This is a genomic window from Methylobacter luteus IMV-B-3098 (assembly GCF_000427625.1).
GTDB classification, from domain to species: Bacteria; Pseudomonadota; Gammaproteobacteria; order Methylococcales; family Methylomonadaceae; genus Methylobacter; species Methylobacter luteus.
This window is the reverse complement of sequence record NZ_KE386569.1, coordinates 4,047,312-4,104,982: the sequence shown is the minus strand read 5'-3', so window position 1 is coordinate 4,104,982 and position 57,671 is coordinate 4,047,312. Positions and strand designations below refer to the sequence as shown.

Below are 57,671 nucleotides of genomic sequence, written 5' to 3'. Positions count from 1 at the left end.
CAGTTCGAACACTCCGATGCGATCATCGATAACCAGTTTGTCGGCCTGGTGCTGGATCAGCGCACGCAGCCGTACTTGACCGAGGAGCGGGTCAAGGCCTGGCTGGCGCAAATCACCCCGCAGTTGCTGCCAGCTTTGACGGAGTCGGCCTAACGATGCGGCAAGCCGGGCTCGAAGATGATTTAACCCCGCTGGCCGACTGCAGCCAATGCCACTACCGCGACACGCTACTGGCGGCCGGCGGTTGCAAACCCGGTGATTGCTGTGTGGTGGCGGAAAGCGGCCGGCAAATCGACCGGTTTTTCCGCGCCCATCCGGAATACGCCGCCGATTACACGCAGGACAGTTTTTGGGAACGGCGCGCTATCGCCGCCCGTTATTTACCGGCCCATCATTTACGGCCTTTGCTGACCGATCCTGACGAAGCAGTGCGGCGCGTATTGGCTTACCGGGTGCCGCAAGAGTGGTTGCTGGAGTTGCGCAACGACACGGACAGGGAGGTCAGAATAACCGTGACTGACCGGTTGCCGGAGCACCAAGTGGAACTGATGGCCGGGGATCCGGATTATCTGGTACGCGTCTATGTCGCCAGGCGCCTGCCGGAAGGTCGGTTATTCCGCCTGGCGGCCGACCCTGATAATGAGGTGCGGCGTACGGTGGCAGGGCGTATCCCTTGTGTCAGCCTGGGGTTGATGGCCTATGACGCAGAAGCCGGCATCCGCCGCATCGTCGCCCAACGCATGGATGTTGACGATTTGGGGATGATGAGCAAAGACAATGACTGGATGGTGCGATACGATGTGGCGCTACGGGCAAAACCGGATTTGCTGCAACAAATGCTGGACGATAGCGAAGAAGAAGTCCGCCTCGCCGCCCGGCAGCGCTGGAGAACATTAAATCTGGCGAGAGACAGGTAGCCTGATCTCCAGATGCTCGATCACTTTTTTCAGGACATCTTCGGCCGTCAGATCGTTGAGGCTGATGGTCTGATCATCGGCGCGGGTTTCAATAAGATAGGGGAATTCCAGGTCAAGGCCGTAACGCGCTTCGCGTTGGGCGTAGCTGTAGACGTACGCGGATAGTTTCCGCTGCGTGGGCGGATATATGATGCGTACCGCCTTTATATTCAGGAGGCTTTCATCCAGCAACATAAATCCGTTCGGGCCGACTTCATGCTGCAGCATGATGAGGAGGGTTTTGATGGAGGGGTCCTTATCCAGACTCCAGATATTTTTTATCGTTTGTTTCATGATTCATTCCAATAGTCGAGTTGAAAGCAAACCCGGGATTTTCTCACGGCGGTCGGCCGGAAACCGTTACGAGCAACAAGTTGAACTATTGAGCCGCCTGGGCGCTATTGATACAAGGATGAATAACCTTCCTCCATTAATACCTGTCTGACCGCCGGCCGTTTCAGCATGCGCCGATAATGAGCCAGGCAGTGCTCCGGCAGAGTGATGCCGATGCGCGCCGCCCAGAATTCGCAATAAAAGAGTGCCGTGTCGGCAATGGAAAATTCGCCGGCTATGTAGGTTTGGCCGGCCAACTGTTTATTGATGACGGCAAAACCCTTTTTGACGATGGTTTCACCCTGCGCCTTGACCCGTTCCCTGTCGCTTTCGTTAAAGGCGTAGTGGTCGGTGGTGAAAATGCGGGTAAAGCCCTGCATGTGAAGGGTGCTGACGACGTAACTCATGGTTTCGAGCACCCCTGTATCGCCGTCCACATCGCCAGGCATGAGTCTGGCCCTGGGATAACTGCGCGCCAGCCAGTAGGCGATGGCGCAGAATTCGGTGATGGCTGTGCCGTCGGGTTTGATCAGAGTCGGAATGGTGGATTTGGGATTGATGGCCACGTAGTCCGGTTTGAATTGATCACCGGCCGGCAGGTTGACGATATAAGCCTCGAAGATGAGTTCCAGTTCTTCCAGCAGAATGTGTATGCCTGTGGAACAGGAACCGGGCGTCATATAGAATTTCATGTTCGGCATGTCACCTAGCCCATCAATTTTGCTTTATTGGCATCCATGAATTCGACGGTGACCTTGTTTTCACCGGCTGCTTTCGCGGCCTGCTCGATTTTGTTCTTGGCCATGGCGCGAACGAAGGCAGGAATTTTTTCCAGGCGCTTGAGCGCCTCTTCATCCCAGGACAGCGATTCGTTGTTCATGTGATTCTCCTTGGTAGATGTATCAATAGGGTCATGCGACGCCGGGTGGTCAGGTAAAAAGCGCGCTTGTATTTTTTAGGGTGATCCCCTCTATATTTTTCCATCCTCGATCAGCCCCCGTTGCCGGATCATCGCTTTGAAACCCTTCATGACAGGACGGGAAATCATGGTCTCCGCCAGCACGCGTTTTTCGTAGATAACGTTTTTGATTTCATCATCGAGATGATCGCGGGCGTTGGCGATCAACTGATGCATCTCATCCCCCAGCTGTTCGCCGCGACGGGTTTTCACCTGGTCATAGAGCAGCGTCATGATGACCTTTTCCTCTGCCTTCATCTTGCATTTGCCATCGAGGATTTTGAGCATTACCGTGGTGGCGCAATCGACATGACTGGCCGACAGCGGGTTGTCCTGCAGCCAGCGGGCGACGTGATCTGTCGTCATGGCGACACCTTCGCCTTTTTATCGGATGGCCGGTCGAGCCAGGTTTTCATAGTACGGTTTTCATTCATGGTAATCAGTGCAAAGCAAACAGAATGCCAGTCGTTGCAGCGGCCGATGCGCCTGTGGGAAATGAATCAAAAAACCCGTTAAGCCCCGGCTTGGCGGAAACTTTGCCCGAATAACCGCTAAATCAGGCCGGGTGATTCGGCAGGCCAATTTGTTGTGTTTCATGCATCCCATGGTCAACGCGGCTGTTAATTGTCGCAAATGCTACCAACGGCAACGGATGCAAAATATTCTATGAGTTTGCCGGTGAAATAACTTTACGGAAGGTCAGGTTGATCCGCCCCCGGGTTACGCCATTCTCAATGGGCACACTGTGCAGCCAATGATGCTGGAAATCAGGCTGCATGACCAGTAATGTGCCGCTGCGCAGTAACAGCTGGCCCTGTTCGGAGGACTGTTTACGCCGGAAAGCGAATTGCCGTTCCGCGCCGAAGGTCAATGAGGCGATAAAGGGGGAATTGCCCAGTTCCGGCTCATCATCCGCATGCCAGCCGACATAATCCTCGCCATTTCGGTACAGATTAACCAAAACCGAATTGAAGCGGTAATTCAACAAAGCCTCGACTTTTGCCTTGAGCTCGGATAACAAAGGCGTCCATGGCCGGGTCTGTAGCAGGTTGTTGCTGTAGCTGTAGAAAATGCCCGGATCGGCATGCCAGGTCTGTAGTCTGGGCAGGATAAACTGCCGTCCGGCGACCGTATAGCGATTATCCGGCCAATTTTGTTCTTGCAGCAGGCGTTGATAGAGTCGTTCGCTCTCGGCGGCATCGTAAAAGCCTTCAACAACCTCAAGTTCGGTGCAGGAAAAAAGGCTCACCCGTTCATATCCTTGATCACGCTTGAGGCTATAGTTTAATGTGCGCGGCAAGCGCGCTGTCCATGGTCGTGACATGCAGTTCGAACCATTGCGGCAGGCGCTCCCTGACAAACGAGCGTCCGAAGGCGATCATGCCTTTATCGACCCGCTTTTTGAATTGCTTGAATTCGCCCAGCACACGCTGGTGCTCCCCTTTGTGCTCGGTCTCCGCCGGAAAAGCCCATTGTTCCATGAGCTGATTCTCCCGATCAAAATGCTGCTCAGTATGTTCGAACAATTGCTGAAACAAGGCCGGGAAATCGCTATGGTCGGCGGCATCCAGCCGATTGAGCAGGATGAAGAATTCATCATGATCATGATCAATCGGATCATGGCCAACCCGGATAGAACCGTCTTTTTTGATCAATGCCATACTACACTTACCTTCGCTTTCCAAAATTCAAGGGATTGTTCCTGTTTCAGGAAAGCAGGGTTTATGCCAACTTTAGAGCTGCGGGCATCGTTTATGGCAGGTACCGGTGCAAACAGCGAAAAAAGGCAACTGAAGCATAATACTTTATGCTTCAGCCATGAAAATTTTCGCTGTTGCCAGGGGTAAATTTTTGGATGGTGATTGACGTTTGCTGCGGACGCTGAAAAGTGGTCAGTCCTTCCTCAGCTGATCCCGGATGGGCAGCTGGCGGATGCGCTGGCCGGTCGCGGCAAAAATCGCGTTGCACAATGCCGGCGCAATGGGCGGCACGCCCGGCTCGCCCACTCCGCCGAGCGGCGTATCGAAGTCGGCAGCCGGCAGCAGGTGGACCCGAATTTCACGAGGCGCATCATCCATCCGGGTGAGCTGGTAAGTATCAAAGTTATCCTGCATCACCGCACCATCCTTGAAGCTGATTTCTCCCAGCGTGGCCAGGCTGACGCCCATGATGCAGGCGCCCTCGATCTGTGAGCGGATCCGCTCCGGATTGACCTGGGGACCGCAATCCACGGCCACGTCGATCCGGGGTATGCTCAGTCCGCCGTCCTCGCCGACAGCGACTTCCACCACGGCCGCGACATAAGTGACGAAGCTGTAATGGGCGGCGATGCCCAGTCCCCTGCCCTTGGGCAGTGTGCGTCCCCAGCCGGCCTCGCGCGCGGCGGTTTCGGTCACGCGGCGCAGTCGTCCAGTGTCCACCGGATACAATTGGGGGGATTCGCCCTGATTCCAGGTATCCTCAAGGATACGCGGATCGATGCGGCGCGGCGGGCCTATCAAGTCCAGCAGAAAATCCTTGGGATCGCGCCCCGCCGTCGCAGCCAGTTCAGCAACGAAGGATTGGACGGCAAAGGCATGCGGAATATTGGACACCGAACGAAACCAGCCGATGCGCGTATGCGCCTCGGCCTCCGGATTTTCGATCCGCAGATTCGGTATCGCGAAAGGGACATTGATGACGCCCATGCCGAGTTCGGCCGTCATCTGGTGCTTGCTGCCGTCGGCAAAAATAGAGGAAATGGTGGGGGCGACCGTTCTGTGCAGCCAGGCCACGGGCTTGTCCTGAGCATCCAGCCCCGCCTCCAGCCGCTCGACTGAAACGGTATGAAAATAAGCATGATGCAGGTCGTCCTCACGGGTCCAGGTCACCTTGACAGGCTGGCCGTTCATGGCTTTCGACAACAGCGCCGCCTCAATAACGTAGTCGGGTTTGGATTTGCGCCCGAAACCGCCGCCCAGCAGGGTGACGTGTACCGTGACCTTGTCCTCCGGCAGTTTGAGCCATTTGGCCACACGGTCACGGGCTACCTGAGGGGCCTGCGTGCAGGCCCAGATTTCACACTGCCCGTCCACGATACGCGCCGTCGCCGCCGGCGGTTCCATCGGCGCCTGGGCAAGATGCGGAAGGTAATATTCGGCTTCCACCCGTTTGGCCGCGCCTTTCAACCCGGCCTCAATATCGCCGTCATTGCGCATCACTTTGCCCGGTTTGCGCGCGGCGGCCTCGAGCTCGGTTTTGTAAGCTTCAGAATCATAGCCGCCATGAGGTCCTTTGTCCCATTCGATCTTGAGCGCCTTGCGCCCCTGAATCGCGGCCCAGGTATTGCGGGCAATCACGGCGATACCGCCGAGCGGGTTATACTCGGCAGGCGGCGGACTGCCTTTGAGCTCGACTATACGTACCACGCCCGGCACCTTGAGGGCATCGCCGGCATCGTAACTCAAGGCCTTGCCGCCGAACACGGGAGGACGCGCCATCACGGCATACAGCATGCCCTCGAGGCGGATATCAATGCCGTACTGCCCCCGGCCGCTGACCATATCCTGTCCGTCATAGAGTCCGACCTGGCCCTTGCCGATGTAGCGGAACTCCGCCGGTTGCTTCAGGCGCAGGGTTTCACGTTCAGGCACCGGCAGTTCTGCCGCGGCCTTGGCCAATTGACCGTAGCCGAGTGTTCTGCCGGAGGCGGAATGGCGGACCTGATGCTGCTCGGCGCGGACTTCCTTGATCGGCACCTGCCATTGGGCGGCCGCCGCCGCTTCCAGCATGGCACGGGCCGCCGCGCCGACTCGGCGCATGGGCAGGAAGAAATGGCGCATGCTGCGGGAGCCGTCGGTATCCTGATTGCCGTAGCGTTTTTCGTCGCCGAGCGCCTGCTCGACGCGCACCCGCCGCCAGTCGGCTTCGAGTTCGTCGGCCACGACCATGGGCAGGCTGGTGCGTATGCCCTGCCCCATTTCCGAACGGTGGCAAACGATGGTGACTGCGCCATCGTCCGCTATCGCGACGAACACCAGCGGGTTGTCCACCCAGCCGTGCGGCATGGCGTCGGCGCCATACTTCGCCTCGTCTGTATGCGGAGCGGTTTCCTCCGCCCGGATCAGCGAGGGAAATCCGGCCGCCAGCACGAATCCGGTCAGCGCCATATCCTTGAGAAAGGCGCGCCGGCTGATGTTGGCGATGTGCAGGCCGTCGTCGGGGCTATCACGCAGGCCGATATTTAATTCGGGACGATCCGGTGATTTTTTCATGGCTTGACCTCCGTTATTCCGGCAGCCTGTTTGATGGCGGCGCGTATGCGGGGATAGGTGCCGCACCGGCAGATATTGCCGCTCATGGCCGCATCGATATCGGCATCGGTGGGTTTGGGTTTTTGCTTGAGCAGCGCCGTGGCGGCCATTACCTGGCCGGACTGGCAATAGCCGCATTGCGGCACGCCCATCGCCAGCCAGGCTTGCTGGACTTTCTTCCCCGTCGGATCCTGGTCGATGGCTTCGATCGTGACAATTTTCTTGCCTGTGGCGGCCGAGACGGGCGTTATGCAGGCACGTACCGGTTCCCCGTCGAGGTGCACCGTGCAGGCGCCGCACAAAGCCATGCCGCAGCCGAATTTGGTTCCGGTCAGGCCCAGATTGTCGCGCAAGGCCCAAAGCAAGGGGGTATCCGCCGGCAGGTCGATCTGATGAGGCTTGCCGTTGATGTTGAGCGTGGTCATAGGGTAGTTCTCCCTCGAGTCGTTAGGAATACAAGGCGCCCGCGTAGCATCGGCGGCGTATTGGCCGGAATTCTACACAGGCTTCATCGGTCGGTAAAGGCGCTAAACCGGCGTTTCGCGACGGGGTCGAGCCCGCTTCTAGTCCGCCGCCGGTAATGTTTTACTCAATGATTCGCCGCGGCCTCCCCGTCTCACCAGTACCATTTCGCTGACGATCGACAAGGCGATCTCTTCCGGCAGTTTCGCGCCCAGGTCCAGGCCGGCGGGCGCCCGTACCCTGGTGAGGCGGGTCTCGGGCACACTCTCCTGACGCAATCGCTCCAGTACCAATTTCGCCCGTTTGCGGCTGGAAACCAGCGCGATATACAAGGCTTCGGATTGCAGCGCGCGCGTGAGGGAGTCGTAGTCGCCCTTGTGATGCGTGGCGATGACCACGAAATCGCCCGCCTGCGGCTGCAATTGTTGATAGCGGCTGTCGTCGCTGACCACGCGGAGGGCGGCGGGAAAGCGTTCCGCCGCGGCCTGCGGATCGTTGACGACCACTTCGAAGCCTAACCGGTGGGCGAATTCGCAAAGGCTTTCAACGATGCGCCCGTGGCCCATCAGCCAGAGCAGCGGTTTAGGCAGGATCGGTTCGACGTACACCCGCATGCTGCCGCCGCACGGCATGCCCGCGCCGAAAATTTCGTCATTCAGGTCAATTTCGATCACGCGGGGTTCTCCTGTATCAAGGCACTCAAGCGCCGTCCGGGACACCATGGACTGCGCACAACCGCCGCCGACCCAACCGGCAATCACCTTGCCCGATGGGTCGATCAGCGCCTTGGCCGATGGCTTGGCCGAGGATGAGCCCAGTATTTCAATCACGGTAGCCAGCACATAGGGGCGACGCGCTTCGTGCAGTTCCAGCTGGAGGTTGAGAATGTTCCGAATCACGAGGGTTTTCTAATTTTTGCCAGGATGTCCAAATCTTGCTGCGTGTCAATGTCCCGAAGCACGCCCGGATCATCGCAGTCAACAAGACGGAGCTGTTCAATATGGGCCTGAATCACCGCTTTCGCGCCGGCATCGCCGTTCAGCGCGGTCAGGTTCGGGCCCAAAACGTATGAAAAGCCTACCGGATGCCCGCGTTGGCCTTGCCAGCATGGCGCGGCAATGAGTGAGCCCGAGCGCAGCGCATCGGCCACCTGGCGGATGGTCGCGGGCGCTATCCACGGCATGTCCGCCAGCGCGACCAGCCAGCCAGCGGCTTCGGGACACGCGCGAACGCCGAAGGCAAGGCTCGTGCCCATGCCTTGCTCGGCATCGGCGCAGATCCGGACTTCCGCACCTTCGGCCTGCAACTGGGCAGCCAGCTCCCCGCTGCCGGGACGTACAACCGCCAGCACCGCATCGGTGCCGGCTAACAAGGCGCGGCAGGCACGCACCGCCACCAGGTCGCCATCAGGCAAAATATGGGAAAGTTTGTCGGCGCCGAAGCGCCGGCTGGCTCCAGCGGCCAGCAGTATGCCGACAATCGGGTTCATTAACTTAAATGCAACTCTGGATGAGGGGGCGCAGGCCCCATGTAGGGATATTCATCGTTTTGGCGGTTCAGGTAAATTGGGTCCGGCAAGCCTAACATTACCCTCGCCTGATTAGCAACCTATGAACTCGGGCAGCGTCCCGTCAGGGCTGACCCGCCTGTAGTGAGTGCTCATATTTACCCGGCAAGTATCGATAGTGTCCAGTCACCGGATAGGCAAACAAAACGTCCTCTAACCGAGGCCCCTGCCCGATATTGTGTACGACAAGATGGCGCTTTGTGGCCGGGGCGATTTCATCAGTAACGATCCCTATATGTGGCAAATTGCCCGGAAGCATCCAGGTAACGACATCCCCTGGCTTATAAGCCTCCGCCCGGTCAGATACAGCCAATGTTTGTCCATGGCGCTTGAAAAATACCTGCAGATTCGGAACCCGGCGGTGATCAATGTTGGGGTCTGGCCGAGTTAAACCCCATATTCTTTTTGAAGGGTAGGCGCTGAAATTCGCGGCCATGTCTTGATGCACGAGAACCTGCAGATCAATCCCCAGCGCGCGATAGCTCCGGATTACTACATCGGTGCAAACGCCAGTCCCCTCGGGAACATCGCCGCCGGGATACGGGATTCGATAGTACCTGCCGTCATAAATTACTTTGTGCGCGGTTCTCTCGATTGCAGCGGCCACAAGCCGGCCCGGCGCAACGTCAGCAAAGACGCTGGCCGGCCCGCACAACGCTATAAGAACAAATTTCGCAATACGTTTCATAGTTAACATAACAGTAATTAAATGGACCGGTGCGTCCGTATAAATGATTAATAATCGCCAATATAATGCGCTGCATATTTCATACTCAACTGGCCGCCGATTCTGACAGGATTAACGGAATGCATCGCGTGGCGTCTCTGTATCTCTCTTTCTCGCCATAACGAGCGCCGGTTGGAACCGTCGAACTGACGCTGCGGAATGCTGACCATGTGCAGATGCTGGATGAGCCGGACCGATTCGGTTACGGCATATGCCGTAGCGGCACGGCGGATTCACGGCAAGTGCATATTACCGGAAGGCGCGCGACTGTCGGTTTTTTTCTCCCGCATCTCCAGGGCGGCGTGTGATACGGGGCCGCCGTACTGCCGGACCAGGTCCACGGCGCTTGAAAGCGGCTTATTGCTCCGGCCCCTTAAAGTTTGAATATTTTCTCTGCAGTCTTGGCCGAAGCCCAATAAATACGCCAACAATGGCATTAGCAGCCTGAAAAAAATTAAAACTTCATATTGCCGGATCTTTAGTCATAGCCCGTAGGCTGGGTTGATAAACCCAGCATTTCAAAGCCACCAAAGCTGGGTTTCCGCAAAGCTCCAACCCAGCCTACGAACTCACATCCAGACTCACTGGCTAATGCACCTGCAGTACCAATAGACTCCCCAGCATCATGACAAGGCTCGCCGTCAGCCTGCGAGCCAAATCCGGTTCATTGAAAATCCGATAACCGAGGAATACCTGTACCAGCATGCCAAGCTGAAACAATGCCAGCGTGTAGGCAATCAACATTTGCGATAACAGCACCAGCGTCAGGTATTGCATGACGAATACCGTCAAACCCACTGCCGTAATCGACAGGACATGCGCTTGCGAGTTTCTGATATTGTCCACCAAACGTTCCGTTGTCAGGAGCGTATTTGCCAGCAGTATCAGAGGCAATCCAAACAATGACCAGAAGATCAGCGTCTCCAGCGGGCCCGAATGTTCGAGCGAGCCTTTCAGGAAAACCGTGCCGATGGAAAATAACAAAATGGAGAGGAATCTTGCCTGCACGCCGCGATCAAGCCATAGCTGGGTGAACCTGTTTTGCGCCGTGCCGTTTGATGGCGGCAGCAATAGGAAACTGCCGGCGACGATAATCATAACCCCGGCAAATCCTTGCGGTGTAGGCACCTCGCCCAGAAAAATGAGCGCCAGCAGCATGGAAATGATGACCTTGTAGGCATTGAGCGGCCCGAATACCGATAAATCGGTTCTGGACAGGGACATCACCAGAAACATCCAGCCGCCGACATCGAACAGGGACGCCAGCAGCACATTAATCCAGAATGACGGGCTCAGATGCGAAAACGCAGCGTTGAAAGAGAACAGTAAGGAGAGAATGGCCAGCACGACATACGTTGTTGCGACGATGTAAAAGGGATGCAAGCCGTGATGCGACAGTTGTTTCTGAAATACGTTGGACACCGATGACAATAACAACCGACCAAAAATGAAAACAATTTCCAAAAGCGATTTTCCTTTGCACTAATCTTGAATGACACGAGGGGCGAGAATTCTAATGGGTATTATTTCGAAATGAAAGCGTTATAGCTAAGGAGCGCCAAACCGGAACCAATATGTATCGCGGATTTTTATGTGGATGGGATCAGGCAGATTCCGACCTGGCCATATAAATACGCAAAAAACAAAAAGCCAGGTATCAATTGTAAAACTGTGAACTTGATCTGACAGTTTCAAACATTCGATTGGATTGAACCTGACACTGACGGTCTCAGTTTGTGCCAAAAAGAGTCAGTCACCAGTTTCCGGAGAATAACTGGGCAACTTTGAAAGCGTTCATTCAGCGACTGTACTTGGTTTGCAGCCACGTCAGGGGTTACGCATTAAAACTGTTTTCTGCTGACACTGGCTTTTTTGCGCATCCGAATAGTAGATGAGCCATATAGTCATCGTTCCAACCTGCGTTTTGGCGCCGTCCACGCAGACTGAATTTGTTGCTCTTATCTTTCCTGACTATATTGAACGCCATCTTGGATTAGCGGGAGCATTTGCGCTAAAACATATGGTTTGCGTAAATTAAGATAAGGTAATTTAATAAAAACAATAGGTTATTACGCCAATAGACAGTAATAATTGGCTGAATAATACGCAAGTAATGAATATGTATGTTATTGATAATGCAGGTAATTAAATTATAACCGTAATTTTCTGTGCAAATGCTCCCGCTAGTCTATCTTGAAAAAAACCGCCCTTACCTGACTTGGCATATCAATCGTTTTGGCCGATATGAGTTGGATATGGAAAAACACTCGCCAGAATTGCTTTACGAGCTGTGGACTGAAAGCTAAAACGCCTTATGGCCCAAAAATGAAGGAATCGTTGTCGTACCCCTAGCTGACTGTATTTCTTAGTCATGCTGTTGTTCCCCATGTAAATTTTCAGTACATGGGGATGTTTATCCAACAAAACAAGGGACTGAGTACTAGGAGACAGGCGGTTTCTCAGTAGCAAGAACTCTGAATGTTCCGTCCGGATTGGCCTTCAATTTAACATTTATAAACTCAACTATACCGTTAACCAGTACCTCTTGAATAGTTACCGCACTGGTAGCGGAATCATAGGCAGCGCTAGCCGCAACGGGAGCCTTAGGCGCTTCAGAAGAAAGAACACTAAGCGTTCCTCCTGGATTAAATTCCAATTTGACATTGAAAAACTCAACCTTATCATTAACCTGCACCGCCGGAATAGTTACTGTGCCCGTAGCAGGATCATAAATAGTGAAAGTTTTGGCGACAGAAGGTTTCTCAGTAGAAAGAACACTGAATGTTCCGTCCGGATTGGCCTTCAATTTAACATTTATAAACTCAACTATACCGTTAACCAGTACCTCTGAAATAGTTGCCGTGCCGGTAGCGGAATCATAGGTAGCACTAGCCGCAACGGGAGCCTTAGGCGCTTCAGAAGAAAGAACACTAAGCGTTCCTCCGGGATTAAATTCCAATTTGACATTGGCGTACTCAACCTTACCGCCAACCTGCACCGCCGGAATAATTACTGTGCCCGTAGCAGGATCATAAGTAGCGAAAGTCTTGGAAACAGAAGGTGCTTCTGTTCCTTTGGGATTTACATTCTCCTGCTTCGCATTTACGCTGTCATCTTTAGGAGATGCTGCGCCAGGAGACGTTGAGCCGGAAGATATCGGTTTCGCCGGTGTATTTCCGCCCGAGGATACCGGTTCCGTCGGTGTATTTCCACCTGAGGATACCGGTTCCGTCGGTGAATTTCCGCCCGAGGATACCGGTTCCGTCGGTGTATTTCCACCTGAGGATACCGGTTCCGTCGATGTATTTCCGCCCGGGGATACCGGTTCCGTCGGTGAATTTCCGCCCGAGGATACCGGTTCCGTCGGTGTATTTCCACCGAAGGATAGCAGTTCAGACAACGTATTTGGGTCGAGGGATATCAGGTCCGCCGGTATATTTGCACCGGAGGATAGCAGTTCCGACAATGTATTTGGGTCGAGGGATATCAGGTCCGTCGATGTATCAGTGAAAGGTACTTTATCTTGCTGACAGCTAGCTTCAGGGCTGGAAACTCTGGAAGTGAGTAGATAGCTAGACACAGCCTGGTCCACACAGGTCGAGAGAAGCAGTGACGTATGTCCCCAACCTTCGAGAGTCAGAAGGGCTGAATTGGGCAGGAGGCTGTGTGTTTGCAGGGCTCCTTCATACGGCGTTATGGGGTCGAAACGGTTTCCAACAATGAGTATCGGTTCTGTGGTCGTTTGAGTAAACGGGCCGAGATAGCGATCTGGATCGTTACCCTGCCAAACTGCACAAGGGCTGGATTGCCAAGTCGTGAGGCGCCCAAATACCCCAACATTTGCATCGGCTGCTTCTCCCGCTAAGGACCAAGCCTCGTGATTATCAGGATTAATCGAATCAGTACACATGACCGCGTATTGTTGTGCAGCGTGTGTCAGATCATCGGGACTAGGTGCCTCACCCGCGGCAACAGTTAAAACAGCAAATGCTATTCCTGCCCTAATAGCCGCGCCTTCCGAATTGTCACTGATAGTGTCGTGAATTTTACTCAAGACGTTAGCAAGCAATGGCCATTCCGATGAATCCGCCAGCGTGCTGAAAACCGTTGCAATGAACCGATCATAGGTAAGGTCAAAGGGGCCGTTGAGCGGATCGACCATATGGACAGGAGTCGCTCGCAGGTGATCGACCAAGACATCAAACTTGCTGGCTGCAGCATTGGCGAAGGCACACTGCTCTGCACCCGCTTGGTCGCAAAGTCGGAAAAATTCATTCAGCGTTGCCTGCGCCCCTTCATTTATGCGAAGTCTCGTGGTAACTGGTAGCGTAGATCCCTCATCGCCATAGCCGGTAGTGTAGGCTATGGGATCAACAACGCCATCCAGAACCATGGCCCGGATCTTGTCAGGGAATAGGTTCGCATAAGTGACGCCGAGAAAGCTCCCATGGCTGTAGCCCACATAATTTAGTTTGCTATCGCCAACTGCCTGGCGGAGGAAATCGAGATCTCGCGCAACATTAGCGGTTGACATATGATCAAGCACACTGCCTCCGTTAGATTTGCATGCCATGGCCAGATTCCCATCGAATTGTGCCTTCAAGGCTTCTTCGTCAGGATTACGGGGGAAAAAGAACGGCGGCACGGCAATTGGACTGTCAAAGCACACGAGAGGACTGCTGCGGGCTATCCCTCTGGGATCGAAGCCGATCACGTCAAAGTGTTCGCGGATTTCTGACGGAAGCACAGGGCCAATGCCGAGCAGGAAGTCGACTCCCGAATTACCAGGCCCTCCAGGGTTGAAGAAAAGCGATCCAATCTTTCCTGTGCTCGTGGTTGCAGACAATTTAATCAAGGCCAGAGTGAGTTTTTCCCCTTCAGGCGCATTATAGTCGAGAGGTACCTCGGCAGACCCACAAAAAAATGGGAGGCCGGATTCTGGATGACACGCTTGCCAGTCAATAATTGGCTCGCTTTGGTTTGCCATAACCATTCCTGGAACAAATAACAAGACACTAGACCACTGATGAAAATATTTAAGAAACATTATCACACCCCTTTTTATTAAGGTTTTAATAGTTCTGTTGCGTTAATTTTTGATGGGCACAGATAGACTATCGGCTGGCGGAATTAAACCGGATACCGCGTCGGTGAAATCATCAGCTCAATCTCGACTGTAGTCTCAATCAAGCTGACCTTAAATTTCCATATAACCAACCTGAAAAAACACTTAAATCTGAAAAACTAATCAAGAAATAATCAAAAAATAATCAGGAACTAATATAAGCCCCTTGTTATTTCTGATACTTAAATTGAGATTGCGCAAGCTCAGGCTGTTTTATAAAAAACAGTCTGAACCCGAAGTTTTACAGCGCTCTTCAGTGAATAATGGGGAAATACTGATGAATCGACTGAAACCTTACCAAGGGAGAGCATGCAAAACCGGGGGAGGCAGTCAGAGCGGATGTGATTATCGACTTTTGAGGTGACGGAAAACAGGACAGGGGTTACGCATTAAAACTGTTTTCTGCTGACATTGGCTTTTTTGCGCATTCGAATAGTAGATGAGCCATATAGTCATTGTTCCACCCTGCGTTTTGGCGCCGTCCACGCAGGCTGAATTGGTTGCTCTTATCTTTCCTGACAATATTGAGCGCCATCTTGCGCAGCAGCGCAAAGGATCGTGTTGCCACTTTATCGCGACTACGCGCATCGTCTTCCCGGAAAGTGACATCCAACACCCCATGCAGGCTATTTTCAATCGCCCAGTGGCGGTGCACGGCTTGAATCAAAACCTCTGGCGCATCATCGCAACTGGTCAGGTAATAGCGGATGTCGGCCTGGGCTTCATAGCTATGCGCGACACTGCGGATAGTTTCTATCGTCAAGACATGCGAAGAGCCAATCCTTTTTCATGACGCCATAATTGGCAATATCTGTCCAGGTTTCTGCACCCGCAATGACGGCGCTGACCGTAATGACCAGGATATCAAGTAGTTTATGCTGGACACGCCTTGGGCGGCATGGATCTGATAACACCGAAAAAAGATTCCGCAATCCCATCCACCATGACTGTCCTCTACTGTTTTAAAGAGTGGAAGATTATCGCTTATAGTGGAGATGATTTTAATGCGTAACCCCTGGCAGCCACGTACCCTTAGCAAATGCTAAGCTGGAAAAATAGTTCTTTGGATAATAACGTGCTGGATAACCAGCTACCCGCGGAGCGCAACGTAATTGACATTCCGAGCTGATGTGGTTGTTAGGCAGCGCCCCAACCGCTGACTCAAGCATCTGGCTCCCACAGTCGCTTGCGAAAATACTCTCGCCAGCCTTTGGGAAGCGCGGGCAGTTCGCTGGCGCGGCGTAGAAGATCTTGATTCGCTGCGTCTGCCGCGTACAAGCTGACGACCTCCGCTACTGTGACAGCCAGCTCACTCTGACCGATCAACTCAAAAGACTCGCCAGCTGCGACTTCACCCCCCAGAAGCACTGCTAGGTAGAAGCCTGTACGCCCACTACGCAGGAAGTGTTTGACCATGTCTGCACGGCCAAAGCGGATGCCGAGTTTGAAGCAAGGCATGCGCGGTTGTGTAACGACAAATTCGGCAGAACCCACACGAAAACGATCTCCAATACAAACGGTGCTTTCAAGCAGACCTTCGGTCGTAAAATTCTCCCCGAATGCTCCCCAGGAAAGCTTCATTCCGGGGAGTTCCTCGCGCCAGAACGCATAGTGCTCACTTGGGTAAACGTAGACAGCCTTCTCAGGACCGCCGTGCACAGACAGGTCTGATTGTCGGTCGCCCTCCAGGTTAAGCTTAGTCACTCGGACACGGCCTGGCACTGGCGTCTTAAAAATTGACGTGTAGACGGCTTTCCCACGCCACTCGACTTCGCGCGGAAGTCCCACATTGATTGACAACAGGTTCATGGAAGAGTCCCAGTTGCCCGAGCAGGCGGGTGCGATGAACAGCGCTTCGATCTTGTCCACCGCACACTGTCTACTAGAGCTCGGAGGCGGCTTTCGTACGGATCTGCGGCCAATTCTCTTCCGCTTTCTGAATATAGCCGTGCGCGTCTGTAGACCATTTCTCAAGGATCGTCGGGTTTAGGTTCAAATAAAGCTTCTTGTCCACAATGCGCTAAGAAGCTGGATCGACATCGAACTTCTTTGCCATGGAGACACCGAATGCACAATAACCACCGTATTGAGGCACGTAGGCCTCGGGATTTGCTTTGAACGCATCTCGCGGTTTTCAGGAGTAGAAAAGAGGTATTTTCCACCGCCGTATTCGATATAAAGATCGGAGCGACCGGGTACTGGGCGCCCTTCCGTGAAATACGCCACTGGGTCATAACCACGAATCACAAGGCCCGTCGCGTCAGTGTTGACTTCTGTTGCCAGTGCCATAACGATTCCTCCGTAGTAGTAAATGGGTTAATGCTTAGTGCGACGTAACTGGCTGCCGACGAAGCGCAGTGTAGTTGGCAATCCGAGTTGAGGAGGTGGTTGGTTATTGATGTTGAGCCAAGTCAAATCAAATTCTCAATGCCTTAACGGCTATTGTTCCTATTTGGGGTTGGATTACTATTCGTGCCATTACTGTCTAACTTAGCAAATACTGGGCACGCTAGACTATCCCGACTTGAAAGCGGCTTTTGTTATCTGCAAATAACGATAGGTTGCGCAGGGCAACCCCAACGATTCTTATCAGGTGTTCAAGCGCCTGGATGGATGCGGAGATGAAAGGGCGGGAGATTAACGATGAATCTATCGCCAGAAGTCTATCAATAAATTCATGCCCATCAACGTCCAGCGTTTTCCAGGTTGAAGTGTAAGGTTAGTGTGTTTCAGCCGCCTTTCTCGCTGTTTGCACAGGTACGCGCCGTGACCGGTTTCGAGGCTGTCGCCATGACGGGTCATGCGCTCCGCCTAGTGCCACCCAGGGTAATTCGGGCAAAAATACTGTATGATTGAGTCCCGCCGGGAGAATCAACACTTTCAATGCTGATTCCCCGGTTTTCTATAAGTTTTGCATGGCGATTGACAAGGTAAGGCAACTGCCGCGATATCAGCAGGTTTCGATACGAAAAAATGAGGAAATCTAAGAAAAATATCAATCAAACCGATTTATTCGAGTTGGTAACGCATCTTGAACAGCTGGAGCAAATAAGCTCGGAACTCAAGATGGTTGAATCGCTGGGTCAGTTGGAGTTAAGCACGATCGTTGAAAAACAAATTGATTGGGTGGAACTGGATGAAAATTGACATAAAAGCAGGGATTGAGCTGCCCAATGTGTAATTTTTAAGGCTACGCTTATCACGGTGCGGCTGTAACAGTTTCGCCACCAGGCCGGTCCAGCCGGTCTGGTGGGATGCGCCCAGGCATGAACTGGCGGGTTGACATCACCGAAAACCTGATCTGAAAAACTTGCCACAAGTGGCAGATGATGTTTCTCCGCTGCCCGTAGCGGCACGATCAGCGCAACCCCAACGCGCGCGCAATGCCGGTATGCTCAGGTTTCTCCAGCTCACGCTGCAGCGAACTGGAAGGTACGGGCACCGATACGGCTTCAAGCCTTCCGGACGAACGCTGACGCTGAAAGGCCAGCCAGATCAACTCGAGGCCATGGCGCTGCAGCATCGATTCATCGGCAACGGCCTCCGCGCCACCGGCGAGTTCGCGCAGAATATCCCGCGCCGCGTCGGCCTGGTCCGCGGACAGCGGCGTCCCCCTTGGCGACAGGGGTGAAACAGTGGCTCTGGCCTCCAGGCCGGCAGGCATTTCCCTTGGCGCCGGGCTTCCCATGCCGGCCCTAAGGAGCGCAACGGCGTCCACGATACCGGCTCCAAACGCGCCCGCATCCCAATTGGACGGAACCCGGGCAGTCTGCCTGAGCATCCGGACAAACCGATCCTGCAACTTTTCACCCGGCGCCAGGCTGTTGATCAGATTCTGCCGGCCATGGTGGGCAAGCCACAAAGCAGCGACGCCGGCGATAAGCGCGACGGCGAAGGAAGTGCCTTCGCCCGGTCCGTACGCAGCCGAATCAGGATCGTTGAGCTTTCGGCTGGCGCGGTAAACGTGCTGCGCCGGGGCCGATATGTCGACCGCTTCGCCACGGCACGAGCCCTTCCAAGTACCGTAGTCGACGTTGCTTCCGCCTACCGCGATACACCGGTCGAAACGTGCCGGCCACACCACGAGTTTCACGCAGTTTCCCGCAGCGGCGAGAACGATGACGTTATTTTCGATGGCCCGTTCCACGGCGACCGCCAGCGAATGGCTCCACAGTCCGCCCAGGCTCATGGTAATGACATGACAGCCCTGATCGGTGGCATACTCGATGGCCCGGGCGACACGGGACTGCGTAATCCTCACCACGCTTTCGATACAGCGGATCGGTACGAGATGCGCCCCGGGCGCCGCTCCCGTAATCACCAGCGATTCCCGGCTGACGACGACGCTGCCCGTTCCGGTTCCGTGCCCCGGATTATCCAGCGGGCTGTCGGACTCCAGAGGATCAATGGGCGATCCCCCATCCAGAAGATCAAACCAACGCTGCTTATCGACGGCATCCCCCAGTTCGGGGTGGTCGGTAACTCCGGTATCGGGCTGAGCGATAACAATCCCCAGGCCCTTGGCCGGACGCCCTTGAGCGCTAGAATAGGCCCAGGCTTCGGGGATTCCAATGTTGCCTAGCGCCCAACGGGGATCGGCCGGGGGCGCGATGCTGTTGCCGACCCTGCACCCTAACAGATCCGTTGATTCACGGGCCGGACCTTCCGGTTCGGGCGGCACGGGGAAAAAATCAGTCGCCAGATCCGGCTCCACGCTCAGCGCCCCCAGCGCAACACGCAGCGGTTCGACCAGCTCGAAGGGATTGCTCTTCAGCCTGAGCGGATCGAAGCCGGGAAACCGGATCCGCACGAAACGGGGATCGCTGGCGAAAACGGGCTCGATGCCCACCACGGCAGGCAGAACCGTCGCGATCCGGCCAGGCAAATCGGCCGGCGGAGCTTCCGCGAACTCGGCGATGTAATCCAGCGAGTTCCTCCGCTGCTCCGCCCGCACCAGCCGGCGCAATTGATCGACGGGGCTGCGTTCGGGGCCAGCCGATGCCTCTTCGGTTTCCTGGCGCCCCAGTATGATATCGCGCCATCCGCTGATGGGCTGCGGCCTGGGTGCCGGACCTTCCCGTGTTCCGGCATCAAGAGGATCGTAGGGACGCAGCGCGGCAAAATCAAGCCGCGTGCGTTGCTCGATCAGCGCAATCGGCACCTGCCAGGTCCGATAGGCCCCAAAGGCGAATTCGATATTGCCGAGAAGATCGGCCTGCGATAACAGATAGGCGGTCGCATGGGGAACAAGACGGCCATCCGCCGCCTGCCGCGCCATGACCACGATTTTCCAGAACTCCTCGGGCAGCTCGATGTCGCGATATGGCCGATCTCCCGGACGGAATACCGGGCCCGTAATGACGCTGATCTTCAGATCGTGGGCATCGGCATTGTCGAGGATGTAATCCTCGAGTTCGTTCCAGGTGACCTGATTCAAGCCCTCGTGTTGGGGGGCGGCGTTCGTGTAGTGGAAAGTGTCTTCCATGGCTTGCCGCGCGATGCTTTCCTCGCCCCAGACGGGATCGAGGCGGCGAACGAGATGACCGCGATCGAGCCGGTTGCGCTTGTACAGTTCGTTGCCGACCTGCGCATCCGTGTCGATACGCGGGTCCAGGTACCAGCGGTCCGCATTACGCGCATACCGGCGCAATAAGTTGCCGTCGATATTCACCGCGGTGCACAGAGCGAGACGACGACTGCGGCTCATCCAGACCGAGAAATGCGTATACTTGAGTTCGTTGCCTGTCCCCTGGGGCAACAAGGCGGCAAGGTCATCTTCAAGGTTTGCCAGACCCGGCTCGACGACGGCCTCGCCCGGCACGAAGTCACGCACAAAACCTGTGCGGTCGGCGTAACTTTCCGGATCGCGCGGCGCTTCGAGCTCAACGGCGCCGGGCTGATCGCCAAGGCGCCGATAAGTGGCGGGCACCGCAACCTGAATGTGAAATTCGGCCAGACGTGCCGCAATCTTTTCGGCACGCACGGCAAGATTGCGCACCCCGAACTCGCCCGCGAAATGCAGGCCAATCGCTTTGCCTGTACCGACATCGAGCACAACCGAACCGGAGTTGCCGCCCAAGGTCGTGCAGTCGTGCTCAAAGATAAAATCCTGTCCCGCATTGCTTACGAGACCGGGTGCGAGGCGCTTGACGCCATAAATGTCGCCGAACAGCCTTTGCATCGTTGCCAGGTCATTGCGGTAATCCCAAGCCGGATAACCAACGACTGCGATCGCGGCCTCACCTGCTTTCGGCAGGCTGGTCAAAAATTCGACCGGCGCCGGCAGATCGCCGTTGCGCCGGAGCTTCAACAGCGCCATGTCCGGAAAACGCGCGTCGAACTCTTCGATCCACAGGATCTCCGCAATGGTATGCTCCGCGACATCCTTGCGCGCATGTTCTTCCCGGAAGTCAATTTGCACAGGCACCGGCTGGCCGAAAGGGTCTTTCGAAAGAACCGCCGTGCGGCCGGACCCGCGGGAGAAGAATTCGGCGACATGGCGATTGGTCACCACGATGTCTTCGGCCACCAGCCAGCCTGTCCCAACATGCACATCTTCCGGTAGCCGCTTGAGTTCTATGCGGCCAATCGAGGGTAAAATTTTTTGAAGCGTGGTACGGAACGGTTCCAGCCTGAGCCGCCATTCCTCCAGTTCCGGCGTCGCGAAGACATTATCCTGGACCAACAGTGTGGGACGGCCGAAGGCGAGAACGATGGCCTCGAGACCTGCCCCGCCCCGTGCAGTTTCTAACCCGCCGGCTGATTCCACCCCGCCCGGCCGGACCAGACGCCGCGCGGTTTCACGAAGACTTTCGGCCGATGGCATGACGCGTAAACGCAAAGTCGTGGGCGGTACGGCATCAAGGGATTCGAGCTCGGCCATCACAGCCCTGTCCGCTAGTAACGATTCAAGTGGCGTTCTTCCCATATTTCACTCCTTAGCAAGTAAGTCAGTTTGAATATCAATTCGTTTTTAAATCGAATTCTGCCGCCCTCTTTCATGCTTGTTGACGTCCGGACAGCACCACGTCAGGTGGCCCGCGCTGCGAGGCGGGAAGCCGAGTAGTCTCCGCGTTTACCGGACATCAGGTTTTATCTGATGTCTGTTTGATAAGGGGGCTTGCCGCAAATATGCAAAAAGCGTAAAGCCGTCCTGACCAGCGGATAAAATTATCCGGCTAAAGCCATAAACTGCGGATAGGCCGGTATCTGTTCATCGGACGTTGACCCTATCAAATCCTATGAGGGGCTTCGATGCCATCAAGTGCGGCCTTTGCCGAGTGAAAGGCTTCAAAGCCCATCATCGGATGGCTCGCTTGATGGAGCGGTGATCCTGTCCAATCAGGTTATTTAAGGTATTTAACCTGGAGTATTTCAAGACTGATCAAACCGCCAGGCATCAGCAAGCAATTAATGCTTCAGCCCGACATGGCTGGCGTTACGTTTGTCCATGACGACTTTCCCTGGAATTCCGTTCGCGTCGATGGCCTGTTTGAAAAATGGGGTAACCACCGTTTCATCTCGAAATTTTGAAAGTATAACTGATGTTACGCAGACAATTGGCCCCTACGTCAAATGGCGCCTGTAGGGTCGAATTAATTCGACCCGAGACGCCCGCCCAAGCTTTCCAGCAATCGGTATGGCTCTTGTTGAGTGCGAATTAATTCGCACCTACAAGCGCATGGGGTCGCTTTCGGTAAAGGAGACTCAAGAGCTGTAGTGCTCGGGAGCAGCAAACGGCATAAAAAAGCTGCCCGTGCGTAACATCAGAGTATAAAGCCAACGGTATCGCGAATTGATCAACGGCGCGATAAATAGTCCCATTCATCTTCGACCTTGATATAGAGGTTTGGTTGCGTTAGCGGAGGGTACATCGATTTCAGTAAGCTGTGCGCTCAACCGACACTGCGGATCAAGGGGGACAGATGACGGCAGTCGGGAGCACATGCTCCCGGCCGCTAAACGGTTCTATGCCTTGGCAGCCTGAGTCCGTCCGCGTTTATCGAAAATTAACGCAACAGAACCGACTGGAGGACAATGACTTGCTGGCGTTTGCCAGGTGATGATCACTGGATTATCCACAAAAGTTGTGAATAGACTTCATTAAAAATAAAAGAGCCACCCGGAGGTGGCTCTTTAGGATGTCATTATCAGACTGATTATACTGACAGTGCTTAGACAGACAGGTTGCGTTTTAATTTATTACGACGGGATACGCCACCCAGGCCCATAAGTGCACTGCCGAACAACCAGACGGCGGCAGGGACCGGCACTTGACTAACTTGGCCGTTGGCCAGGAATGTCAGTTCATTCTGGAGTAAACGCTCTGCGTCCAGAAGTGGTGAATGGAAATTAGTAGTTGTTTGGCCACCGAACATGACTAATCCCTGGCCATAAAGCATGTAGCTCAATATTGAACCATTCTCGCCATCGATTAAAGATATTAATGAATCTCCGGTTACCGACGCGTGTGAGAACCAAGTCCCAGTGTATTGATCGGTTATGCCGCCTGCGAGTAAGCCAGCCGCGGCTCCGTCGGCGTTGACGGAGGCAGTCCCTGAATATGCGCTATAATTAAGGTTAGCGCCAAACAAGAGGGAGAAAGACGATCCCTGGTTAGGGGCTGAATTGATGAAAAGACGTCCGCCGTTTGTCACATAGTTTTCGAGTGAAGCTCTGTTCAATTGGAGGAAGCTGTTTAATTCGTTTGCGTTGGAATCGCTGCCATCAATGAAAGCAGCATCTGATGCCAAAATAGCATTCAAATCATAGGCATTACCTCTGCTCCATTGTCCGGCACCGAAAGCGCCATCCATCGCCGTATCGTTTGTGGTGTTGCCCCACGGGTTGTTGCTGCCTGACTGATACACATACCCCGCATGGGCCGTCATGGTTACTATGAATAATAGTAATGCGGATAAAACTCTGATCATTTCTTGTTCCTTGAATTAATTCACTAAAAAGTTTTCACAATACATCTTCTTCTTCCCTCTCATCATCACCCAAACGGGTGATAAACTGAAAAAACTGGACTTTTATACACATCTTAATAATCAGGGCTTACGCATTTTCCCTTCTTCTGCTAGAAGAAGGTTGGAATGAGGCCATTTTAAAAAACTGTTTTTGAAACTTGCAGGGGCGACTTCATCGCCCGTGCATGCTTGCGTAATTCCTACAGAATAGCGGTTTAAAGTCCAGCGGTACTTGATCAAATCAGTCAAAACCTTTTGGCGATACGTCCTGTGATGCGTTCAGCTCCGTCACGGAGCATCTCGCCTTGCAATATTCACGATGCCCTTGGTTCTTGCTTCGCCTGGCGGGGCAATTTTAAAATTGCCCCGTCTTCATTTTTTCACGCAACACGTCAAGGTATTCCGAGCCTACCGCCAATTCGCTGAGAGAATCCTTTAGCGCCACTTTATAAACCTCATTCTCACCGGCACGAGGTTTCAAGCTTCGGACCTGTTTCAAGTTAACGAGATGGCTTCTGTGAATTTGCAGGAATCCCAAGACCGTGTATTTGTGTTCCCATTCCTTGATGGTCCCGTTAACACCATCCAGGACCTTGTTATTCGACAAGTGGATTTTCAGGGTATTGGCGGCTTTATTTTTAGTGATAAAAACGATCTCTCCAGGATCGATAAATTCGGTGTGCCATTCATGCTCATCAAAATGGTTCGTAATGCGATGGCGCACTACGATACGTTTGGGCTGAATGACTTTCTCAGGAAGCGTAGCGGGTTGTTGTTTCCGTATCCAATCCAATGCTTCATCCACTTTGTCATCATCCAGTGGTTTAAGTAAATAATGAGCAGGATGTAAACGATGGGCTTCCACGGCGGTTTGCTGATAACCGGTGATGAATACTATCCATGGCGAACGGGCCATTCTGTTGATGGCATAGGCCAGATCCAAGCCGGCCCGTTCGTTTTCAGCTTGAATGTGAATATCCAGAAACACGCCGTCTATTTCGGGATATTCGTTAATTAATCGCCACGCGTCCTGCGAGTTGGCCGCTTCCGCGATAACTTCAAAATCCGGGTGCCGGCGCTTGAGTATGCTTTTCAGATCTTCGCGCGCCCAACACTCATCGTCCACGATAATCACGGAGCGTTTATCTACCATGGTATTGTTCTCTTGGGAATAGTCAAAATAACTTCAGTGCCAAGTCCTTCCCGACTTTTAATCGTCATGGTCGATTGCTGCGGGAAGGCCAGTTTGAGCGTTTGCCGCAAATGATAAAGTGCGCTGCCGTTACCGTCTGGCGAGTCCAGCGGACGTTTACCCAGTTCCGCCAGGCGCCGGGCTGGAATACCGATACCACTATCCCTGACGCGCACGGTGAATGTGTCGCCGTGATCCTCGCCGATGATATTAATTTTAAGAGCCCCCGTTTGACCTTTCATGCCGTGCAGCAGGGCATTTTCGGCAAGGGTTTGCAAACAACGCGGCGGCAATTGGCAATTGAGAAGTGGTGGTGAAATATTGCGCTGAATATGAAACGCATCCGGAAAGCGTAGCGTCTGAAAATCCAGATAGCGTTCCACCTGGGCTAATTCCTGTTGCAGCGAGATCGAATTAGCTCCGGCATCCCGACGCGTATCATCCATAAAACGCGCCAGTTTCACCACGTATTGCGAAGCGGCTTCCGGGTCCCGCCGGATCAACGCCTTGATGGCATTCAAGGTGTTATTCATGAAATGCGGCTCGATTTGCGCTGTTAATGCCCTTAATTCGGCCTGCTGGGCCTGAATTTTCAGCCTGTCCCTTTCCAAATCCTGCATCACGAACAGAAACAGCAGAACGCCCAGCGTATTGACGACAGCCACAGGCAGCGCGGTTTCTGAAGCCAGGATCAGCGCATCGGCTTGCGGCTCCACCCAAACCAGCAAGATCAATTTTTGCATGGCCGTGCCAATTAATGCGGTAATGCCCGCTCCGGTTATACTGGTTGCCCAATGCGGCCGATACTGGAAAACCAGTCCGGCCCATAGGCCCTGCATCACCGTTGCAAAGGCGCTGGCGTTCCCGGCCAGACCGCCCAGCAAATAGCGTTCAAAACCCGCGAGAAATCCCGCGCCTAACCCAACCCAGGGTCCGCCAGTCAAGCCGGCCGCCAACACCATCAGGTCGCGAAAACCGATCACGGCCTGGGAATGGTTCACGTCATCCGAAAGGGCCGCAGGCCAAGTGATGTGTTTATCGACATGATGCACATCCAATAAAAGTCCGCTGTGGGTTCCTATGATTGCGAATATCCCGAAAAACGTGGCGGAAACCAGACGGTTGCGCCACCGGCGGGAATCACCCCGCAAAGCCTGTCTAAGCCAGTCCATGCGAATGGATACGTAGGCCGCCATCAGTACTACGCAGACACGCTGCGACAACTGCGCGGTATTGTCCAGCCAATCCAGCATCATGTTTGTAGGATAGTGCATGTTGAACTCTCGATATTCAAGGAAGTTGCATCAATTGTTTTCTCCGCGAGAACAAGAATCAGCTTGATTTTAAAGCTGACTTTAGTTTAGCCAAAATTGTATTCCGCAGTCCCGCTTTTCATCCGGAAATCCCTGTCATTCATCAGCCAATACCCTTGTTTGGCGATACCCGTATGGCAGTGCTGTTTTGTTTTAGCAATACTCAGCCCAACCATCGGGAACGCGAAGTGACAAATTGCAGCCTCGCTGGTCTGGGGATTCTTAATCAGGCCGGTGACCATGCATAAAAATAAACACTTGCGGCGAAGATTCAACTCCTCAGACTTTCCAAAGGCGATTTTATGAACGAGTTAGAACAGGCACTGTATGAGCGCATCATGCGCTTCTCATTCGATACCGGCAACGAACCATTGACATTCGAAAAAAGATTGCGCTTTGAAAACGATTGGTCGTCTGATTACTGCGCGCGCGTCATCGAGGAATATAAACGCTTCGTTTTCCTGGCGATTGTCGCGGGCCACCCCGTAACCCCGTCGGACCAGGTCGATCAGGCATGGCATCTGCACCTGACTTACACAAAGCCCTACTGGGATGATTTTTGCCCCCAGGTGCTGGGAAAACCGCTGCATCACGTGCCGACCCGCGGCGGCCCGCAAGAGGCGGAAAAGTTCCGGCAGTGGTACGAGAATACGCTCGACAGTTACTATCGCTTTTTCGGCCAAAGACCACCGGAAGATATCTGGCCCGATGCTTCCGTACGATTCGGCGAGGATCTGTATTTCCAAAGGGTTAATATAAAACGGCATTGGATCATGCCGAGACAGCAACTGACTCGTTTACTGCGTAACACTGCCAGCGGAATTTTTCTGTTCTTCCTTTTTTTGGGCTTTCCGCTGATGCTAGTGAATGGTGACTGGCAGTCGAGTTCTTCCTGGGAAGTTGAATTTAGCTCGAAAAATGCGCTTGGCATAGGCGTTGTTATCAGCTTATTCCTTTCCAAAATCAGCGATCATCATGGATTCAGTCTGGTTGTAGGCATAATGCTTATCGCAGGACTCATGGGATTTATAGAGCATTATAATTGGCTCCGTTGCCCGCGATGCAAGCAATCGCAAGCACTGAAAAAGACCGAAGCGACTGAATCGGACGATGCGTCCCTACGCGAGCGTGAAGAGTGGGAATGCCGGTTTTGCGGTTATAAACTCTGGAGAAACAAGTCTTCAGGCGGCGGCGGGGGCGGAGATGGAGGAAACGGGGGAGATGGAGGCGGCTGCGGTGGCTGTGGAGGTTGCGGCGGATAAAGCTCATCTATGCGCCTTTATGCGTCTTGGAATCGATCATGACAATAAGGACTGTGGAACTCTTCAATAAACGCAATGCATAATCAAGCTTCAGATTTCTTCGGGACAATATGTACGACCTGTTCCGTGGCACAGAAAAGCGCTTAATGCTACGGGCATAAACGCCACATCAATACTATGCCTATGTCCAAAAGGCATAGTATTGATGAATTCAATTGCAAGGCATCGGGCAAATAGCCTGTTTCTTTTTTTACCGCTACCGTTTATGAATCCGCATCTTCTCGTCCCGCCGGTTTATCCATGCCCCTGAATACCGAACAGCGCTTGAACACATCCAGGGCCGGCGCCATCCGTTTTTGCTGGCAGAACTTGGCGGCCAGTTTGGTCAGGCCCTTGATTTCCCTGCCGGTCGCGTCAGGGAAAGCATCCGCCAGTTGCTCGATCAGATCCGCTTCGACGGCCAGGTCGAACTGCTCGGTCATGACTTGCCAGATTTTGACCCGGTCCGCGCGTTGCGGTGGATAATACCGGATCAGGGCGATGCAGCGGGAAATGATGGCTTCATCGATGTCATCGATGCGGTTGGTGGTTAAAAACAGCAGGCCGTTGAAATATTCCAGCACGCGCAGAAACACGCCGACCACGGCGTTCGAGGACAGGCTGTCGTTGCGGCGGCGAATGTAGACATCGGCTTCATCGATCAGCATCACGGCGCCCCAGCGCTGCGCGCGGATCAGGGTGTCCTTGAGCGCTTTCTCCATTTCCGCGACGTTCAAGCCCAATTGCCCGGAATGCACGCGGTACAGCGGGCGCTGGATGATTTCCGAATACACCTCGGCGGTCAGCGTCTTGCCGACCCCGGCGGGGCCCGCGCAGAGCACCGTCGTGCCGCCGGATTTGCCTTCCACGATATCATCCATCAGCACATCCATTTCCGCAGTCAGAATGTCGATCAGATCGGTCTGCTCGGGCGGCAGAATCAGCTTTTGCTTCAATTCAGGCTGGTAGCGGTAGGGCTGCATATTGTCGACATGCACCCAGACGTGATGATGCAGTTCCAGATGAAACATCAGCATGTAGCCGTGTACCGGCAGTTCAGTGAACAAGCCCTTGGGAATGGACGCCCTGGATGCTTCCGCCTGCTGTTCCACCTTGCTGTCGTAGCGCGTGCTTTTGCCGGCGCGGCGCAGAAAGCCGCCCAGGATATCCCCGGACGCTTCCAGTGTCAGGGCGCGATCGCTGATAATATTTTCGTCATTGACCAGCCGGGTGTTGCCGCCGCCGGAAGACAGCACGACGACATTCTTGCGGGTCCAGTCGTTACTGCGGTGATTGGCGGTCGGGTCCTCGGCATAGATGCCCGTGCCCTTGCCCGAGAACTGCTCGCCGTAGCGTGCCCGCCAGTCGAAATAGCGCCCGGCGGATTCGTCATAGGCCGCGATCAGTTCCGGCGTTTCCTTCAGATAGCCTTTCATGGCGAGGATTTCGCTGATCGATTGCCCGTCGATGTCTTTTTGCCGGATGATCAGGTTTTCGATGGCGATTTTGCCGCGCGAGTTGGCTTTCAGTTCGATCAGTATACGGCCGGCTTCCTCTTCGCCGGGCGGCGTATAGTCCAGGCGGGTGATCAAATAGGCCGTGGTTCTGCCGGATGGGCTGACGCGGAACAGCCAGCCGCGCAGCGCATCTTCAACCAGATATCCGGCAATCGCCGGCACCAGCTTTTCCAGGTCCTCGGTCGAATACTTTTGCCCGTCGTCATTGAGCGCTTTTTGCAGCGTGGCAATCATCGCCGCCTGGCTGTGCATATCGGGGCCGGCCTGCTGGTAGAGATTCCCCAGATAGCCGAGTTCGGAACTGGATAGATAATTAAAAGGCACTTCCGCTTTGTTGCCGAAGCGCAGTTGATCCTTAAGCGGCTTCAGTCCCGGAAATTCCGCCACCATTGCATCGACATAGGTTCTTTCAATCTGCAGTTTCATTTTCTGATGCCTCTTTAAGAGAGTTTGTAGGCTGGGTTGATAAACCCAGCATTTCGAAGCTTCCTAATGCTGGGTTTATCAACCCAGCCTACGACTGACGCTATCCTTCTGCTGTGGCAGGCTGTAAAAATCCATGCCCGGCTGTTCCTCATACGGGTTTTGCAGCAGCGCCAATAGCCTGTCCAGCTCGGTGAAATCGCCTTGCCCGGCGCTTTGCACGGCCTGATCCAGAAAATGCCCGCGCAGGACATAACAGGGATTGACGCGGCTCATGCGTTCCCGGCGTTCGCCCGGCGGCGACTTTTCCAGGCTCAGGCGGTCCTGGTAGCTGTCCAGCCAACTTTGCAGCGAGGCAGAATACCTCAAGCCCCGACCAGGCTCGAAGCAGGCAAGGTCGCGAAAAAAGCCGGCATAGTCGGTGCCGCAACGGGCCAGCGCTGACAACAGGCTGTTCACTAAATCGATATCGCCCGGATGCTGCGTTTGCAGGCCCAGTTTCGCCCGCATGGCTTGCAGATAATGCTGCTGGTAGGTTTGCCGGTACAAGCGCAGCAAGCCGGCGGGTATGGTCGGCGAGGACAATAGCGAGGTAAACGACTGGGCCAGCGCCAGACAGTTCCAGCGGCCGATGTCGGGCTGCTGGTCGTACTGATAACGATGCTGGTCGTCGGATGGATTCGGTGAAAACCCGGGATCATACGCTTCCATGAAACCGAACGGCCCCAGATCCAGCGTCTCGCCGCTCAGGGCCATGTTATCGGTATTCATGACACCGTGCACGAACCCCACGCTTTGCCAATCGGCAATCAAGCGGGCCGTTCGTTCGATGACCGTTTCCAGAAGGCGCAGAGGCCATTTTTCTGCTGCTTCATTGAGCAATTCGGGGAAATGGCGTTCGATGACAAAGACAAACAATTCCCGCAGGTCGTCGATATCATCACGGTGATGAAAGTATTCGAAATGGCCGAAACGGATATGCGATCGGGCCATTCTGACCAGGATGGCGGCGGTTTCGCCGGGTTCCCGCCGTATTTCGGTGCCGCTGCCCAGCAGGCAGAGCGCCCGCGTGCAGGGAATGCCGAGCGCTGTTAGCGCCTCGCCGGCCAGATATTCCCGGATCGCGGCGCCGAGCGGGTAACGGCCGTCCAGCGTCCTTGAATAAGGCGTCAATCCTGCGCCTTTCAACTGGATTTCGTAGGTTTGCCGGTTCACCCCTTGCGTCTCGCCCAGGGTAATAGCGCGGCCATCGCCCAACTGTGAGGTAAAGATGCCGAACTGATGCCCTGCGTAAACCGTGGCAATGGGCTGCATGCCGGACGGCAGCGCATCACCGTTAAAACAGCGCAGCGCCTCATCATTGCTTATTTGTTCGGCATTCAATCCCAATAGTTGTGCCGCCTGCGCATTGCAATGCGCGAAATAGGGCGCGGCCAATGGCGTCGGATCAACCCGCCGGTAGAATGACGGCGACCGTTGCAGCCAGTGGTTGGTCCATTGCAGCGTGTTCATTGTCATCGCTTGCAGTTACCGGCCGAGCGCCGCATGCAGGACCTCGGCAATATGCAGCGGCTTTGCGTGGCCGCCATTGAGGATTTGCTGCTGGCAGGAAAAGCCGTTGGCGACAACCGTTGCATCGGGCTCCGCCCGCAAGGCCGGGTATAGTCCCTGCTCCGCCATTTCGCGCGAGACACCGGCATGTTCGGACTCCAGGCCGAATTGTCCGGCCATGCCGCAGCACGATGATTCGATTTGTTCGCTATCCAGCTCCGGGATCAGCTTCAGCACTTTGCGCATCGCTTTAGTCGCGCCGACCGCCTTCTGATGGCAATGGCCATGTATCAGCAGTTTTTGTCGGCCCAGCGCATTGAAGGTCAACGTCCAGCGTTTGGCCGTGTGTTCCCTGGCGATAAATTCTTCCAGCAATACCGCTTTCGCGGCCAATTGCCGGGCCTGCTCGCCCAGGCCCATGCTCAGATATTCATCCCGCAGGCTGAGAATGCAGGAAGGCTCCAGGCCGATGATCCAGCGATCCGCTTCCAGATGCGGCGCCAGCGCCTGCAATAAGCGACGGGCTTCCTGGCGGGCCTCGGCAATCATGCCGTTGGCGAAATAGGTCCGCCCGCAGCATAGCGGCCGCTTTGCCGCGTCGGCATGCCCGTCTTCAGCCAGCAAATGAACCCGGTAGCCTGCGGCCGCGAGCACCGAGACAGCGGCCTCGGCAACGGTCGGATTGAAATGGCGGTTGAAGGTGTCGACGAACAACACGACTTCCGGCATGTCAGTGTCATTTTGCAGTTTGTTCCATACGGATGCCGCGCTGAACGGCTGTTCGGCAGGTTCCGGCAGTTTTACGCCGGCACTGATGCCCAGCAATCGGTCCGCGCATTGCGCCAGGACTCGATGACGGTTGCGCCATCTGATCAACCGGCCAGCCTTGGGGAACCGAGCCAGCAATTTGGGCACTGCCGCAAACAGGCGATTGCGTAACGGCGTGCCAGTGGCACTGAATCGCTGGGCCAGATATTCGGCTTTTATCAGTGCCATATCCACTTCATTCTCGCATTCGCGTTTGCAACCCTTGCAGCTGACGCACAGATCCATCGCCTCGGCCAGTTCGCCATGCTGGAACGGTGCGCGGCCTAACTCGCCGTTGAGCGCCGCTTTCAGCAATTTGACGCGGCCGCCGGTTGATAATTCGGGGTTGCCGCTGATGCGGAAACTGGGACACATCACGCCCTTGCCGGCTTGCTCGCAGGCGCGGCTGCCAATACAGACCGCAATCGCTTTGGCGTAGTCGCCGCCGGCCTTGGGAATATCGGCATAGGCGTCCCCCATGCCGGCGTCCTTATAAGCTGACCAATCGAGAAAGAGTTTCATGATGACTCTGAAGTTGATGACAACAGAGTATGAGCAAAATGGATGCCAGCGCCTTAATTACGCTAAGCGTTTGATTTATAGGAAATCGACTCTGCAAGAAAGATGTAGCAAACCTTACAAGCCGTCGGGGTGGTTCAGTTCATACTGACGTTGAGACAGAGGTCCTTGGCTGGTTGCATGGTCGATTGATCGCACTCGAAGGCGAGTGACTTTCTTTTAACAGCCTGTGTAGGCTGGGTTGGAGCTTTAGCGGAAACCCGGCATGGGAGGCCGAAAGGCCGGGTTTATCAACCCAGCCTACCGCTGTTAAAAGCTTCGGTGTTCAGCGCGGCAAACGGGATAAAAATCACCCGTGCGTAACATCTGTTTGATGACAAGCTAATCCTGATTCAGCTTCAAATGGGTTTCGGACGGCATAATCTGTATCTACTAGATACACATTTTAATTAACTACCCGTTTTGTCATTTCAAACCAGCTTACGATTAATAGAGACAATACATCGAAGCTGTGTCTTCTTATCAGCTTCGATGCAATATAGAGTAAAAAAACAGGAGGTATCAATTTATACTTTTGGCCCTTTTATTAATTCATTTAATGTATTCTTGAGCTGTTCTGTTTTATCGGCATCAAGAATGCCGCTGGAAATTTTTATCATAATTCCATTATTTGATGTGGAGAAATAGCCAATTCTTTTACTGCCAGCAAAGAATTCTTCTTTTTCCTTATTTACACTTCCGCTAATTTCACGTTTCACTTTCTGAATAATAAAATTTGCGATTTTGCCCTGATCAATCTCGCTGTTTTCAAGCAGATACAGAGCCTCCTTTAAGGCAGCCATTGCATGATCGTATTCATTATCCAGACAATTGTTCAATACGCGTTTTATATCGGCCGCGGCATTCCTTGAAATCAGCCTCGGATTGACTGCCAGCTTTTCAGTAATCAGATCAGGAAGAGATTCGAAAGCAAAATAGCGATACATGTCCTCTCTTTGAATGCCTAAGGCTTCCGCGAGTCTTTTTTTCGTTGGGAAAAGCGATTCCACATTCCGAATTGATTTTGCGATTTCAAAATCGCTTAGGTCTTCACGGTTAACGTTTTCGGTAATGGCCATTACCGCCATGTCGCCATCATCGCAGGCAAAGAGCATGGCAGGTATCATCTCTTTATTTAATTGCTTGAAAGCGCGGTATCTGCGCTCGCCCGCAATAATCTGATATTGATTGTCGTCAACTTTGCGAATCGCGATAGGTTGTATAAGACCGATTTCCTCGATTGAATTCGCCAAGTCCGTGATTTCCGCTTCTGGAAATATCCGTCTCGGTTGATAAGGATTCGGTTTGATTTGCGACAAAGGGATATCGACAGATCTACTGTTTGAAAAGTCAGATTGGCCTTTGAATTTTGGTAAAACATCAGGTGCATTTTCCCTGACCGCACCTGATTGTATAAGTCCGCTTACAGTCACTGGTTTTTTCATAAGTTTCTCAGATAATCCTCATTCCGCCAATTTTAAGGTCGTATTCTTTAAGCAGACTTTTGGCCAGATCAATGATTGAACGCGCAGCTATGGAATTGGGTTCCCGTTCCAGCACCGTGCCGCTATCTTCTTCCTTAAACAACTCTACCTGTCTCATGAAACTGGACGCATGCGGTATGACATTGTCATTCAATTTATTCTGATAACTTGAAAACAGCGTGGACAGTGCGTCTTTGCAGGTGGTGTAACTCGGGTGGTATCCGTTTGCAATAATATGAACATCAAGATGAAATCCTGAGGAATGAAACGCTTCATTGAGTTCATTGACGTTACTGGCTAATACCTGCATCGCCTTTAACGATTGCCCGTCAAGCCATACTACCGCCAATATCTTGTTGCAGCTGCACATGAATGCATTCGTTAACAGATTTGTGGAGGGAGCGGAGTCGATCATGACTACGTCGTATTGGCTGAAAAAGCCGATATTGGCATCAAGGAACTTCTTAAAGGCAAATTCTCGATTGGTGACCCCCATCAGCCAGGAGTCCGTGTTGGCCAGGGAAATATCCGAAGCAATCAAATCAAGCATATTTCCTTCATAGAGCGGCATGATCGCATCTTCAATGCGGTAAGCCTCTTTGCGCGATTGCTTCTGCATAAGCTCGCCGATATGGGTAATATTCTCATTTGCCCAGTTAATGCCGAACAACCCCGTCAACGATGCCTGGGGGTCGCCATCGATCATCAGGACTTTGTAGCCAAGCATGGCAAGGGCCGAGGCAACCCCGCCGCAAATGGTAGTCTTCCCAACGCCGCCTTTTGCCATTCTACAATTGATAATGGGTGGCAAAACTTTTTCATTTTCCAGGGAAGAAGGATCGATCCCATGCAACTTCAGCTTTGCATTTCGTATTTCCAGCGCCGAGTAGGTGTTGTGATAGCTATCGTTTTTTTTATCCGGAAACAGTGCCCTGAATTCAGCCGAGCTTCCCATAAACCCGACAAATTCTTTTGCGAGTTTTAGTTTTACTGCGAAATTTCTCATTATATTCTCGCGAGAAGCCCGGCCTGTTAAAACCGGGAGGGATAGCGTCCACCGTTAAGGCGGCCATCTCGCTTATCCTTATTTTTAGGCGCTATCTGTTAATTTACTAAATAATATTGATTATCGAATTATAGGTTTGAATAAGTTATTTAATCAGAAAATTTGCCGCGCAACTTTAAAAATATACTGATCTGTTTTCAGTATAAAGCACATTAATAATCTTGCAAACATTTTCATAAAAATAATAAAAAGATGTTTACAGAATAAGTCAATGTAATCTTATTTGATACAAAAGTGTATCTATTAGATACACTTTTGTAGGCTGAATTGAAATACCATTATCTGATGTTACGTAGTTATTCGAATTTAGACAGCTTAGTTTTTATTATTAAGGTATTGCTATCGCGACGTTATTTGAATCGGGTTTTACGGAAAACAGCACTGTTTTTCGCCTTGGCAGGCGGCTGTACCGTGCAAATCGGAAATTCTGCCGAATTTGTCTTGCGTCCCCCACTTATGACAGCCTGTGTAGGCTGGGTTGGAGCTTTAGCGGAAACCCGGCATGGGCGGCCCGAAAGGCTGGGTTTAGCAACCCAGCCTACCGCGTTAAAAGTTGCGGTGCCCGGCGCGGTAAACGGGCTAAAAATGATCCGTCCGTAACATCAGCCGTTAGTCAGTTTTCTTCCACTAATCCTGCGGAAGAGGTCATTTGGATCATGGCTTTATAACGTTCATCCCGGTCGGTATGAACATAGATCGAGGTGGTCGCGATATTGCTATGTCCCAGGTTGTCGCGAACGATGGCCAGCGGCACGCCGTTGGCGACCGCATGACTGCCGTGGGTATGCCGCAGCCAATGCGTGCTGGCCTGCTGCAACCGCTCCGCAGCGACAGGATCTGCATGGGCCAGCGAGCTGGCCGCTTCCTTGAAAAAGCCTTTCAGTGTCTGGTAAAGGCCCGAGGTACTGATCACGGCCTTGGCGTCGCCGCGCAGCTTGCCGATGATAGGCGTGTCAGCCGTGATATAACCGATCGCTTTCAAGCCCCGGTCCCGCAAATGGGCGTTGATCCCCGCCATGATGTCGGGTGAAATGGGCACCTCCCGGTACTTCTTGCCTTTGCCGACCACGTCCAGCCACCATTGCTCGCCCAGCGGCGTGCTGACGGGCCTTAAATCTCCGACCGTGGCTTGCGTCAGTTCCTGCAGGCGCAGGCCGGTCGCGTAGGCAAACGCCAGAACAAACGCCGTGCGGCGATAGAGGGCGCGTTGGTTGTCCGTCAGTGCAGGATCGCCTGCCTTGCCGGCCGCAAACGCGTTGATCTGGCTCCACAGCGCTGGCGACAGCGCCCGGTCGGCCCCCTGATTGCGGCGGCCAAACGCCTGGGTGCTCAGCCCCGAAAACGGGTTGCTATCCAGATAGCGTTGCCCGACCAGCCATTCGCATAAGGCGCTCAGGATGACCTCGGCCTGCCGGATGCTGGACGGTTTCAGGGGACCTTGCAGGGGCCGCCAAACGCCCGACCAGCGCTGGGCCGGCTTGCCGATCCAGCGTTCGGCCGGTGGGGGATCGGCCAGAAACCGCCGGTAGTCGGCGCAATCCGGCGTGGTCAGCGACGACAACGATTTTCCTTGCTCAATGACCGCCCAGAGCAGGAAGCGTTCGGCTTCTTTCCGGTAGGCGCGGTGTGTGGCCGTGCCCTCATCCCACAAGGACAGCCAGGCCCCAATGGCTTCATAGTCATTGCGGGCCTCGATCCGGCAGCGTTCGACCGGCGCCCGGTTGGAGCCGGTTTCACCGCTCAGGTGCGCGGGCGGAGCAAACCGTTCCAAAGGCGCGATGCCATGGCTCCAGGTCTGCCTGTCGGCACTCAAAGGATTGCGCCGGCTCAAATCGAGCTTTATGCCCAGTACCTGTTCGGATGCCGCGAACAATTCATGAATGACTTCCGCCGATTGCTGGCCAAGCTGGGGAACGGTTTTCCACCAGTTCCCGCCCCGGGCGTTGATGAAGTCCGCCAGTTCCTGCAGGGATGCTGCCTTGACCGCCGACAGGCGCGAGGCGATATCGGCGGGCAGCCAGCGCCGTATCGGATCGTCGGGTCGGGGAATAGGGTCCGGCAGGGCATTAAGCTGATTGAATGAACGCAAGGCGCGCTGCGGCCAATTCTGCGTGTATTCGCGCTCCTGTTCCCAGAGCCGGGCGTCGTCATCCAGTCCCAGCCGGACCGCTTTAGCGGCGAGCGATTTGCGCAGCTGCCGCACGAAACGCATGACGTCCGTGCGCTCGGCGTCCTCCAGATACAGTTCGCCTAGCACGTCCCAGGCCACGCCTTGAATCCAGCCGCGCAGCAAAGCCGCATCGTTATTATTCATGGAGGGCCTCGGCTGTCCGTTTGCTGGCAGGACGCCGCTGCTTTTTGACCAGCGCCGACAGCTTCCGGGCTTTCTCGCGCTCGCTCGCCAGCGTCTGCTCCAGCCAGGCCAGTTTATCGCGCAACGCCGCGTTTTCCGTTTCCAGTTTGCTTTGCCGTTCGAGGCTGTCGCCGACTTGATGCATGATCTGGGTCAGCCGGATGCGCAAGGCTTCCTGATCGATTTGCGCCAGCTCCAGCGCCCGTTTCTGATCGGCCAGGGTTTTAGCCTGCTTCTTTCGCAGCACCTCTTTTTCTTCTTCAATGCGCCGCAGGTGCCATTCATGATCTTTCTCGAACTTGGCCGTCCACTCCCGGGCCTGGGTCTCGTTTGCGGTCCGGGCTTCGGCCAGGGCGCCTTCCACGCGGGACAGGTTCTGCCGGGCCTCGGCCAGCCACTGTTCGGTATCTTCCAGACGCGCGACGGTCGCGCCCAGCTTGCCGGTGACCTCCAGAATCAATTCGGCCTGCGCCGATAGCTCCTGGGCCATGCGTCCGGATTCCTGTTGCCAGGCGTTTTCCTTATCCTCCAGCACCTGTGATAAAGCCTGAAGCTGATGCTGCCATTCCGACTCCCGTTGCGCCAAAGCCTGGTTCCGTTCCCCATAGGCCTGTTCGGCTTGCTGCAGGGCCAGCTGCCAGAGGGATTCGGCGGCATCGACCATGACCGCCGGCATGTTGGGATGCTCCAGTTTCCGGCGATGTTTTTCCACGAAATGCAGCGTCCAGTCATTCATGGCCCGCTTGATCACAGCCGGGCTGTTGATATGGATGCGGTCCCTGATGGCGTCGATGGTCGGGAATCGCCCTTCCTCCAGGAAAACTACGTCGCAGCATTCGTAAGCCAGGGAATAGGTATTGGTATTTTTCATCGGATTTTTTCAGCGAGGGTTAGTGGGATGGGGAGTCGGTCATTGTGGGTATGCTCCACCTTGCCTGAAGATAGTCGTGTCGAGTATCAAAGATGCGTTTCAATTTATCGCCAATCAATGTGGCATGCAGCAATTTGCCCAGCCAGCCGTAGGGCATGGCGTAAAACACAATATCTTCCAGCACGACGCCATCAGGACATTCGCTTAAACTCACTTCATGGCTCCAGAATTTGAATGGCCCAATGCGTTGCTGATAAATGAAACGCACCGGTTTCTGGCAATGGCTGACTTCCGACAACCAGTTCATCGGGATACCCCATACTGCCTTCATCTGATAGCTGATCAGTAACCCGGCATAAATTTCGTTCGGCACTGGCGAAGTAATATCGACATGAAAGAAATCGGGGGTAATGTCATTGAGATAATACGGTGAAGAAAAGAATTCCCAGGCTTGCCGCCGGGTCATGCCCAGCTTTTGCTTTCGGTAGAGTTGATGAATTTTCATGAGGCGATTGATGATGAAATTAGCTTTGTCACTGCAGCTTAATCTATCACAATTGCATGAGGTTTATGCGCTTCGTTTCTGTTCTGGTTTGACTGAAACAAAATGTCAACAGAATCCGTCGCCAGCCGCGGAAACCTGCTCGGCTCTCATAAGATGCCAGAAGAATCCCTGCCCGTTAAAGGCAAGGATATCAATTTGGCATGGGGGCAAAAAAACGATGACTACAAGAGCGCTTTAATCTCAGGCAGACAGGAACCACAGTTGGTGCCTGCTTTTAAGCAGTTGCCGATATCCCGGACCGTTTTCAGGCCCTGTTCCTGAATGGCGGACCGGATGGTTTTTTCGCCCACATTGAAGCAGGAACAGATGATGTTGCCACAATCCGGCAGGTCTTGGGGCGGCATGCCGGTCAATAGGGCTTTTCGGTCTGATGGTTCCAGTGAATCCCTGCCAAACAGGCTGGCCAGCCAGTTGCGTTCGGGGAGACTATGGCGGGGGGAGATAACCAGCACGCTTTCCAGCCTGTTATCGATAATGCGCGCCGCCCGATAATGTCCCAGGCCTGAGTCGTGATATTCCTGCCAGCAGGGACTTTGCCCGCTGTTTCCCAGCTTGGCTCTCGCCCAATCCGGCCAGTCCGGCGGCAACGTTTCCCCGGCCAGTTCGTAACGATAACAGGACTCGCCTTTGCTTTTCACCCAGTACTCGACATCGTTGAATGTCAGTTCATGCCGGGACAGAATGAAGCCATGCCAGGCAGCCTGATAGTGCGTAATACGCACCGGCGTGTGCTTGCTTTCCGGTTGCCTGGAGAGGGGATCGATGACCGGATTGACCAGCGCCCCCATGCGGCCGCGGCTGGCAAATTGTTCCGACCAGTGCATCGGCACGAACAGACTGCCCGGCTGCTGATCAGGGGTAACGTGGACGCGCGCTATCATCGAGCCCCAGATGCTTTCAAGCCATGCCAGAGTGTCGGGCAACAGGTCATAACGCTCGGCGTCCAGCGGATGCACGTCGACAAAGACTTCCGGTTTGTGCTGGTTCAATCGGGCGGCGAGGGCGGTGCGGGTCATGGTATGCCATTGATCGCGCTGACGGCCGGTATTTAACACCAGAGGGTAATCCTTATTCGGCGAATTGACCGGCTGCCTGGGCGTGATGGCGACAAATTGCGCCTTGCCCGATACGGTAAAAAAGCGGCCGTCTTCAAACATTCTTGCCTTTCCATGCGGATTGGCTTGATTCACCGGCCACTGGGTCGGCTGCAATTTGTCGTAGTCCGGCGCGCTGATACCGGCAAAAGCGGAAATGTCGAAATCGCGCAGTCCATGCCGGCTATCGTTTTCAAAGCCTGACAGCGCTGCGTGTTCGCGGAAAATCTCGACAGGGCTTTGATAAGGAAAGGCTTGCTCGAAACCGAGGCGCCGCGCCACCTGGGTAATGATCCACCAGTCGGGCTTGGCATCGCCCGCCGGAGCGAACAGCGACCGCTGCCTGGAAATGCGGCGCTCGGAATTGGTGACCGTGCCGTCTTTTTCACTCCAGCCCTGCGCCGGCAACAGGATATGCGCCAGCTTCATGGTGTCGGTGTCGGCGATGCAGTCGGAAACCACCACGAACGGGCATTGCCGCAACGCCTGTCTGACCTTGTCGGCATCGGGCAGACTGACCGCCGGATTGGTGCCCATGATCCAGACCGCCTTGACCTTGCCGTCGTAAATCGCATCGAACAGTTCAACCGCCGGAAGACCGGGTTGGCTGGCAACAGCCGGGCTTCCCCAGAAGCGCGCCACCCTGTCAATGTCGGCGGGATTGGAAAAGTCCATGTGGGCGGCCAGTTGATTGGCCAGGCCGCCGACTTCACGCCCGCCCATGGCATTGGGCTGGCCGGTCAGGGAGAACGGTCCCATGCCCGACTTGCCGATTCTGCCGGTTGCCAGGTGGCAGTTGATGATACTGTTGACCTTGTCGGTGCCGGACGAGGACTGATTGATGCCCTGGCTGTAGAGGCTTATCACGTTCCGATGCCTGCTAAACCAGCGGTAGAAAATCCGCAGATCTTCCACAGGCAGGCGGCAAATTTCGGCAACCTGTTCGATCGATGGACCGCTGGCCGCTGCCGCATTCAGGGCCGCCGCAAAATTTTCGGTATGCGCTTCGATATAGCGTTGATCGATGGCGTTGTGTTGCTGCAAATACTGCAGCAAGCCGTTGAACAGCCAGGCATCGCTGCCGCTGGCGATCGGCAGATGCAGATCGGCAATATCGCAGCTGCCGGTTCTGCGCGGATCGATGACGACGATTTTCAGTTGGGAATTGGCGGTTTTGGCGGCCCGGATTTGCTGAAAAATCACCGGGTGGCACCAGGCGGCATTGGAGCCGATCAATACGATCATTTCGGCCAGCGCAAAATCCTCATAGCATCCCGGGACGGTATCGGCGCCAAACGCGCGTTTATGTCCGGATACCGACGAGGACATGCACAGGCGGCTGTTGGTATCGATATTGGCGCTGCCGATAAAGCCCTTCATCAGCTTGTTGGCGACATAGTAATCTTCGGTCAATAGCTGGCCCGATGCATAGATGGCCACGGCATCCACGCCGTGTTTGGCGATGGCGGCGCGAAACGAGCTGGCAACCAGATCGAGCGCTTCCGTCCAGTTGCTGTGCTGACCATGGACTTTGGGGTGCAACAGGCGGCCTTTCAGTTCGACCGTATCGCCCAGTGCCGAACCCTTTGAGCACAGGCGGCCGAAATTGGCCGGATGAGTCTTGTCGCCTCGAATGTTCAGCGCATGCCCGGTCTCGTCCACGCCGGCCTCGATGCCACAACCGACGCCGCAATAAGGGCAAGTCGTCTTCACGTATTTATTCATAATGATCCCGTCGCTATTCATCCTGAACAGTCAGTTAGGTTTAACGGAGCCAAGCCCGTGGCTTCCGGTGCCACAGGCTCGACCGGTTGTAATAAGCCCCTTGCCGAAAATCAGTTGCTCCCTGATATCCGAAATATCGGTCTCCTGTTCCAGCAATTCCTGATACCAGTTGCCGTCGCCCGTATCCTCGTACAGCACCGCGCCACGCAGTTTGTTCTCCCGGATCACCAGTTTCTTGTAGATGCCCGAGGACGGATCGTTAAAACGGATGGTTTCGCAATGCTGCTCGTCGCCGAGTATATCACCCACGGAAAACAGGTTGATGCCGGTTACCTTGAGTTTGGTGGACGTCGGTAAATTAATATATTCGGCGACGCCATGGCCGCTGAGATGGTTGGCGCAGACCTTGGCCTGCTCGAACAGCGGCGCGACCAGGCCGAACGTGGCGCCGCGGTGCTGGATACATTCGCCTACCGCGTAAATGCAGGGATCATAACTTTGCAGAGTGTCGTTGACCATGATGCCGCGTTCGCAATAAAGCCCGGCCTGCCTGGCCAGGGCAATATTGGGCTGCACGCCGATGGCCAGGACAAACAGATCGCATTCCAGTTCACTGCCATCGGCAAAGCGCGCGGCGCGAATTTGGCGAGTGTCATCGCCGATCAGCTTCTCGACCTGGGCAGCCATTTTAAATTGCAAACCCCGCCGTTCCAGCGCTGATTGCAGCATTTCTCCTGCCTGCCGATCCATTTGCCGGTTGAGCAACACGTCGGTGTTATGAATCACCGTCACCTGCATGCCCTGTACCGCAAGGCCATTGGCCGCCTCCAGCCCCAGCAGGCCACCGCCCAGCACCACGGCTCTTTTATGCTTTTTGCTGTATTCCAGCATGGTGTTGACATCGAAGATATCCCTGAAACTAATCACGCCGTTCAGATCGGTACCGATGATATCGGGCACTACCGGTTTCGAGCCGGTGGCGATCAACAGGCGATCGTATTCGGCAATGGTGCCGTCCCGGGCAACCACCTTGCGCAGGCCGCGCTCGATGCGCACCACGGCCTTATCCGGGCCGGCATGCAGGCGAATGCCGTGGTCGGCATACCATTGGCGATCATGCGTGACGATCTCCGCCATTGTTTTCTCACCGGACAGCACCGACGACAACATGACGCGGTTATAATTGCCGTAGGGTTCAGCGCCGAAAACAGTAATGTCATATTGATCCGGCGCCGACAGCAGCAATTCCTCTACCGTGCGTATCCCGGCCATGCCGTTGCCGATTACCACTAATCGTTGTTTTTTCATATTCAGTCCAAAATTCTTTTCAATGCGATTCTCGGGCGTTTCGGGTCGAATACCCTGTAGGGCACAAGTTAATCCGACCCTGCGAAGGTGTGTAACATCAGTAATAACAACAATCCGTCTCCTCCAAACAGCGCATGACTGTGTTTCATGTCTTACTCGGCCGCCATTTTCACCGCAATGCGGTTGTTGTTGACCCGCACCGGGTAAGTGGCGATTTTGACATGGTCATATTCGAAACAGGCGCCCGTTTTCAGGCTGTAATGCTGTTTGTACAGCGGCGAGGCCAGCATCGGCTCGCCGCCCAGATCGCCGACCATGCCGCGCGACAGGACGTTGGCTTTGCCGATCGGATCGAAATTGGCGACCGCATACACTTCCCGGATTTTGGTCAGATAAAACAGGGCGATCTGTTTGCCGGCCACCTGCGCGCAGACGCCGGAATCGGGCTGCAGGTCGTCCAATGTGCACACATCAATCCAAGTACTCATGCTACCTCCTCGATCAATTGAAAATGACGACGTTCCTGGCCATTGGCCGGACGCATCTGGCCGCGCTCTTCGACATGCGCGATATGGTCATCGGGCTCATCGCTGTTGATGAAGTGCTGAAAGCGTTTCAGGCGGCTTTCGTCCTGCAGCGTGGTTTTCCATTCGCACTGATAACTGTCGATAATATGGTGCATTTGCCGCTCCAGCTCGTCGCACACCCCCAGCTTGTCGTCCATGACCACGGACTTCAGGTAATCCAGGCCGCCTTCCATGTTTTCCAGCCACACCGACGTGCGCTGCAGGCGGTCGGCGGTACGCACGTAAAAAATCAGTACGCGATCGATGAGCCTGATCAGGTTTTCCTTGTCCAGGTTGGTGGCGAACAAATCGGCATGGCGCGGCTTCATGCCGCCGTTGCCGCAGACATACAGGCTCCAGCCGCCTTCGGTGGCGATGACGCCGATGTCCTTGCTCTGCGCCTCGGCGCACTCGCGGGTGCAGCCAGACACCGCGAACTTGATCTTGTGCGGCGCGCGCAGGCCCTTGTAGCGGTTTTCCAGTGCTATCGCCAGCCCGACGCTGTCATTGACGCCGTAACGGCACCAGGTGCTGCCGACGCAGGATTTAACCGTGCGCAGGGATTTGCCGTAGGCATGGCCGGATTCGAAGCCGGCATCGATCAGCTCTTTCCAGATCACCGGCAACTGCTCGACGCGGGCGCCGAACAGATCGACGCGCTGGCCGCCGGTGATTTTGGTGTACAGGCCGTATTTCTTGGCCACCTTGCCCAATACAATCAGACCATCCGGGGTGATTTCGCCGCCGGGGACGCGCGGCACGATCGAATAGGTGCCGTCTTTCTGTATATTGGCCAGAAAGGCGTCATTGGTATCCTGCAGGCCGATGTGCGGTTTTTCCAGAACGTATTCGTTCCAGTAAGACGCCAGAATCGAGCCGACCGCCTGCTTGCAGACTTCGCAGCCCAGGCCGCGGCCGTGCCGGTCCAGCAGTTCGTCGAAGGTTTTGATCCGGTCGACCCGGATCACGTTGTACAAGTCCTGGCGGGTATACGGAAAGTGCTCGCAGATGTCGGTATTGATTTCGACCCCGGCCTTCTTCAATTCGCAGTCCAGCACCGATTTCAATAAGGCCCCGCAACCGCCGCAGCCGGTACCGGCTTTGGTTTCGGCTTTCAGGGCCGGCACCGTGGTGCAGCCTCCGGCGATGGCGCCGCAGACATCGCCTTTGGAAACCGCGTAGCAGGAGCAGATTTGCGCTGATTCCGGCAGGGCATCCGGCCCCAGTCCCGCCGCTTGCTCGGAGCGCGGCGGCAAAATCAGGGAATCCGGATTTTCCGGCAGTTCGATACCGTTCAGACAATACTGCAACAAGGTGCTGTAACTGTCGGCATCGCCGACCAGTACCGCGCCCAGCAAGTGTTTGCTATCGGCGCTGACCACCAGCCGCTTGTAGATATCGGCGCGTCCGTCCTGATAAGTGTAAACGAACGCGCCGGGAGTCTGGGCATGCGCATCGCCGATACTGGCGACATCGACGCCCATCAGTTTCAGTTTGGTGCTCATGTCGGCGCCGGTAAAGGGCTGTTCCCGTCCGGACAAATGCGCGACCACGCTGCGCGCCATGCTGTAGCCCGGCGCTACGAGGCCGAAAATCTGGCCGTTCCATGATGCGCACTCGCCGATCGCGTAAATATCATCGTCCGACGTCCGGCAATGGTTATCAATGACGATGCCGCCGCGTACCCCCACTTCCAGGCCGCAGGCACGGGCGATGCCGTCGCGCGGCCGTATGCCGGCGGAAAACAGCACGATGTCGGTTTCCAGGCTCTCGCCGTCGGCAAAATGCATTTTATGGAAGCACTGCTCGCCGTCCTTGATCAGCGTCGTATTCTTGTTGAGGTGGACTGTCACGCCCAAATCCTCGATCTTGCGTTTCAGTACCGCCCCGCCGTTTTCATCGAGCTGCACGGCCATCAGCCGCGGCGCGAATTCGACGACATGGGTTTCCAGTCCCAGATCCCGCAAGGCTTTCGCCGCTTCCAGCCCCAGCAGGCCGCCGCCGATCACCGCGCCCACCTTCGATTGTTTGGCGGCGGCGGTGATGGCTTCCAGGTCCTCGATCGTGCGATACACCAGGCACTGGTCACGTCCATTCCCCGGCACTGGCGGCACGAACGGACAGGAGCCGGTGGCCAGCACCAGTTTGTCATAGTCGACTGTCACGCCGTTGGCTGAAAGTACCTGTTTATGTTGCCGGTCAATGCTGACCACTTTGTCATTCAAATAAAGCGTGATCGCGTTATTCTGGAAGAAGCCGTCCTCAACCAAAGACAGATCCTCGGCACTCTTGCCGGCAAAATAGTCCGACAGATGCACCCTGTCGTAGGCCGGTCTGGGTTCCTCACAGAAGGTAACGACTTGGTAGCGATCTTTCGCAGCGCTGTTGACCAGATCGGCCAGAAAGTATTGCCCGACCATGCCGTTACCGATGATAACCAGAGTTTGTTTGTTGTTCATGTACACCTCGATAGCTTTTATGTTGCGTCTGCTGCCCATCCGGGCACCAAATCCCGCTGGCTTACCCGAACATTTTTTCGGCCAAAAAAAAAGGCGACCTGCTATGCATGACGAAAATCATGCAAACAGGACGCCTTTGTCCAAATCAAAACAATGTTCAAGGAGACTTCATCACGAAATATGCAATTTCGATGCCAACCGATAAAATTCAATAAATTCGATGGCTGGATACGTATTCCGGGTACACCTGGGGCACTAATTGCACCTAAATAATGCAAACTCGCGGGTAATTGGCACCATGATGGTTCGCATCATGCGCCGCCATAACTGGAATTCTGCTGAGGTTATGCGGACCATTTGCCCCTACGTCTGCCTGTAGGGTCGAATTAATCCGACCCGAGATGCCCGAATTATCAGCCTTGACCGGCAATGCGAATAAATTCGCACCTACACTCGTGTGCTCTGTGGGTTTATGAAATCCGCGACAAGGTCATAGCGCACCGATTCCACTATGGCATATAACCTGCTTGGCGTGAATTCAGCTGCCTCCCTCAAAGTTCGACATGACTTGTTTGCATCGGCCTTTGCCTTAGGGACATCAACCTATTTTGCGAATCCGGAATCACACCATGTCTATTGCATCATTCAAGCTGCTGTCCATGCGCGGCAAAACCAAAATTCTGCATATGAGCTGGATGGCTTTTTTCATCAGTTTTGTCATCTGGTTCAATCACGCGCCGCTGATGGTGCTGATCCAACGGGAATTGGGCATCAGTAATGGTGAAGTGGAAATCATTTTATTGCTGAACGTAGCCCTGACCATTCCCGCCCGGGTCGTCATCGGCATGGTGGTGGATCGCTTCGGTGCCAGGATCAGTTACAGCGTATTGCTGGCGGTGTGCAGCGTGCCGTGCTTCATGTTCGCGCTGGCGGAAAATTTCGCCGAGCTGGCCTGGGCGAGATTTTTGCTGGGTTTTATCGGCGCCGGTTTCGTGGTCGGCGTGCGCATCATCGGCGACTGGTTTCCCTCCAGCCAGACGGGCATCGCCGAAGGGATTTACGCGGGCTGGGGTAATTTCGGGTCGGCATTTGCCGCCATCGTCCTGCCTGGCCTGGCGTTTTATTTTGGTGCGGAAAACGGCTGGCGATACGCGATCGCGCTGACCGGCCTGGTCGCATTGGCCTATTCGATCATTTATTACCGCAACGTCGAAAACCTGCCCGTCGAACTGGCCGGGTTGAAGAGCAAACGCGCATCGACCATGGAAGTCACCAGCATCAAGGATTTGTTTCTGTACATACTCAGCCTGCTGCCCTTGTATGCAACCCTGTCATTATTAACCTGGAAGCTGTCGTCGCCGATCAATCCGATTCTGTCGCCGGGCTGGGCGCTGGCGATGCATCTGCTGATCCTGGCCGTCTTTCTGGTTCATGCCTACCAACTGGTGCAAACCAACGCCGAACGGCTCAGCCGGCCGATACCGAGCATCCATCATTATCATTACCGGCAGGTCTTCATTCTGGCCATTGCCTACCTGATCACCTTCGGTTCCAAGCTGGCGGTGCTGTCGATGTTGCCGATGTTTTTCTTCAACACGTTCAACGGCACGCAGGATCTTTCCATGCTGGATGCCGGCATGCTGGCTTCCAGTTTTGTGATCACCAACGTGATCGCCCGTCCGGCTGGCGGCTGGCTGAGTGACCAGTTCGGCCGCAAGTTGTCGCTGGCGCTATTCAGCACCGGACTGGCCGGCGGTTATTTCCTGATGGCGATGATCACGCCGCAATGGTCGATCGCATCGACCGTGCTGGTGACCTTGATCTGCTCGATTTTCATGCAAGCCGCCGAAGGCGCCATCTTTGCTTTCGTGCCGCTGGTCAGGCGGGCTATTACCGGCGAAGTGGCCGGCATTGTCGGGGCCTACGGCAATGCCGGCGCCATCATCTTTCTGATTCTGTTGACCTTCCTGTCACCCGGCGGCTTTTTCCTGCTGCTGGGCACCTGTTCGCTGCTATTGGTGGGCCTGGTGCGTTATCTCGACGAACCGCGCAATTTCATTGCCGAAATCATGCCGGACGGCTCTATTGTCAAAATTGAGCTGGAATAGATATGAAGAAGCCCAAAATCCTGATCATAGAGGAATTCGACAACGAGCGTCTGCTGGAAAAAAGCCTGCGGCAGCATGGCTATGAGGCGGCGACCCTCAGACTGCAGGCGCTGAATCTTCTTGAAGTGATAAACAGCCTGCAGCCCGATGTGGCGGTATTGAACCTTTATTCACCCGGCGACACGGTTCTGAAGATGGTGCTGGACATCAACCAGCATCACTCGATACCGGTAGTGATGTTTGCCGAGGACCAGCAGACCGATACCATCAATAAAGTGATCAAAGCCGGCGTCAGCGCCTATATCGTCGACGGGCTGGAGCCCAAGCGGATTAAATCCATCGTGGAAATCGCCATCGCCCGTTTCAAGGAACAGCAAGTCTTGAAAGAGGAATTGAAAAAAACCAAAACCCAACTGGAAGACCGCAAACATATCGATCGCGCCAAGGCGATCCTGATCAAGTCCCAAGGCTACAGTGAGGACGAGGCCTATCATGCTTTACGCAAACTGGCGATGGATCGCAAGGTTTCGCTGGGCGAAATGGCCAAGAACGTCGTCGCGATGGCCGAGCTGTTTAAATAATCAATTGCCGGGCAGACAATTTGCCGCCTGTAGGGCCGAATTAATTCGGCCCGAAACGCTCAGCCAGGTAGCCAGGTAGGGTACGCACCGCGTACCCTACAGCAAGTGTAGGCTGGGTTGGAGCTTTAGCGGAAACCCGGCATGGGTGACTCCGAAATGCTGGGTTTATCAACCCAGCCTACCCCGATTAAAAGCTGCAATGCCCGGCGCGGCAGGCAGGATATATAACTGTCTATACGTAATCTCGTATAACTATTCCGGCGCACCAATTCTCAGCAAAACGCACCAAGCCTGTGCCGTTAATCCCGCGGTTTCCGCACACAAAACAGGCAAACCCAGGCGAATCCGAACAACAGGCGATCACCAAGCCAGCATTTATCAACACGAACAACATAAATCGACCACTTGGCATCCGAATTGCATTAAGTAATTCAGTACTCCACTGTCGGAGTCAAGATAACTGCTCACTGTAGAGCAAACGGGACAAAGGCGTCTTTCGTGCATTGCTGATTCGGCAATGACGCGAAGGCGCCTTTTTTATTTTTCGCGGTTTTTGTTTAGAGCTCACTATGAAAAAAATGAATACGTTCTCCGCTAAAAAATTGTTGTTGGTGGCATTGGCATTGACCACGACTAATCTGGCTGCGGCCGGCAAACTGGAGAAGGAAGACCTGAAATTCGGTTTTATCAAACTCACCGATATGGCCCCTTTGGCGGTTGCTTATGAAAAAGGGTTCTTTGAGGATGAAGGTCTGTATGTGCAACTGGAAGCTCAGGCAAACTGGAAAGTCGTCCTGGACCGCGTCATCAGCGGTGAACTGGACGGCTCGCACATGCTCGCTCCGGCCCCTTTGGGCGCCAGCATCGGCTTCGGCACCAAGGCCGATATCGTGACGGCCTTCAGCATGGGCTTCAACGGCAACGCCATTACCGTTTCGAACGACATCTGGAAACAGATGAAGCCGAACGTACCTGTCGCGGACGGTAAACCCGTACACCCGATTAAAGCCGATGCCCTCAAGCCTGTCGTCGACAAATACAAAAGCGAAGGCAAGCCTTTCAATATGGCCATGACCTTTCCGGTCGGCACCCATAACCTGAAACTGCGTTACTGGCTGGCTGCCGGCGGCATCAAGCCGGGCTATTACGAACCGCCCCAGGATATCTCGGGCCAGACCGACGCCGAGGCCATGCTATCGGTGACGCCGCCGCCGCAAATGCCCGCCACGATCGAAGCCGGCACTATCTACGGCTATTGCGTAGGCGAGCCCTGGAACCAGCAGGCGGTATTCAAAGGTATCGGCGTACCGGTCATTACCGATGACGAACTCTGGAAAGACACGCCCGAGAAAGTGTTCGGCGTCACCAAGGAATGGGCCGATAAATACCCCAATACCCATCTGGCGGTAGTCAAGGCTTTGATCCGCGCGGCCATGTGGCTGGATGAGGACAACAATAAAAACCGCAAGGAAGCGATCGAGATGCTGTCGCAAAAACAATATGTCGGCGCCGACTATGAAGTGCTCGCCAACAGCATGACCGGCACTTTTGAATACGAAAAAGGCGACAAACGCCCTCTGCCCGATTTCAACACGTTCTTCCGTAATTCAGCCAGTTATCCCGCCTACGACGGCGCGGTCTGGTATCTGACCCAGATGCGCCGCTGGGGGCAGATCAATGAATACAAACCCGACGACTGGTACATGGAAACGGCTAAAAAAGTCTATCGCCCCGATATTTATCTGGCCGCGGCCAAGGAACTGATCGCCGAAGGCAAGGCCAAGGCCGGCGATTTCCCGGCTGATACCGGCATCAAACCGGCGCAAGACTTCTTTATCGACAAGATTGCGTTCGACGCCAGCAAGCCCAACGACTATCTGGCCAAATTCCCGATCGGCCTGAAAGGGAAGCAGAAAGTGGTCGGCGGCAAGGTAACTGAATAACTTTTAAACAAGCTTGATCGTGAGCCCTTCTGGCTAAACAACGGATGTTTATAGGTGCAAGGACGCATCTTTTTTTAAGACGCCGCCGAGCCGCTCAGACTTCATGCGAAAGCCCTACAGAAGGAGGTGTCCTGTGAACAGTAAACTGATCAATTTTTTCAACCTGACCGGCCTGACCTGGTTCGTACCGGTCATAAAAATAGCGGCCGGTGAAAATCCCGCGCGGCAGGCCCGCGAACTATGGCTGATGATGGGTGTTCCGATCATCGCCTTCATCCTGTTCCTGGGCCTTTGGAGTTTCTCGGCTTCCAAGGTCAACACCAGCCTGGGCGCCATTCCCGGCCCCGTCGCGGTCTGGCAGGAAATAGGCGGACTGGTGGATGCGCATTATGCGGAACGGCAGAAGGAAGCCGCCTTTTATCAGCGCCAGCAGGCGCGCAATGAAAAGTTGCTGGCGGAAAATCCGGATGCGTCCGTCAAGAAACGGCCATATACCGGAAAGCCCACCTACGTGGACCAGATCGTCACCAGTCTTTACACGGTTTTCGCGGGCTTTGTGATCGCCACGCTGGCGGCCATACCGCTCGGCATTTTATGCGGCATGAGTTCGGTCTTCAACACGGCGCTGAATCCGCTCATCCAGATCTTCAAACCGGTATCGCCGCTGGCCTGGCTGCCTATCGTGACCTTGATCGTCAGCTCGGTTTACGTCACGACGGACGATTCCTGGTTTGAAAAATCATTCCTGACATCGGCGATCACGGTCACGCTGTGCTCGTTATGGCCGACGCTGATCAATACGGCGGTCGGCGTCTCGTCCGTCGATAAGGATCTGGTCAACGTCGGCAAGGTCCTGCGCCTGGACTGGACCACGCAGATCAGGAAAATCATTCTGCCGTCGGCCCTGCCCTACATTTTCACCGGCATGCGCCTGTCTCTGGGCGTGGGCTGGATGGTGCTGATTGCGGCCGAAATGCTGGCGCAAAATCCGGGCCTTGGAAAATTCGTCTGGGATGAGTTCCAGAACGGCAGTTCCAACTCGCTGAGCAGAATCATGGTGGCTGTTTTTACGATCGGCATTATCGGTTTCATGCTCGATCGCATCATGCAGTCGTTACAGAAAGTATTCACTTTCGGCAAAACACTTTAACCGGGAGCCTGACATGTCCGCGATCAAACTCAAAATTGTTGCCAATGAACCCATCCTCCAGCCGCCTGCCCCGTCCAATGACGCGCAGGCGCCGTTGCTGGAATTGAAACAGGTCTGCAAATCCTACGGCACGGGCAAGGATAAAGTCTCCATCCTGAAGGACATCAACCTGGATATCAGGGCCGGAGAGTTCATCGCCATCGTCGGCTTTTCCGGCAGCGGCAAAACCACGCTGGTATCGACGATAGCCGGCCTGATCGAAGCCGACAGCGGCGATGTGCTGAAACAGGGCCAGCCCATCACCGCGCCGGGGCCGGACCGCGGCGTCGTGTTTCAAAACTATTCTTTGATGCCGTGGCTGACGGTTTTCGAAAACGTGGCCCTGGCGGTCGACCAGATTTTTAAGGACTGGCCGTTGGCGCAACGCCGCGCGCATACCGAAAAATACGTGCGCATGGTCAATCTGGGCGCGGCCATGGATAAAAAACCGGCTGAGCTGTCGGGCGGCATGCGCCAGCGCGTCAACGTCGCCCGGGCCCTGGCCGCCAATCCCGATATTCTGCTGTTGGACGAGCCGCTCAGCGCCTTGGATGCGCTGACGCGCGGGAACTTGCAGGATGAAATCCTGCAAATCTGGGAGCAGGACAAGAAAACCGTGATCCTGATCACCAATGACGTCGATGAAGCGATTTACATGGCCGACCGCGTTATCCCGCTTAATCCCGGCCCCGATGCCACATTCGGCCCCGATTTCATCATCGACATCGAACGCCCGAGAGACCGGACGGCTTTAAACCACAACGAGAAATTCAAGAAATTGCGCGCCGAAATCACGCAATACCTGATGGCTATCGGCATCGAAAAAACGCAGGTCTCAGGCCGCGACACCGTCATGCTGCCTGATGTAAGGCCCAATACCAGCCATGATTGGCATCCGGGCAATCCGGCTTTGAAGTCCGGCCGCAATGATCTGGGCAGGCCGCGCTATCTTGAGTTTTCCCAACTGTCGAAAATTTACCCGACGCCCGACGGCAACAGCACCGTCAAGGTCGTGGATGGTTTTGACCTGAAAGTCAAAAAAGGCGAATTCATCTCGATCATCGGCCATTCAGGCTGCGGCAAGTCGACCGTCTTATCGATGACGGCCGGACTGAACAGCGTCTCCGAAGGCGTCATCATCCTCGACAATAAAGAGATCGACGGCGCCGGCCCGGATCGCGGCGTGGTGTTCCAGTCGCCCAGCCTGTTCCCGTGGCTGACCGCTTTTGAAAATGTCGCGCTGGGCGTCGATAAAGTCTATCCGCATGCCTCCAGATCCGAACGCAACGATATCGTCGAATACTATCTGACCCGGGTCGGCCTGGGCGATTCTCTTTATAAAAAAGCCGCCGACCTGTCCAACGGCATGCGCCAGCGCGTCGGCATCGCGCGCGCCTTCGCCCTGTCGCCCAAGCTGCTGCTGCTGGATGAGCCTTTCGGCATGCTCGACTCCCTGACGCGCTGGGAATTGCAGGAAGTCCTGATGGAAGTCTGGGAGCGGACACAGGTAACGGCGATCGTGGTCACGCATGATGTCGACGAAGCCATTCTGGTGGCGGACCGCGTAGTCATGATGACCAATGGGCCGCATGCCCGGATCGGCAAGATTCAAAACATTGACCTGCCCCGTCCGCGCACCCGCAAAGCCCTGCTGGAACACGCCGATTACTATGAATATCGGGAAAGCATCCTGACCTTTCTGACCGAATGTGATCACACACACTAATTAACACAAGAGAAACCCTATGCCGCAAAAAATACCATTCGGTTGCGCCTCGGCTACACTGTTAGCGCTATCCGCAGCCAGCACAACAGCCTCGGCCGTCAGCCTGACCCAGTCGATTGAAGATGCGCTGAACTTTTATCATTACGGCCACAACGGTGCGGTGAAGTTTGACCTGAATTACCGTTATGAAAACGTCGATCAGGACAAAGGCCCCGGCAACCCGAAAACGGCCAATGCCAATACGGCACGCCTGCGCCTGGGTTTGCTCTCGCCCGTATTCCACGGCCTGCAAGGTTATGTCGAATACGAAGGCAACTATGTCCTGCAGAGCGATTACAATAACGGACTGGGCAACAAGCCCGAATTCTCAACCGTTGCCGACCCTGATGTAAATGAGCTGAACCAGCTCTGGATCAGCTACTCCGGCATTCCCGACACGGTCATCAAGGGCGGCCGGCAGCGCATCAAGCTCGATGACGACCGCTTTATCGGCAACGTCGGCTGGCGCCAGCTCGAAACGACGTTCGATTCGGTGCTGATCACGCACAATAACCAGACCCTGTACGGGCTGACCGTCAACGCCGGCTATATCGGCAACGTCAACACGTTCACGGGCACTACCGAGAATATCAATGCCCCGATACTGAACATCAGCTATAAAGCCGGCGATTACGGCAATCTGATCGGTTACGGCTACTGGCTGGATTACACGGAGTCCGAAAACTACGCCAAATCGAACCAGACTTACGGCCTGCGCTTCGACGGCAAAACGAAGGTTAATGACAAGCTGACCGCGCTTTATACGGCCGAATGGAGCTTTCAAAAAGATTACCAGCACAGCCCGACCGATTATGAAGCCGACCGCTTCAATCTGATGGGCGGATTTACCGCATTCAGCATGATTACGGTTCAGGGCGCCATGGAGCAACTGAACGGCTTCGGCGCCAACAAACGCTTCATTACGCCGCTGGGCACCAATCACGCCTTCCAGGGCTGGGCGGATCAGTTCCTGGTGACGCCCAATGACGGTATCCGCGATGTGTTCGGCACCTTGAGCGCCTCTTTGGACAACGGCAGCCTGATGCTGACCGGCGTGTTCCATGATTTCAGCGACGATACGGGGCAAATCCATTACGGCAAGGAATGGGATTTTCTGGCCGTCAAGAAGTTCGGCAAGCATTACGCGCTACTGGCTAAATACGCTTATTATGATGCCGATCAGGTTGCAACCGATACTCAGAAAATCTGGGTGCAGATGAATGTCAATTTCTAATTGAAACTCGGGGTTCCGGGGCATCAATTTCTTCCACAAACAACAAGGGGCGGCTGCCAGCGTAAACAGATTAAGGGTATTGCCTGGCAACCTGTTCAATATCCGCCGAGAATGCCCAGCCCTGCCCGAGAGATTGCGCGCCAGACTGTTGCTTAGGATTCGGTTAAAAAATAACTTTCCGATTTGTCGATGAAATCATGTAGGGGCGAATTCATTTATGCCCTTTGGGTACTTGTGCCCTTTAGGGTATTCGCCTTGGGCGACTTAAGTCGCCCCCACACCTGTTGCTCGTCAAAATCCAGAGAAGTTATTTCTCGCCCTGTCCTTACCCCTATCCAAAATCCATTGAACGACAAACCGATCACATAGTCAAAATTTTTATTTTCAGCAAGGTGTGTCAATCATGTCCCCACATGGCTGTAAATGGCACTTCATTCGCGTTCTGAGCACTTTTCTTCTCACCTTGTCCCTGCCTTTGACAGTCTCTTACGGACAAGGCGAGGAGAAGGCCGCGCCGCCGCCAACGCCTTCAACCAAGCAGACCGATACCAACTCGCCGGCAGGGCAAACGCCCGTTACCGAGGGCACTTTCGCCACGCAACTTGCTGAAGCGTTAAAGCTTGGTCCAATTGAGGACGGAGCAAAGGCTGAAGAACTGTTGAACAACTCGGGCATTAAGCCCAAAAAGGGGTGGGTTTCGAAACGCCCGGTCACTCCGGTCGCGCTGGACGACATCGAGAAGGGGGTTGCCGCCGCTAGCGATCAAAAGAAGATCGCCTTCACGAAGGATCAGGCGCTGAAACTTGTCGGTGAGGTTAAAGCCAAGCTTGGATTAAATGTTAATCCTGATCCGACACCTCCCGTCGACCAAACGCCGGGCAATAAAGTGATTTACCGCTATACCGATAGTCAGGGCGTGATTCACTTTACTGATGTCTATGATTCCATACCGCAAGAACACCGGAAAAATGCAAGCAGGAATACAGATGAGTCCTCTGTTGGAACCGGCGACGGCACAACAAAAACGCCCGGACTTCAGTAGAGCCATTAGACCTTCTTAATCTAACAAGCACGACCTTAAAGGGAGGCAATTATGAAAAAGCGAATCTTATCTTCGTTGGCCATAATTGGACTTGCCTGTATTATCCAAAGCTGCGCTTTCTATGCTCATCCTTATGGGCAGGTAGGAGTTTACGGTGGCAGCAGTCCTTATTACGGTTTTAGCTTAGGTTTCTCGCCTTACAGCTATTATAGTTACCGCCCATATGGTTACCGTTATGGGTATCGCCCTTATGGATACCGTCCTTATTATGGATATAAGCCTTATGGGCACTATAGATACGGCCCCAGAAATTACGGTTGGGGAAGCCGCTATAGGGGCGGCAGCCGCGGCGGAGGCGGCGGTAGCAAGGGGTTCAGCGGAGGAGGCTTTGGCGGCTTGAGACGGCGCTGACGCCATGGCCATCGTACAACCCCATGATCCTCAAACTACGAATATTAAATAACTGCACGTTCAATGTATGCGTCTCATGCAAGGAAGTGCTCATTGCCTGGAAAAAGATCGTTCCTGAACGGAGGGATTGCAAAATGTTGCGGACTTTAAAATTCTTAATGCTCATCTCCATGCTTTGCTCATGCTCGACAATGCCGACCGGCCCCAGTGTTCTGGTGTTGCCGGGCAACGGCAAGACCTTTGACCGGTTCCATGCCGATGATGTAATGTGCAGGCGGTACGCCCGCGAACTGATCACGGCGTCGCAAAAAGAGCCCGACTCTAAAGAGGAAGGCCAGCAAGGTTATGATATCGGCTATATCCAGTGCATGTATGGCAAAGGCCATCAGGTTCCGGTGGAGGAAGAAATAGTATACGAGGCTTTATAGGAATGGCATACGCCTCCAGCGCCTGCGCAAAATTATTTTTATTGATTCTGTACCAGTAAATAATCAATGCTGCAACCCGTAAGCTGTGTTGCTCAACAGCTTGCAGAGCTTTGCTTGCAACAACAGCGTAGGGCGGTTTCGCGCAGCAAACCGCCATTTCAAACAGGCCAAGTATTATTGGGGGACGTTACGGTTTTAAGGCTCCGTTTATTGGTGGATTGCCAAGGTAAATCCACCCTACGAATCATCCGCCATACAGCCATTTTTAAATGCGAGCTGTTACAGATAGGTTTGGTGTTTAAATTTGAGTTTCATATGTTGCTAATCAATTTTTCAATTCCCATTAACAGCACATTAAAACTATTCGAGAGATTTGATCCATCTGTTTTGAGGTATGGCGCAATTGCACGGGAACCGGCAACTTTCTGATATTTTCGTTGCGATAGATTTTGCAATTCTTGAGATGGATTAGAAAGTGCATCTGGTGAGCGATATTTTCTTTCCTGCTGCTTTTTTGCCAAATTCGAGATTCCAAGTCCCAGTTCAACTGCGTTAAGATCACCTAAATAAAAGCTTTCTAGCTCAGCGCAAGCGATCCGAATCAAAGTTACTTCCCGTTTGCCACTGGCGTTTACTTTTTCGGCTAATCGAGCTTTTATCACTAAACCATCACCACTATTTTTATCGCGCATAACTATAAAAGCCGAATTGGGATATTGCCAACCTTTTAAACGACGTTCCAATTGTTTTTCTAAATCCTGCTTACCTTCAAAAACAATGTATTTCACATTAATTCCTTCAGGTAGTATTTTTGGTAATATTCCTTTCAGCATTTCCGCTGCAGAAAGTTCTTCGAGCAAAAAGACTAAATAATTCATTCGGGGTCAACCCCGTCAAAAAAGCCTTGCTTCCATAAATAGCCCATTTGATCGCCTTCTTGCATATAGGCTGAGATTTGAGCGTCCTCTGACGCGCGTTTTATCTCGGTATAGCCATCTTTTTTCACCAACCAAAATACTTCTTCCAATTCTGTGGCATTCAGAAAATCGGGGGAATGTGTTGAAACAAAAACTTGCCCACCACTCTCAGAATACGCTCTAAATTCTTCTGCTAGCTCTGATAATAGTCTTGGGTACAATTGATTTTCTGGTTCTTCAATACACAACAATGGGTGTGGGTTAGGATCATAAAGCAACGTCAAATAAGCCAACATTTTAATAGTACCGTCCGAAACATATCTTGCTAAAAATGGATCTTCGAATGCACCATCTTGAAATTTAAGTAAAACACGCCCTTCTTCGGTCGTTTTAGAGCAATTATCTTTTAGATAAAAACATGATATAAACTAACCTCTTGTTAAACGAAATGAGCCATTTTTATCATGCCCAAGCCTTATTCCGAAGATTTACGCAGCCGGGTGGCTGA

49 protein-coding genes (1 of these 49 only partly in view) are annotated in these 57,671 nt (G+C 54.1%); 13 read left to right on the top strand and 36 right to left on the bottom strand.

Annotated features, from left to right (window positions below; translation table 11 throughout):
- Both METLU_RS0121505 and METLU_RS0121500 read left to right on the top strand, forming a co-directional pair.
- Window positions 1-153, top strand: partial view of a flavodoxin gene (locus METLU_RS0121505; protein ID WP_027160014.1) — the end only. Its footprint begins 402 nt before the window's first position; only the last 153 of its 555 coding nucleotides appear in the window; its start codon lies beyond the left edge, outside the window; the stop codon is at window positions 151-153.
- 2 nt (window positions 154-155) lie between these two features.
- Complete coding sequence (locus METLU_RS0121500; protein WP_027160013.1) at window positions 156-917, top strand: 4Fe4S-binding leucine-rich repeat protein; 762 nt, start codon at window positions 156-158, stop codon at window positions 915-917.
- Here the strand turns inward: METLU_RS0121500 and METLU_RS0121495 are convergent.
- From METLU_RS0121495 to METLU_RS27545, 17 genes are all read right to left on the bottom strand, one after another.
- A complete protein-coding gene (locus METLU_RS0121495; protein ID WP_027160012.1) occupies window positions 894-1,250 on the bottom strand; it encodes a hypothetical protein in 357 nt (118 codons plus the stop codon). The two genes, METLU_RS0121500 and METLU_RS0121495, sit on opposite strands and share 24 nt — an antisense overlap.
- 104 nt (window positions 1,251-1,354) lie before the next feature.
- A complete protein-coding gene (locus tag METLU_RS0121490) occupies window positions 1,355-1,981 on the bottom strand; it encodes a glutathione S-transferase family protein (protein ID WP_027160011.1) in 627 nt (208 codons plus the stop codon).
- 14 nt (window positions 1,982-1,995) lie between these two features.
- Entirely contained in the window at window positions 1,996-2,169 is a 174-nt protein-coding gene (locus METLU_RS0121485; RefSeq protein WP_027160010.1) for a PCP reductase family protein, read from the bottom strand.
- A 90-nt stretch (window positions 2,170-2,259) separates the two neighbouring features.
- Window positions 2,260-2,613, bottom strand: a complete 354-nt coding sequence (locus tag METLU_RS0121480) for a hypothetical protein (RefSeq protein ID WP_027160009.1) — start codon at window positions 2,611-2,613, stop codon at window positions 2,260-2,262.
- Between the two features lie 298 nt (window positions 2,614-2,911).
- Window positions 2,912-3,496, bottom strand: a complete 585-nt coding sequence (locus METLU_RS0121470; protein ID WP_027160008.1) for an alpha-ketoglutarate-dependent dioxygenase AlkB family protein — start codon at window positions 3,494-3,496, stop codon at window positions 2,912-2,914.
- A gap of 28 nt (window positions 3,497-3,524) precedes the next feature.
- Window positions 3,525-3,908: a bacteriohemerythrin gene (locus METLU_RS0121465; RefSeq protein WP_027160007.1), complete on the bottom strand. Its 384-nt coding sequence runs from the start codon at window positions 3,906-3,908 to the stop codon at window positions 3,525-3,527.
- A 231-nt stretch (window positions 3,909-4,139) separates the two neighbouring features.
- On the bottom strand, window positions 4,140-6,500 hold the full coding sequence (locus METLU_RS0121460; RefSeq protein WP_027160006.1) for a xanthine dehydrogenase family protein molybdopterin-binding subunit: 2,361 nt from the start codon (window positions 6,498-6,500) through the stop codon (window positions 4,140-4,142).
- Window positions 6,497-6,964, bottom strand: a complete 468-nt coding sequence (locus METLU_RS0121455) for a (2Fe-2S)-binding protein (protein ID WP_027160005.1) — start codon at window positions 6,962-6,964, stop codon at window positions 6,497-6,499. Before METLU_RS0121455 ends, METLU_RS0121460 begins: the two co-directional genes overlap by 4 nt.
- 138 nt (window positions 6,965-7,102) lie before the next feature.
- Window positions 7,103-7,900, bottom strand: a complete 798-nt coding sequence (locus tag METLU_RS0121450; RefSeq protein ID WP_027160004.1) for an XdhC family protein — start codon at window positions 7,898-7,900, stop codon at window positions 7,103-7,105.
- Window positions 7,897-8,490 (bottom strand): nucleotidyltransferase family protein, encoded by a 594-nt coding sequence (locus tag METLU_RS0121445; protein ID WP_027160003.1) that lies wholly within the window; start codon window positions 8,488-8,490, stop codon window positions 7,897-7,899. Before METLU_RS0121445 ends, METLU_RS0121450 begins: the two co-directional genes overlap by 4 nt.
- A 142-nt stretch (window positions 8,491-8,632) precedes the next feature.
- On the bottom strand, window positions 8,633-9,256 hold the full coding sequence (locus tag METLU_RS0121440) for a DUF1287 domain-containing protein (RefSeq protein ID WP_027160002.1): 624 nt from the start codon (window positions 9,254-9,256) through the stop codon (window positions 8,633-8,635).
- 627 nt (window positions 9,257-9,883) lie between these two features.
- Window positions 9,884-10,759, bottom strand: a complete 876-nt coding sequence (locus METLU_RS0121425) for a DMT family transporter (RefSeq protein WP_027160000.1) — start codon at window positions 10,757-10,759, stop codon at window positions 9,884-9,886.
- A gap of 976 nt (window positions 10,760-11,735) precedes the next feature.
- Window positions 11,736-14,342, bottom strand: coding sequence for an alpha/beta fold hydrolase (locus METLU_RS26945; protein ID WP_081679164.1), 2,607 nt, complete (start codon window positions 14,340-14,342; stop codon window positions 11,736-11,738).
- Between the two features lie 460 nt (window positions 14,343-14,802).
- Window positions 14,803-15,183: an ISAs1 family transposase gene (locus METLU_RS26125; protein ID WP_051300101.1), complete on the bottom strand. Its 381-nt coding sequence runs from the start codon at window positions 15,181-15,183 to the stop codon at window positions 14,803-14,805.
- Window positions 15,149-15,358, bottom strand: a complete 210-nt coding sequence (locus METLU_RS29235; RefSeq protein WP_081679163.1) for a transposase family protein — start codon at window positions 15,356-15,358, stop codon at window positions 15,149-15,151. Before METLU_RS29235 ends, METLU_RS26125 begins: the two co-directional genes overlap by 35 nt.
- Before the next feature lie 223 nt (window positions 15,359-15,581).
- Window positions 15,582-16,289, bottom strand: a complete 708-nt coding sequence (locus METLU_RS0121405) for an MOSC domain-containing protein (RefSeq protein WP_196806580.1) — start codon at window positions 16,287-16,289, stop codon at window positions 15,582-15,584.
- 123 nt (window positions 16,290-16,412) lie between these two features.
- Complete coding sequence (locus tag METLU_RS27545) at window positions 16,413-16,709, bottom strand: eL24 family ribosomal protein (protein ID WP_155920658.1); 297 nt, start codon at window positions 16,707-16,709, stop codon at window positions 16,413-16,415.
- A gap of 684 nt (window positions 16,710-17,393) precedes the next feature.
- Between METLU_RS27545 and METLU_RS28485 the strand changes: the two genes are divergently transcribed.
- Window positions 17,394-17,567, top strand: a complete 174-nt coding sequence (locus tag METLU_RS28485; RefSeq protein WP_196806579.1) for a hypothetical protein — start codon at window positions 17,394-17,396, stop codon at window positions 17,565-17,567.
- 211 nt (window positions 17,568-17,778) lie between these two features.
- Here METLU_RS28485 and METLU_RS26940 read toward each other — a convergent pair whose 3' ends face one another.
- The 5 genes from METLU_RS26940 to METLU_RS0121365 all read right to left on the bottom strand — a co-directional run bounded on the left by METLU_RS26940 (window position 17,779) and on the right by METLU_RS0121365 (window position 26,139).
- Window positions 17,779-21,348, bottom strand: a complete 3,570-nt coding sequence (locus METLU_RS26940) for a DNA/RNA non-specific endonuclease (RefSeq protein ID WP_051300099.1) — start codon at window positions 21,346-21,348, stop codon at window positions 17,779-17,781.
- Between the two features lie 1,246 nt (window positions 21,349-22,594).
- Window positions 22,595-23,353: a VPLPA-CTERM sorting domain-containing protein gene (locus tag METLU_RS0121380; RefSeq protein ID WP_027159998.1), complete on the bottom strand. Its 759-nt coding sequence runs from the start codon at window positions 23,351-23,353 to the stop codon at window positions 22,595-22,597.
- A gap of 394 nt (window positions 23,354-23,747) precedes the next feature.
- On the bottom strand, window positions 23,748-24,545 hold the full coding sequence (locus METLU_RS0121375) for a LytR/AlgR family response regulator transcription factor (protein ID WP_027159997.1): 798 nt from the start codon (window positions 24,543-24,545) through the stop codon (window positions 23,748-23,750).
- A complete protein-coding gene (locus tag METLU_RS0121370) occupies window positions 24,539-25,858 on the bottom strand; it encodes a sensor histidine kinase (protein WP_081679162.1) in 1,320 nt (439 codons plus the stop codon). The genes METLU_RS0121375 and METLU_RS0121370 overlap by 7 nt, the downstream gene beginning before the upstream one ends.
- Before the next feature lie 86 nt (window positions 25,859-25,944).
- A complete protein-coding gene (locus tag METLU_RS0121365) occupies window positions 25,945-26,139 on the bottom strand; it encodes a hypothetical protein (RefSeq protein WP_027159995.1) in 195 nt (64 codons plus the stop codon).
- A gap of 60 nt (window positions 26,140-26,199) precedes the next feature.
- On the opposite strand from METLU_RS0121365, the gene METLU_RS0121360 reads away from it, so the two are divergent.
- Window positions 26,200-27,159: a glycine-rich domain-containing protein gene (locus METLU_RS0121360; protein ID WP_036243366.1), complete on the top strand. Its 960-nt coding sequence runs from the start codon at window positions 26,200-26,202 to the stop codon at window positions 27,157-27,159.
- Window positions 27,160-27,422: 263 nt separating this feature from the next.
- On the opposite strand, the gene METLU_RS26110 is transcribed toward METLU_RS0121360, so the two are convergent.
- From METLU_RS26110 to METLU_RS0121335, 5 genes are all read right to left on the bottom strand, one after another.
- A complete protein-coding gene (locus METLU_RS26110) occupies window positions 27,423-29,141 on the bottom strand; it encodes an AAA family ATPase (protein WP_036243363.1) in 1,719 nt (572 codons plus the stop codon).
- Between the two features lie 78 nt (window positions 29,142-29,219).
- Entirely contained in the window at window positions 29,220-30,650 is a 1,431-nt protein-coding gene (locus tag METLU_RS26105) for a protein adenylyltransferase SelO (RefSeq protein ID WP_051300097.1), read from the bottom strand.
- A 15-nt stretch (window positions 30,651-30,665) separates the two neighbouring features.
- Window positions 30,666-32,018 (bottom strand): (Fe-S)-binding protein, encoded by a 1,353-nt coding sequence (locus METLU_RS0121345; RefSeq protein ID WP_027159993.1) that lies wholly within the window; start codon window positions 32,016-32,018, stop codon window positions 30,666-30,668.
- 563 nt (window positions 32,019-32,581) lie between these two features.
- Entirely contained in the window at window positions 32,582-33,499 is a 918-nt protein-coding gene (locus METLU_RS26100) for a ParB/RepB/Spo0J family partition protein (RefSeq protein WP_051300095.1), read from the bottom strand.
- Window positions 33,500-33,506: 7 nt separating this feature from the next.
- Window positions 33,507-34,544, bottom strand: coding sequence for a ParA family protein (locus METLU_RS0121335; RefSeq protein ID WP_081679161.1), 1,038 nt, complete (start codon window positions 34,542-34,544; stop codon window positions 33,507-33,509).
- Window positions 34,545-34,871: 327 nt separating this feature from the next.
- Here METLU_RS0121335 and METLU_RS28130 point away from each other — a divergent pair, with 327 nt between their 5' ends.
- Complete coding sequence (locus tag METLU_RS28130) at window positions 34,872-35,204, top strand: hypothetical protein (protein WP_155920656.1); 333 nt, start codon at window positions 34,872-34,874, stop codon at window positions 35,202-35,204.
- 13 nt (window positions 35,205-35,217) lie between these two features.
- On the opposite strand, the gene METLU_RS26095 is transcribed toward METLU_RS28130, so the two are convergent.
- From METLU_RS26095 to nirB, 7 genes are all read right to left on the bottom strand, one after another.
- Window positions 35,218-36,918 carry a tyrosine-type recombinase/integrase gene (locus METLU_RS26095; RefSeq protein WP_051300092.1) on the bottom strand — a complete coding sequence of 567 codons (1,701 nt, stop codon included), beginning with the start codon at window positions 36,916-36,918 and terminating at the stop codon, window positions 35,218-35,220.
- Window positions 36,911-37,828 carry a DNA-binding protein gene (locus tag METLU_RS0121320; protein ID WP_027159990.1) on the bottom strand — a complete coding sequence of 306 codons (918 nt, stop codon included), beginning with the start codon at window positions 37,826-37,828 and terminating at the stop codon, window positions 36,911-36,913. Before METLU_RS0121320 ends, METLU_RS26095 begins: the two co-directional genes overlap by 8 nt.
- 19 nt (window positions 37,829-37,847) lie before the next feature.
- Entirely contained in the window at window positions 37,848-38,333 is a 486-nt protein-coding gene (locus tag METLU_RS0121315) for an SRPBCC family protein (RefSeq protein ID WP_036243359.1), read from the bottom strand.
- Window positions 38,334-38,554: 221 nt separating this feature from the next.
- Complete coding sequence (locus METLU_RS0121310; RefSeq protein WP_027159988.1) at window positions 38,555-41,212, bottom strand: nitrate reductase; 2,658 nt, start codon at window positions 41,210-41,212, stop codon at window positions 38,555-38,557.
- 30 nt (window positions 41,213-41,242) lie between these two features.
- Entirely contained in the window at window positions 41,243-42,520 is a 1,278-nt protein-coding gene (locus METLU_RS26090) for an NAD(P)/FAD-dependent oxidoreductase (RefSeq protein ID WP_051300090.1), read from the bottom strand.
- 152 nt (window positions 42,521-42,672) lie between these two features.
- Window positions 42,673-43,008, bottom strand: a complete 336-nt coding sequence (gene nirD, locus METLU_RS0121300) for a nitrite reductase small subunit NirD (protein WP_027159987.1) — start codon at window positions 43,006-43,008, stop codon at window positions 42,673-42,675.
- The gene (gene nirB, locus METLU_RS0121295; protein ID WP_027159986.1) at window positions 43,005-45,545 is read right to left on the bottom strand and encodes a nitrite reductase large subunit NirB; all 2,541 of its coding nucleotides are present in this window, start codon (window positions 45,543-45,545) and stop codon (window positions 43,005-43,007) included. The genes nirD and nirB overlap by 4 nt, the downstream gene beginning before the upstream one ends.
- 629 nt (window positions 45,546-46,174) lie before the next feature.
- On the opposite strand from nirB, the gene METLU_RS0121290 reads away from it, so the two are divergent.
- From METLU_RS0121290 to METLU_RS26085, 8 genes are all read left to right on the top strand, one after another.
- Window positions 46,175-47,653 (top strand): MFS transporter, encoded by a 1,479-nt coding sequence (locus METLU_RS0121290; protein ID WP_027159985.1) that lies wholly within the window; start codon window positions 46,175-46,177, stop codon window positions 47,651-47,653.
- A 2-nt stretch (window positions 47,654-47,655) separates the two neighbouring features.
- Entirely contained in the window at window positions 47,656-48,234 is a 579-nt protein-coding gene (locus tag METLU_RS0121285; protein ID WP_027159984.1) for an ANTAR domain-containing response regulator, read from the top strand.
- 578 nt (window positions 48,235-48,812) lie between these two features.
- On the top strand, window positions 48,813-50,177 hold the full coding sequence (locus METLU_RS0121280) for a CmpA/NrtA family ABC transporter substrate-binding protein (protein WP_407939119.1): 1,365 nt from the start codon (window positions 48,813-48,815) through the stop codon (window positions 50,175-50,177).
- A gap of 133 nt (window positions 50,178-50,310) precedes the next feature.
- The gene (locus METLU_RS0121275; protein ID WP_027159982.1) at window positions 50,311-51,327 is read left to right on the top strand and encodes an ABC transporter permease; all 1,017 of its coding nucleotides are present in this window, start codon (window positions 50,311-50,313) and stop codon (window positions 51,325-51,327) included.
- 13 nt (window positions 51,328-51,340) lie between these two features.
- Window positions 51,341-53,092 carry an ABC transporter ATP-binding protein gene (locus tag METLU_RS0121270; protein ID WP_027159981.1) on the top strand — a complete coding sequence of 584 codons (1,752 nt, stop codon included), beginning with the start codon at window positions 51,341-51,343 and terminating at the stop codon, window positions 53,090-53,092.
- A gap of 19 nt (window positions 53,093-53,111) precedes the next feature.
- Window positions 53,112-54,365: an alginate export family protein gene (locus METLU_RS0121265; RefSeq protein ID WP_027159980.1), complete on the top strand. Its 1,254-nt coding sequence runs from the start codon at window positions 53,112-53,114 to the stop codon at window positions 54,363-54,365.
- A 403-nt stretch (window positions 54,366-54,768) separates the two neighbouring features.
- The gene (locus tag METLU_RS0121260) at window positions 54,769-55,407 is read left to right on the top strand and encodes a DUF4124 domain-containing protein (protein ID WP_027159979.1); all 639 of its coding nucleotides are present in this window, start codon (window positions 54,769-54,771) and stop codon (window positions 55,405-55,407) included.
- Between the two features lie 545 nt (window positions 55,408-55,952).
- Window positions 55,953-56,246: a hypothetical protein gene (locus METLU_RS26085; RefSeq protein WP_155920655.1), complete on the top strand. Its 294-nt coding sequence runs from the start codon at window positions 55,953-55,955 to the stop codon at window positions 56,244-56,246.
- A 311-nt stretch (window positions 56,247-56,557) separates the two neighbouring features.
- Here METLU_RS26085 and METLU_RS0121245 read toward each other — a convergent pair whose 3' ends face one another.
- A complete protein-coding gene (locus METLU_RS0121245; RefSeq protein WP_027159978.1) occupies window positions 56,558-57,124 on the bottom strand; it encodes a DUF4276 family protein in 567 nt (188 codons plus the stop codon).
- Entirely contained in the window at window positions 57,121-57,588 is a 468-nt protein-coding gene (locus METLU_RS26080) for an AAA family ATPase (protein ID WP_269209367.1), read from the bottom strand. The genes METLU_RS0121245 and METLU_RS26080 overlap by 4 nt, the downstream gene beginning before the upstream one ends.
- Window positions 57,589-57,671: the final 83 nt, after the last annotated feature.

Bases quoted from the DNA above. Each gene is read 5' to 3' on its own strand.
- METLU_RS0121365 (WP_027159995.1), bottom strand. From the start codon at position 26,139: ATGGTCACCGGCCTGATTAAGAATCCCCAGACCAGCGAGGCTGCAATT.
- METLU_RS0121285 (WP_027159984.1), top strand. From the start codon at position 47,656: ATGAAGAAGCCCAAAATCCTGATCATAGAGGAATTCGACAACGAGCGT.
- METLU_RS26090 (WP_051300090.1), bottom strand. From the start codon at position 42,520: ATGAAAAAACAACGATTAGTGGTAATCGGCAACGGCATGGCCGGGATA.
- METLU_RS0121280 (WP_407939119.1), top strand. From the start codon at position 48,813: ATGAATACGTTCTCCGCTAAAAAATTGTTGTTGGTGGCATTGGCATTG.
- METLU_RS0121500 (WP_027160013.1), top strand. From the start codon at position 156: ATGCGGCAAGCCGGGCTCGAAGATGATTTAACCCCGCTGGCCGACTGC.
- METLU_RS26100 (WP_051300095.1), bottom strand. From the start codon at position 33,499: ATGAAAAAACCAGTGACTGTAAGCGGACTTATACAATCAGGTGCGGTC.
- METLU_RS26110 (WP_036243363.1), bottom strand. From the start codon at position 29,141: ATGAAACTGCAGATTGAAAGAACCTATGTCGATGCAATGGTGGCGGAA.
- METLU_RS0121480 (WP_027160009.1), bottom strand. From the start codon at position 2,613: ATGACGACAGATCACGTCGCCCGCTGGCTGCAGGACAACCCGCTGTCG.
- METLU_RS0121360 (WP_036243366.1), top strand. From the start codon at position 26,200: ATGAACGAGTTAGAACAGGCACTGTATGAGCGCATCATGCGCTTCTCA.
- METLU_RS0121290 (WP_027159985.1), top strand. From the start codon at position 46,175: ATGTCTATTGCATCATTCAAGCTGCTGTCCATGCGCGGCAAAACCAAA.
- METLU_RS26085 (WP_155920655.1), top strand. From the start codon at position 55,953: ATGTTGCGGACTTTAAAATTCTTAATGCTCATCTCCATGCTTTGCTCA.
- METLU_RS28485 (WP_196806579.1), top strand. From the start codon at position 17,394: ATGAGGAAATCTAAGAAAAATATCAATCAAACCGATTTATTCGAGTTG.
- METLU_RS0121465 (WP_027160007.1), bottom strand. From the start codon at position 3,908: ATGGCATTGATCAAAAAAGACGGTTCTATCCGGGTTGGCCATGATCCG.
- METLU_RS0121495 (WP_027160012.1), bottom strand. From the start codon at position 1,250: ATGAAACAAACGATAAAAAATATCTGGAGTCTGGATAAGGACCCCTCC.
- METLU_RS0121345 (WP_027159993.1), bottom strand. From the start codon at position 32,018: ATGAAACTCTTTCTCGATTGGTCAGCTTATAAGGACGCCGGCATGGGG.
- METLU_RS0121265 (WP_027159980.1), top strand. From the start codon at position 53,112: ATGCCGCAAAAAATACCATTCGGTTGCGCCTCGGCTACACTGTTAGCG.
- METLU_RS0121455 (WP_027160005.1), bottom strand. From the start codon at position 6,964: ATGACCACGCTCAACATCAACGGCAAGCCTCATCAGATCGACCTGCCG.
- METLU_RS0121460 (WP_027160006.1), bottom strand. From the start codon at position 6,500: ATGAAAAAATCACCGGATCGTCCCGAATTAAATATCGGCCTGCGTGAT.
- METLU_RS26940 (WP_051300099.1), bottom strand. From the start codon at position 21,348: ATGGGAAGAACGCCACTTGAATCGTTACTAGCGGACAGGGCTGTGATG.
- METLU_RS0121380 (WP_027159998.1), bottom strand. From the start codon at position 23,353: ATGATCAGAGTTTTATCCGCATTACTATTATTCATAGTAACCATGACG.
- METLU_RS0121315 (WP_036243359.1), bottom strand. From the start codon at position 38,333: ATGAAAATTCATCAACTCTACCGAAAGCAAAAGCTGGGCATGACCCGG.
- METLU_RS26105 (WP_051300097.1), bottom strand. From the start codon at position 30,650: ATGAACACGCTGCAATGGACCAACCACTGGCTGCAACGGTCGCCGTCA.
- METLU_RS0121375 (WP_027159997.1), bottom strand. From the start codon at position 24,545: ATGGTAGATAAACGCTCCGTGATTATCGTGGACGATGAGTGTTGGGCG.
- METLU_RS0121245 (WP_027159978.1), bottom strand. From the start codon at position 57,124: ATGAATTATTTAGTCTTTTTGCTCGAAGAACTTTCTGCAGCGGAAATG.
- METLU_RS0121310 (WP_027159988.1), bottom strand. From the start codon at position 41,212: ATGAATAAATACGTGAAGACGACTTGCCCTTATTGCGGCGTCGGTTGT.
- METLU_RS0121485 (WP_027160010.1), bottom strand. From the start codon at position 2,169: ATGAACAACGAATCGCTGTCCTGGGATGAAGAGGCGCTCAAGCGCCTG.
- METLU_RS0121370 (WP_081679162.1), bottom strand. From the start codon at position 25,858: ATGCACTATCCTACAAACATGATGCTGGATTGGCTGGACAATACCGCG.
- METLU_RS0121440 (WP_027160002.1), bottom strand. From the start codon at position 9,256: ATGAAACGTATTGCGAAATTTGTTCTTATAGCGTTGTGCGGGCCGGCC.
- METLU_RS0121320 (WP_027159990.1), bottom strand. From the start codon at position 37,828: ATGAAAAATACCAATACCTATTCCCTGGCTTACGAATGCTGCGACGTA.
- nirB (WP_027159986.1), bottom strand. From the start codon at position 45,545: ATGAACAACAAACAAACTCTGGTTATCATCGGTAACGGCATGGTCGGG.
- METLU_RS29235 (WP_081679163.1), bottom strand. From the start codon at position 15,358: ATGGGATTGCGGAATCTTTTTTCGGTGTTATCAGATCCATGCCGCCCA.
- nirD (WP_027159987.1), bottom strand. From the start codon at position 43,008: ATGAGTACTTGGATTGATGTGTGCACATTGGACGACCTGCAGCCCGAT.
- METLU_RS26095 (WP_051300092.1), bottom strand. From the start codon at position 36,918: ATGAATAATAACGATGCGGCTTTGCTGCGCGGCTGGATTCAAGGCGTG.
- METLU_RS0121260 (WP_027159979.1), top strand. From the start codon at position 54,769: ATGTCCCCACATGGCTGTAAATGGCACTTCATTCGCGTTCTGAGCACT.
- METLU_RS0121490 (WP_027160011.1), bottom strand. From the start codon at position 1,981: ATGAAATTCTATATGACGCCCGGTTCCTGTTCCACAGGCATACACATT.
- METLU_RS0121335 (WP_081679161.1), bottom strand. From the start codon at position 34,544: ATGAGAAATTTCGCAGTAAAACTAAAACTCGCAAAAGAATTTGTCGGG.
- METLU_RS0121270 (WP_027159981.1), top strand. From the start codon at position 51,341: ATGTCCGCGATCAAACTCAAAATTGTTGCCAATGAACCCATCCTCCAG.
- METLU_RS27545 (WP_155920658.1), bottom strand. From the start codon at position 16,709: ATGGCACTGGCAACAGAAGTCAACACTGACGCGACGGGCCTTGTGATT.
- METLU_RS0121445 (WP_027160003.1), bottom strand. From the start codon at position 8,490: ATGAACCCGATTGTCGGCATACTGCTGGCCGCTGGAGCCAGCCGGCGC.
- METLU_RS26945 (WP_081679164.1), bottom strand. From the start codon at position 14,342: ATGTTTCTTAAATATTTTCATCAGTGGTCTAGTGTCTTGTTATTTGTT.